General features: G+C 40.2%; 44 protein-coding genes (2 of these 44 cut by a window edge). 18 read left to right on the forward strand and 26 right to left on the reverse strand.

The features are described from left to right. The 3 genes from IL355_RS02580 to IL355_RS02590 all read left to right on the forward strand — a co-directional run. Positions 1-296, forward strand: partial view of an NAD(P)/FAD-dependent oxidoreductase gene (locus tag IL355_RS02580; protein ID WP_192460635.1) — the end only. Its footprint begins 817 nt before the window's first position; 296 of the gene's 1,113 nt are visible here — the last part of the coding sequence; its start codon lies beyond the left edge, outside the window; its stop codon occupies positions 294-296. A 67-nt stretch (positions 297-363) separates the two neighbouring features. Then, positions 364-2,088, forward strand: a complete 1,725-nt coding sequence (locus IL355_RS02585; protein ID WP_192460636.1) for an IlvD/Edd family dehydratase — start codon at positions 364-366, stop codon at positions 2,086-2,088. A gap of 3 nt (positions 2,089-2,091) precedes the next feature. Further along, positions 2,092-2,544 carry a 3-oxoacyl-ACP synthase gene (locus IL355_RS02590; RefSeq protein ID WP_192460637.1) on the forward strand — a complete coding sequence of 151 codons (453 nt, stop codon included), beginning with the start codon at positions 2,092-2,094 and terminating at the stop codon, positions 2,542-2,544. A gap of 5 nt (positions 2,545-2,549) precedes the next feature. Here IL355_RS02590 and IL355_RS02595 read toward each other — a convergent pair whose 3' ends face one another. Beyond that, positions 2,550-3,011, reverse strand: coding sequence for a COG2426 family protein (locus tag IL355_RS02595; protein WP_317175475.1), 462 nt, complete (start codon positions 3,009-3,011; stop codon positions 2,550-2,552). 200 nt (positions 3,012-3,211) lie between these two features. Here IL355_RS02595 and IL355_RS02600 point away from each other — a divergent pair, with 200 nt between their 5' ends. Together IL355_RS02600 and IL355_RS02605 are read left to right on the forward strand one after the other, a co-directional pair. After that, the gene (locus tag IL355_RS02600; RefSeq protein ID WP_192460638.1) at positions 3,212-3,361 is read left to right on the forward strand and encodes a hypothetical protein; all 150 of its coding nucleotides are present in this window, start codon (positions 3,212-3,214) and stop codon (positions 3,359-3,361) included. A gap of 115 nt (positions 3,362-3,476) precedes the next feature. Beyond that, positions 3,477-3,998 (forward strand): PAS domain-containing protein, encoded by a 522-nt coding sequence (locus IL355_RS02605; protein WP_192460639.1) that lies wholly within the window; start codon positions 3,477-3,479, stop codon positions 3,996-3,998. A gap of 6 nt (positions 3,999-4,004) precedes the next feature. Here the strand turns inward: IL355_RS02605 and pyk are convergent, their stop codons facing one another. From pyk to IL355_RS02630, 5 genes are all read right to left on the reverse strand, one after another. Next, on the reverse strand, positions 4,005-5,447 hold the full coding sequence (pyk, locus tag IL355_RS02610) for a pyruvate kinase (RefSeq protein ID WP_192460640.1): 1,443 nt from the start codon (positions 5,445-5,447) through the stop codon (positions 4,005-4,007). 4 nt (positions 5,448-5,451) lie between these two features. After that, complete coding sequence (locus IL355_RS02615; protein ID WP_317175465.1) at positions 5,452-5,952, reverse strand: IPExxxVDY family protein; 501 nt, start codon at positions 5,950-5,952, stop codon at positions 5,452-5,454. A gap of 75 nt (positions 5,953-6,027) precedes the next feature. Next, positions 6,028-6,765 (reverse strand): ribonuclease III, encoded by a 738-nt coding sequence (gene rnc, locus IL355_RS02620; protein WP_192460641.1) that lies wholly within the window; start codon positions 6,763-6,765, stop codon positions 6,028-6,030. 5 nt (positions 6,766-6,770) lie between these two features. Further along, positions 6,771-8,024 (reverse strand): beta-ketoacyl-ACP synthase II, encoded by a 1,254-nt coding sequence (fabF, locus tag IL355_RS02625; protein ID WP_192460642.1) that lies wholly within the window; start codon positions 8,022-8,024, stop codon positions 6,771-6,773. A gap of 114 nt (positions 8,025-8,138) precedes the next feature. Next, entirely contained in the window at positions 8,139-8,372 is a 234-nt protein-coding gene (locus IL355_RS02630) for an acyl carrier protein (RefSeq protein ID WP_008269813.1), read from the reverse strand. 248 nt (positions 8,373-8,620) lie between these two features. On the opposite strand from IL355_RS02630, the gene purN reads away from it, so the two are divergent. From purN to IL355_RS02650, 4 genes are all read left to right on the forward strand, one after another. After that, positions 8,621-9,196: a phosphoribosylglycinamide formyltransferase gene (gene purN, locus IL355_RS02635; RefSeq protein ID WP_192460643.1), complete on the forward strand. Its 576-nt coding sequence runs from the start codon at positions 8,621-8,623 to the stop codon at positions 9,194-9,196. Continuing rightward, positions 9,196-9,831 (forward strand): ribonuclease H1 domain-containing protein, encoded by a 636-nt coding sequence (locus IL355_RS02640; protein ID WP_192460644.1) that lies wholly within the window; start codon positions 9,196-9,198, stop codon positions 9,829-9,831. Before purN ends, IL355_RS02640 begins: the two co-directional genes overlap by 1 nt. Before the next feature lie 800 nt (positions 9,832-10,631). Next, the gene (locus IL355_RS02645; protein ID WP_192460645.1) at positions 10,632-11,558 is read left to right on the forward strand and encodes a PfkB family carbohydrate kinase; all 927 of its coding nucleotides are present in this window, start codon (positions 10,632-10,634) and stop codon (positions 11,556-11,558) included. Between the two features lie 51 nt (positions 11,559-11,609). Continuing rightward, a complete protein-coding gene (locus tag IL355_RS02650; protein ID WP_192460646.1) occupies positions 11,610-13,508 on the forward strand; it encodes an amidophosphoribosyltransferase in 1,899 nt (632 codons plus the stop codon). Positions 13,509-14,421: 913 nt separating this feature from the next. Here the strand turns inward: IL355_RS02650 and IL355_RS02655 are convergent. Beyond that, positions 14,422-15,030, reverse strand: coding sequence for a superoxide dismutase (locus IL355_RS02655; protein WP_192460647.1), 609 nt, complete (start codon positions 15,028-15,030; stop codon positions 14,422-14,424). A 74-nt stretch (positions 15,031-15,104) separates the two neighbouring features. On the opposite strand from IL355_RS02655, the gene IL355_RS02660 reads away from it, so the two are divergent. Next, a complete protein-coding gene (locus tag IL355_RS02660; protein ID WP_225621090.1) occupies positions 15,105-18,263 on the forward strand; it encodes a UvrD-helicase domain-containing protein in 3,159 nt (1,052 codons plus the stop codon). On the opposite strand, the gene IL355_RS02665 is transcribed toward IL355_RS02660, so the two are convergent. After that, positions 18,260-18,397, reverse strand: coding sequence for a hypothetical protein (locus IL355_RS02665; protein ID WP_192460648.1), 138 nt, complete (start codon positions 18,395-18,397; stop codon positions 18,260-18,262). The genes IL355_RS02660 and IL355_RS02665 overlap by 4 nt on opposite strands. Before the next feature lie 113 nt (positions 18,398-18,510). Between IL355_RS02665 and kbl the strand changes: the two genes are divergently transcribed. The 3 genes from kbl to IL355_RS02680 all read left to right on the forward strand — a co-directional run bounded on the left by kbl (position 18,511) and on the right by IL355_RS02680 (position 23,968). Further along, positions 18,511-19,704, forward strand: coding sequence for a glycine C-acetyltransferase (gene kbl / locus IL355_RS02670; RefSeq protein ID WP_192460649.1), 1,194 nt, complete (start codon positions 18,511-18,513; stop codon positions 19,702-19,704). Between the two features lie 113 nt (positions 19,705-19,817). Beyond that, complete coding sequence (locus IL355_RS02675; protein ID WP_192460650.1) at positions 19,818-21,158, forward strand: OmpA family protein; 1,341 nt, start codon at positions 19,818-19,820, stop codon at positions 21,156-21,158. 65 nt (positions 21,159-21,223) lie between these two features. After that, positions 21,224-23,968, forward strand: a complete 2,745-nt coding sequence (locus IL355_RS02680) for a PD-(D/E)XK nuclease family protein (RefSeq protein ID WP_192460651.1) — start codon at positions 21,224-21,226, stop codon at positions 23,966-23,968. 33 nt (positions 23,969-24,001) lie between these two features. On the opposite strand, the gene IL355_RS02685 is transcribed toward IL355_RS02680, so the two are convergent. Beyond that, on the reverse strand, positions 24,002-24,715 hold the full coding sequence (locus IL355_RS02685; protein ID WP_192460652.1) for an SDR family oxidoreductase: 714 nt from the start codon (positions 24,713-24,715) through the stop codon (positions 24,002-24,004). A gap of 236 nt (positions 24,716-24,951) precedes the next feature. Between IL355_RS02685 and uxaC the strand changes: the two genes are divergently transcribed. The 4 genes from uxaC (at position 24,952) to IL355_RS02705 (ending at position 29,207) form a co-directional block, all read left to right on the forward strand. Next, positions 24,952-26,358 (forward strand): glucuronate isomerase, encoded by a 1,407-nt coding sequence (uxaC, locus tag IL355_RS02690; RefSeq protein ID WP_192460653.1) that lies wholly within the window; start codon positions 24,952-24,954, stop codon positions 26,356-26,358. Between the two features lie 62 nt (positions 26,359-26,420). Continuing rightward, the gene (locus tag IL355_RS02695; protein WP_192460654.1) at positions 26,421-27,425 is read left to right on the forward strand and encodes a TRAP transporter substrate-binding protein; all 1,005 of its coding nucleotides are present in this window, start codon (positions 26,421-26,423) and stop codon (positions 27,423-27,425) included. Further along, positions 27,425-27,895 carry a TRAP transporter small permease gene (locus IL355_RS02700; protein WP_187458007.1) on the forward strand — a complete coding sequence of 157 codons (471 nt, stop codon included), beginning with the start codon at positions 27,425-27,427 and terminating at the stop codon, positions 27,893-27,895. The genes IL355_RS02695 and IL355_RS02700 overlap by 1 nt, the downstream gene beginning before the upstream one ends. 1 nt (position 27,896) lies before the next feature. Beyond that, positions 27,897-29,207 (forward strand): TRAP transporter large permease, encoded by a 1,311-nt coding sequence (locus IL355_RS02705; RefSeq protein WP_192460655.1) that lies wholly within the window; start codon positions 27,897-27,899, stop codon positions 29,205-29,207. Here the strand turns inward: IL355_RS02705 and IL355_RS02710 are convergent. From IL355_RS02710 to IL355_RS02775, 14 genes are all read right to left on the reverse strand, one after another. Continuing rightward, positions 29,204-31,102 carry a metallophosphoesterase gene (locus IL355_RS02710; RefSeq protein WP_225621091.1) on the reverse strand — a complete coding sequence of 633 codons (1,899 nt, stop codon included), beginning with the start codon at positions 31,100-31,102 and terminating at the stop codon, positions 29,204-29,206. The two genes, IL355_RS02705 and IL355_RS02710, sit on opposite strands and share 4 nt — an antisense overlap. 71 nt (positions 31,103-31,173) lie before the next feature. After that, on the reverse strand, positions 31,174-32,940 hold the full coding sequence (locus IL355_RS02715; RefSeq protein WP_192460656.1) for a RagB/SusD family nutrient uptake outer membrane protein: 1,767 nt from the start codon (positions 32,938-32,940) through the stop codon (positions 31,174-31,176). Between the two features lie 19 nt (positions 32,941-32,959). Further along, positions 32,960-35,950 (reverse strand): SusC/RagA family TonB-linked outer membrane protein, encoded by a 2,991-nt coding sequence (locus tag IL355_RS02720; RefSeq protein WP_192460657.1) that lies wholly within the window; start codon positions 35,948-35,950, stop codon positions 32,960-32,962. Between the two features lie 388 nt (positions 35,951-36,338). Continuing rightward, positions 36,339-38,108, reverse strand: coding sequence for an alkaline phosphatase (locus IL355_RS02725; RefSeq protein ID WP_192460658.1), 1,770 nt, complete (start codon positions 38,106-38,108; stop codon positions 36,339-36,341). 268 nt (positions 38,109-38,376) lie between these two features. After that, the gene (locus IL355_RS02730) at positions 38,377-39,786 is read right to left on the reverse strand and encodes a GH1 family beta-glucosidase (protein ID WP_192460659.1); all 1,410 of its coding nucleotides are present in this window, start codon (positions 39,784-39,786) and stop codon (positions 38,377-38,379) included. Then, positions 39,786-40,799 carry a glycosyltransferase family protein gene (locus IL355_RS02735; RefSeq protein WP_192460660.1) on the reverse strand — a complete coding sequence of 338 codons (1,014 nt, stop codon included), beginning with the start codon at positions 40,797-40,799 and terminating at the stop codon, positions 39,786-39,788. Before IL355_RS02735 ends, IL355_RS02730 begins: the two co-directional genes overlap by 1 nt. A gap of 25 nt (positions 40,800-40,824) precedes the next feature. After that, positions 40,825-41,688 (reverse strand): UDP-2,3-diacylglucosamine diphosphatase, encoded by an 864-nt coding sequence (locus tag IL355_RS02740; protein WP_192460661.1) that lies wholly within the window; start codon positions 41,686-41,688, stop codon positions 40,825-40,827. A gap of 402 nt (positions 41,689-42,090) precedes the next feature. After that, positions 42,091-43,173: a phosphoglyceromutase gene (locus IL355_RS02745; RefSeq protein WP_192460662.1), complete on the reverse strand. Its 1,083-nt coding sequence runs from the start codon at positions 43,171-43,173 to the stop codon at positions 42,091-42,093. Then, the gene (locus IL355_RS02750; protein ID WP_192460663.1) at positions 43,170-44,756 is read right to left on the reverse strand and encodes a fibronectin type III domain-containing protein; all 1,587 of its coding nucleotides are present in this window, start codon (positions 44,754-44,756) and stop codon (positions 43,170-43,172) included. The genes IL355_RS02745 and IL355_RS02750 overlap by 4 nt, the downstream gene beginning before the upstream one ends. 15 nt (positions 44,757-44,771) lie before the next feature. Beyond that, positions 44,772-46,130 (reverse strand): (R)-1-hydroxy-2-aminoethylphosphonate ammonia-lyase, encoded by a 1,359-nt coding sequence (pbfA, locus tag IL355_RS02755; protein ID WP_192460664.1) that lies wholly within the window; start codon positions 46,128-46,130, stop codon positions 44,772-44,774. Beyond that, a complete protein-coding gene (locus IL355_RS02760) occupies positions 46,117-47,376 on the reverse strand; it encodes a ComEC/Rec2 family competence protein (RefSeq protein WP_192460665.1) in 1,260 nt (419 codons plus the stop codon). The genes pbfA and IL355_RS02760 overlap by 14 nt, the downstream gene beginning before the upstream one ends. Then, positions 47,373-49,094, reverse strand: a complete 1,722-nt coding sequence (locus tag IL355_RS02765; protein WP_192460666.1) for an alkaline phosphatase family protein — start codon at positions 49,092-49,094, stop codon at positions 47,373-47,375. Before IL355_RS02765 ends, IL355_RS02760 begins: the two co-directional genes overlap by 4 nt. Further along, positions 49,027-50,580: a SusD/RagB family nutrient-binding outer membrane lipoprotein gene (locus tag IL355_RS02770; protein ID WP_192460667.1), complete on the reverse strand. Its 1,554-nt coding sequence runs from the start codon at positions 50,578-50,580 to the stop codon at positions 49,027-49,029. The genes IL355_RS02765 and IL355_RS02770 overlap by 68 nt, the downstream gene beginning before the upstream one ends. 26 nt (positions 50,581-50,606) lie before the next feature. Further along, the gene (locus IL355_RS02775) at positions 50,607-53,783 is read right to left on the reverse strand and encodes a SusC/RagA family TonB-linked outer membrane protein (RefSeq protein ID WP_192460668.1); all 3,177 of its coding nucleotides are present in this window, start codon (positions 53,781-53,783) and stop codon (positions 50,607-50,609) included. Positions 53,784-54,051: 268 nt separating this feature from the next. Here IL355_RS02775 and IL355_RS02780 point away from each other — a divergent pair, with 268 nt between their 5' ends. Further along, positions 54,052-54,618, forward strand: coding sequence for a helix-turn-helix domain-containing protein (locus IL355_RS02780; protein WP_187456776.1), 567 nt, complete (start codon positions 54,052-54,054; stop codon positions 54,616-54,618). 65 nt (positions 54,619-54,683) lie between these two features. Here the strand turns inward: IL355_RS02780 and IL355_RS02785 are convergent, their stop codons facing one another. The 3 genes in view from IL355_RS02785 to IL355_RS02795 are tightly spaced (each overlapping or abutting the next) and all read right to left on the reverse strand, a layout consistent with a single transcriptional unit that may run on beyond the window. Beyond that, positions 54,684-55,364 carry a phosphonatase-like hydrolase gene (locus tag IL355_RS02785; protein WP_192460669.1) on the reverse strand — a complete coding sequence of 227 codons (681 nt, stop codon included), beginning with the start codon at positions 55,362-55,364 and terminating at the stop codon, positions 54,684-54,686. Then, the gene (locus tag IL355_RS02790; RefSeq protein ID WP_192460670.1) at positions 55,357-56,520 is read right to left on the reverse strand and encodes a TIGR03364 family FAD-dependent oxidoreductase; all 1,164 of its coding nucleotides are present in this window, start codon (positions 56,518-56,520) and stop codon (positions 55,357-55,359) included. Before IL355_RS02790 ends, IL355_RS02785 begins: the two co-directional genes overlap by 8 nt. Beyond that, positions 56,504-57,671, reverse strand: partial view of a DUF5690 family protein gene (locus tag IL355_RS02795; protein WP_192460671.1) — the 3' portion only. 131 nt of this gene lie beyond the right edge of the window; only the last 1,168 of its 1,299 coding nucleotides appear in the window; its start codon lies beyond the right edge, outside the window; the stop codon is at positions 56,504-56,506. Before IL355_RS02795 ends, IL355_RS02790 begins: the two co-directional genes overlap by 17 nt.

The following is a 57,671-nucleotide window of genomic DNA, read 5'->3' on the forward strand; positions in this document are numbered from 1 at the left end:
ATAACCGTATTTTATTAGGCGGTGGTAGAAATCTGGATTTTTCAGGGGAAGAGACTACTAAATTTGGTAACACAGAGGTAATTCAACTTCATTTGAAAAAAGTCCTTACTGAATTGATCCTTCCTAACCAGCAAATAGAAATTGATTGTAGATGGAGCGGAATAATGGGTGTAGGAAATTCCAAACGGCCCATTGTAAAACAACTGAGCGATCATGTATTCTGTGGAGTTAGGTTAGGGGGTATGGGCGTGGCTATAGGAAGTTTGGTGGGTAAGGAAATGGCAAACTTGGTTTAGCTTTTTTAGATTGTTTCTCTTCTTGATATTCGCTATTTTAATCGATTCTAATACCAACTAAAACTACATGTCCATAAAGAAAAAGCTTCGCAGTTCAGAATGGTTCAATAGCGACAATAAGAAAATGAATTTCGTACACCGTTCGTGGTTGCGAAATCAAGGGTATCCTGATGATTATTTTGAAGGTAAGCCCGTCATTGGCATCTGTAATACATGGTCCGATCTCACGCCTTGTAATGGACATTTGCGGCAATTTGCCGAAGTGGTGAAAAGAGGCATTCTGGAGGCAGGAGGTTTTCCTATGGAATTTCCGGTGATGAGTTTGGGCGAGACCATTATGAAGCCCACCACTATGTTATTTAGAAATTTGGCCAGTATGGATACTGAGGAGTCCATTAGGGCCAATCCCTTGGACGGTATTGTTCTTTTAACAGGATGCGATAAAACAACACCCTCTACGTTAATGGGGGCCTGTAGTGTAGATTTGCCCACTATCGTGGTTCCGGGAGGTCCCATGTTGAGTGGGCGTTTTAGAGGAGAGCAAATAGGTTCTGGTTCCATGAATTGGATGGTGAAGGAAAAGCAGAACAATGAGGCCTTTACGGATGCCGATTTTAGGGAAGCGGAAGTCTGTTTGGCCAGAAGTATAGGTCATTGTAATACAATGGGTACAGCTTCCACTATGTCAACCATGGTAGAAGCCTTGGGGTTAACACTGCCCGGATTTTCTTCCATTCCCGCTGCTGACGCCAGAAAGAAAATGTACGCACAGCTTTCCGGCAGACGTATTGTAGAAATGGTCAAGGAAGATTTGACTCTATCAAAAATACTTACTAGAGAGGCATTTGAAAATGCTATTGTAACCAACTCCGGGGTTGGCGGATCTACCAACCTTATTATCCATTTAACGGCCGTAGCAGGCCGTGTGGGCATTGATTTAAAGTTAGAGGACTTTGATATACATGGCAGCAAGATACCGTTGCTGGTCAATTTAAAACCGTCCGGGAAATACCTAATGGAAGATTTCTACTATGCAGGTGGCCTTCCCGTGGTTTTGAAGAACTTGATGCCCTTGCTGCATAAGGAGGTCATTACGGTAAATGGGGCCACAATGGCGGAGAATTATAAGGATGCCGTTTGTTATGAAGAAGATGTGATACGTACCCTGGAGAGTCCCTTAAAAAAAGAAGCGGGAATTGCAGTATTGAAAGGAAATCTGTGCGAAAATGGTTCAGTTATCAAGCCCTCCGCGGCTTCATTACATCTAATGAAGCATACGGGTAAGGCAGTAGTTTTTGAAACTATGGAAGATTATCATGAACGCATAGATGACCCCAACCTGAAAATTGATGAAAATAGCGTTATTGTTTTAAAAGGAGTGGGGCCTAAGGGATATCCGGGAATGCCGGAGGTAGGTAATGTAGACCTGCCCGCCAAATTGATCAAAAAAGGCGTGAGGGATATGGTTCGTATCTCGGATGGCAGAATGAGCGGTACCGCTGGTGGCACCGTAATACTTCATGTTTCCCCAGAATCATCTGTTGGCGGTACTCTGGCATTGGTAGAAAACGGTGATATGATTTCCTTGGATGTAGAAAAAAGAAGTTTGGAGTTATTGGTTTCTGATGAGGAACTACAAAAAAGAAAACAGTCTTGGAAAGCGCCCGAACCAAGAGCGGATAGAGGCTATGTAAAATTGTACATAGACCATGTGGAACAAGCGGATAAGGGTGCGGATTTAAATTTTTTGGTTGGAGGGTCTGGCTCTAAAGTGGAACGTGATTCGCACTAATTTATGAATACGTTAAAAGAGGAAGTATTTAGGTTTTGTACAGAATTTGTTCATAGTAGAATTTCTCGAATTAAAGCCTCGATAGCGGAAATCGAGGAATCATTACAAAGTGAAACCAAAAGTTCTGCTGGTGACAAACACGAGACCGGTAGGGCCATGATTCAGCTGGAAAGGGAAAAGTTGGGTGCTCAATTGGCAGAGGCAGAGCGTATGTTCCAAATTTTATTGCGTACGGCAAAGACTAGTGTTTCCAATAAAGGAGTATTGGGGAGTTTGGTTTTTACCAGCGCCGGTAATTATTATTTGTCCGTTTCTGCAGGGGAATTCAAAAATTCAGAATTAAGTGTATTTTGTATATCCGCTGCCACACCTATAGGAAAATTATTATTGGGGAAGGAAGTGGGAAATGAAGTATCCTTTAGGGATAAAAAAATCACTGTTTTAGAAATAAAATAGGAGGTTTACACCTGTCCCGTTCCTTTCATGGACAGATAAGTAGCTGTCCAAACGATGACGGACGAAAAGAATATACCTATGGTATTGGCCCAAAAAGCTTTGCTTTTTTCAATTCTAAAAAGATAGGTTGCAATGCTCCCTGCATAAACCCCTGTGCCGGGCAATGGAATCATTACAAAAAGGATAAGACCCCAAAAGCCATATTTCTGAATTTTACCTCCTGATCCCGTTTTGGCGCGTCTAGCTACATAAATAGCCGATTTCTTATAAAAAAACCAACGTAAGAAATACTTGTTAATCTTTTCCAAGAAGAATATCATGATAGGGAAAACAAGCACATTTGCCGCAAAGCAGGCAATGAAAACTAGGTAGATATTGTGTCCGTTGAGCATTCCATATGGGATGCCTACCTTGGCTTCACCAAAGGGCGATAAACTCCACAAAACAGCTATTATAAAATCTATGATAACAGTAAAATTAAATTCAGCAAAGCTAGCATTATCACAGTTTTGTACCAATTTCAACTCTTAAAAATTGATTAAAGTTTAGCTAAAGCCGATAAATGGTCTTTAGGTCATGGCTTTTAAACCGTTGAACGAATTTTTACAATAAATAGTAAGCTCCTAAGTTTTCTTGAAAACGTTTTGTACCCCCAAATCATTAGAATATGAAACAATTTTTTATCAAGCTTGCCCTTTTGGCATTTTTTTCCCTAACAACGTTTTCATGTAGTGTAGAATCTGAATTAGAAAATCTTACAGATGAAATTGAAAGAGTAAACCATTTGGAAACCAATAGCTTAGAAACAGCCAACTAACATTTTATTTGTAAAGAGTATGAGAGCCCCAATGGGGCTTTTTTTTGTAGCTACATCTTACTGTCACAATAAATTGTTTAAAATTTATTAACTTAGCTTAAACAAAGTTCACGGTATGAGAGAGATATCCCCCTATGATAAAGCTATAATGGCTTTCTTTAAAGAAAGAAAAATAACGGCGGCACCATTGTCATCTTGGGATATGTCCAGTGTACATTTTCAATTGTTCAGGGATTATTTTAAGAACGAGGAAGAAATCAAGCAACTGGCAAAAGAAGTCAAATGGAAAAATTATAAAGCTATTAGGCCCTCTAATATTGATTTGGATCGTGTAATAGTGGTTACCAATACTGAGTTGGAAATTGTGTATGCCACGGACAACATTAAGCGGATGTCCGGTTTTGAAAGAGATGAAGTTATTGGTAAAAAACCGAGTATGTTTCAGGGTGCACTAACAAGTGAATCGGTCAAAGCTAGAATTAGAAATTCCATTATAAATGAAGTGACTTTTGAAGAGACCATTACCAACTACAAAAAAAATGGCTCCCCCTATTCCTGTTGGATCAAGGGAGAGCCTATATTCAATAAAAAAGGAAAACTGGTCAACTTTATAGCTTTTGAAAAGGAAGTTGCCTAGTTAGCTTTAAAAGGCACAACTATCTATTTCTGTTACCCTTAAGGTATTTACCATACCTTTTTCCTTTATGGGCATTGCGGCAAGGCTAATGAGCATATCACCTTCTTCTAAGTAACCTTTCTGGCAGGCAATTTTATTTACATCCTCAATGGTTTCATCCGTTGTAACGTATCTATCGTAATAAAACGCCCTAACCCCCCACAATAGATTCAGTTGGGTAAGAATCCTTTTGTTGGAAGTAAACACTAAAATGTGGGCACTTGGTCTCCAGGCAGAAATTTGGAATGCCGTGTAACCACTATTGGTCAATGTTGAAATGGCTTTCGCCTTAATCTCATTGGCCATAAGTGCTGCGTGGTAACAAATAGATTTGGTAATGTATCTTTTGGTCTTGATGTGTGGTGGGTCGTGTGGAACTTTGATTAATTCCGAACTTTCCACACTTTGTAAAATACTCGCCATTTTATTGATTACCTGCACTGGATAATTTCCAACGGAAGTTTCTCCGGAAAGCATTACGGCATCCGCCCCATCCATTACAGAATTGGCAACATCATTTACTTCTGCCCGTGTAGGGGTTAAAGAGGTAATCATAGTTTCCATCATCTGCGTAGCGATAATTACGGGAATTCTGGCTTTTTTGGCTCTCAGAACCAATTGCTTTTGGATCAACGGCACTTCTTGAGCGGGAACCTCAACTCCTAAATCCCCTCGGGCAACCATTAAACCATCACAATAGGCAACAATTTTATCAATATTTTCTACCGCTTCTGGCTTTTCAATTTTGGCGATAATTGGAATTTTTTCTTCTGAATGCTCCTTGATCAAATTTTGAAGATCGATCAAATCTTGGCTAAAACGTACAAAAGAAAGCGCTATCCAGTCTACATTTTTAGAAATAGCAAAAATAGCATCGTTAATGTCCTTCTCCGTTAACGCCGGCAAGGAAATATTGGTGTTAGGTAGGTTAACACCCTTTTTGGATTTTAAGGGTCCACCCTGTACCACTTTTGCTTTTACTTCATCTTCCCCGTTTGTAGAAAGAACTTCAAAAATTAACTTACCATCATCCAACAAAATACGCTCACCGGGCTTTACATCCCTAGGAAAAGTGGCGTAGTTCATATACACTTTTTCACTTGTACCTTCAAAAGGTTCTCCGGTCATGAAGGTAATCTCATCTCCCGGATCAACAACAACCTCGCCGGCCATAACTCCTACACGCAGCTTGGGGCCTTGCAAATCTGCCAAAATAGACGAATACGTACCCAATTCTTCGTTGAGCTCACGAATCATATTTATTCTCTCGGTAACATCATCATAGTTTGCATGGGAAAAGTTGATGCGAAAGACATCTACACCAGCCTCTATCATATCTCGTAATACCTCTTTTTTGCTTGTCGCCGGGCCTAGCGTAGCTACTATTTTAGTCTTTTTTTTGTTAGGCATTGGTTCAAAAAATTAAGTTGTTTTTAGATTTTAGTTTGTTTATATCAATTTTGTAGGCCGCTATAATTTGGGGTACGGCCAACAGTGATTTTAATAGTTCATCCGTGTCATTAAATTCATCTTGCTCTAGCTTGAGAAAATAGTCTACATCCTTATGCTCCGGAACCATTGTAAAGTTGGAATAACCAGGCTCATTGCTAAAAAGATCCGTTCTTGCGGTTTGGTCTTCTTTTAAGCAATTGTTTGGAAAAAATGTCCAGTACCTGTCGTTAATATCATCCTTCCATTCAAAAATTGGAACCGTAGTATGGGTCGAAATATCAAGATCCTTGCGCCTTCTTCTAAAGGAAGCTTTAAGCGTAAGGTTTAAGGCGTAAGCTATGGCATAATCTTCAAAACTACTGTGCAATGCAATTAAATCGAAAGAATCTTCGTAAAAGTCCGCCGAAATTTTATGTACTGCCACCATAAGCACGGAAAGAAGCAAATATACTATTAATACCACACAACGCCTAGGTATGAACAGTCTAAAGCTAAAAATAGATAATCTATAACGTTTTAGTTACGTTGACCGCTATTTTTAAGACTTTTCCATCTTATCTTGAAGGGCATAATACGCCCTTTTAGAGGCTCTTTCCTCTGCTTTTTTCTTGGAGGTGGCCCGTGCCTTTGCCATGACCCTGCCCCCAATACTTAATTTTACGGCAAAATGTTTAAGAGTGTCGTTCCCAGTGTCTTCATAAACGTTGTAATCGAACGTTTTTTTCTGCTTTTGGCACCATTCAATAATGAGGCTTTTGTAACTAATAACTTTTCCTTCTAGTTGTTCAATGTCCACATACGGTTCAATGACCCGTTGGGCAATGAATTTTTCACAGTATTTATACCCCCGATCAAGGTAAATGGCACCCACCAAAGCTTCAAAAACATTGCCATGGATATTTTCTCCAAAATGGGTTTTTGGGATACGACTTTGAACAAAAGAAATAAGGCCCAAGTCTTTTCCAAGTTCGTTCAAATGCTTTCTACTCACTATTTTGGAACGCATTTTGGTTAGGTAGCCCTCATCACCTTCGGGAACTTGATCATAAAGGTGTTTGGAAATGATGGTTCCAAGCATGGAATCTCCCAAAAATTCCAATCTTTCGTAGTTCATGGGAGTACCATTTTTATCTTTCTTGTTAGCCGATCTATGTAAAAATGCGCGTTTATAGATATCAAGGTTTTTGGGCTTGAAACCTAAAATTTTGGTCATCCCCAAAAAAAAATCCCCATCCTTTTTGGAATGGGAATTGAATATATTGGAAGGAAAACCCATGGGAATTACTCGCTTATTTTTTTGAATATTACGCAAGCATTGTGTCCACCAAAACCAAACGTATTGCTCAAAGCCACATTAACTTCCCTCTCTTGCGCCTTGTTCAATGTAAGGTTTAGGCTAGGGTCTATATTTTCGTCTACTACCTCATGGTTAATGGTAGGCGGGACCAGACTGTGTTTCATTGCCAAAATAGAGGCAATGGCTTCAATGGCACCTGCCGCACCCAATAAGTGACCTGTCATGGATTTGGTAGAGTTGATGTTAATTTTTGGCGCATGGTCACCAAATACTTCACTTATGGCCTTGAGTTCTGCAACGTCACCTAAGGGCGTAGAAGTGCCATGGGTGTTGATGGCATCTACGTCTTCGGGTTTCAATCCTGCGTCTCTCAAGCAATTTTCCATTACACGTACAACGCCAATACCATCAGGATGTGGAGCCGTCATGTGGTAAGCATCACTGGAGAGTCCGCCACCTGCCACTTCCGCATAAATTTTTGCGCCTCTGGCCTTGGCATGCTCATATTCCTCTAGGATAAGCGCTCCGGCCCCTTCGCCTAAGACAAACCCATCTCTGGTCGCATCAAAAGGTCTTGATGCCGTCTCCGGGCTTTCGTTTCTGGTTGAGAGTGCGTGCATGGCTCCAAAACCGCCCATACCCGCAATAGTTACGGCTGCTTCACTACCTCCTGTTACTACCACATCACAATGGCCTAAACGTATATAGTTCAAGGCATCTATAATGGCGTTGGCAGAAGAAGCACAGGCCGATACCGTTGTATAGTTAGGCCCCATAAATCCATGTTTGATAGAAATATGTCCAGGGGCAATGTCGGCAATCATTTTAGGAATGAAGAAAGGGTTAAAACGTGGCGTACCGTTTCCTTCGGCAAAATTCATCACCTCATTTTGAAAAGTTTCTAGACCACCTATTCCGGCGCCCCAGATTACACCTACCCTAAACTTGTCCAAATTTTCTAGCTCCAGGCCAGAATCTGCAATGGCCTCATCCGATGAAACAAGGGCATACTGTGCAAACCTATCCAATTTGCGAGCTTCCTTGCGATCAAAATGATCTTCGGCATTAAAGCTTTTAAGTTCGCAGGCAAATTTTACCTTGAATTTTTCAGTATTGTAATAAGTTACGGGCGCTGAACCACTTTTACCAGTTTTCAGACCTTCCCAATACTCCTCAATATTGTTACCAATAGGTGTTAATGCTCCTAGACCGGTAACCACTACTCGCTTTAATTGCATTGAACTTAATTTTTCGTTTTGATTTAAGCCAACCGTAAATTAAAAAAAATTATCCATGCGATAAGGTTACCGCATGGATAATTTTGAATTCTCTATTTAAAGAATCATTAAAGATTACTTCGCTTCTTCTATATAACTAATGGCTTGGCCAACTGTTGCGATATTCTCAGCTTGATCGTCTGGGATTTGGATATCAAATTCTTTTTCGAACTCCATAATCAATTCCACTGTATCCAAAGAATCTGCCCCTAGGTCGTTTGTAAAGCTAGCTTCCGTTACAACTTCGTTTTCATCTACACCTAATTTATCAACGATGATAGCCTTTACTCTTGATGCAATGTCTGACATAATAAAATTGGTTTTAAATTTAAATTGTTGGCAAAAATAAAAAACTTTGGTTGAATTACACCATTTGCCGATAAAATGTCTTCTAAAATACTAAAATTAAAAATACAGCCATTACTTTACTTGCAATTATTTTTAACGTTTATGGCGCTAGCCTCATCTCCAATCTTAAGTGTTTTAACATGCCCGGATACCATAAAAAATATGGTAATTTGCATTGTAAATAGATAAACTGCTTAAGTAAAATATTTGTGGAGACCAAGAAAATTGTACTATTCGCATCCGGTTCCGGTTCAAACGTCGAGAATATTTTCAATTATTTTCAAACTAAGCCAGGGGTGGAGATTAGTTGCGTGCTAACCAATAAACGGGATGCTCAAGTTATAGACCGGTGCAACCGCTTAAAGATCAACGCGCTTTATTTCAACAGGTATTCGTTTTATCATACGGGCTTTGTCTGCTCGGTTCTTAAAAATTTGAAACCCGATTTAATTGTTTTGGCGGGCTTTCTCTGGAAAATACCCCAAGACCTTATTGATGCATTTCCACAGAAAATAGTCAATATTCATCCGGCATTGTTACCTAAGTATGGGGGGAAGGGCATGTACGGAGCCCATGTCCATAAGGCCGTTAAGGAAAATGCGGAAACTGAAACCGGTATTACCATACATTATGTAAACGAGCATTATGATGAGGGTGCCATTATTCAACAGGCAAAAACAACCTTGGTAGAAGGGGATACCCCAGAAAGCATTGCGGCCAAGGTACACGAGCTGGAATATGAACATTTTCCTAAAGTAATAGAACAATTATTGAAAGAAGGTTAATGGCAAAAAAGGAGAAATTCTATACGGTTTGGAAAGGCAAACGCCCCGGAATTTATGATACTTGGAAAGATTGTAAAGCTGCTATTGATGGCTTTAAGGGCGCCCAGTACAAATCCTTTACCAGTTTTGCCGAAGCCAAAAAAGCCTATAACGGGGATTATGCGGATTATAAGGGGAAGAAAAAACAGCCCGGCAAACTATCCGCTGCCGATGCCCTTAAATATGGTACTCCCAATTACAATTCCATTTCAGTGGATGCCGCTTCTAGTGGAAACCCTGGGATTATGGAATACCAAGGGGTTGATACCAAAACGGGCAAAAAGCTCTTTAAACAAGGTCCGTTTCAGCAAGGGACTAACAACATTGGTGAGTTTTTGGCCATTGTGCACGGGTTGGCCTATTTAAAAAAAAATAAGAGCGACCGTATTATTTATACCGATAGCCGAACAGCCATGAGTTGGGTGCGCAAGAAAAACTGCAATACCAAACTGGAAGAAAACGACAAGAACAAAGAACTTTTTGAAATGATCAGAAGGGCCGTGGAATGGCTGAAGACCAATTCTTATACTACCCCGGTGGTTAAATGGGAAACCAAGGTGTGGGGCGAAATTCCGGCGGATTTTGGTAGAAAGTAAAATTCACCTTTTTTTTATGCCCCTAAAGTTTCCTGTAAAGGACAATTGCGTACAGAAAACCGGCCTCATAAAATAGGGCGTTAAGAACGTAAAGAACGGGAGCGTTCAAATTATCCGTTTGTGGGGAATTGAAACGTGGTTTCAAGAAGTTAGGAGTTAGGAAAACATGAAAAACGATATAAGACGTAGGACATAGGACGTAAAACCATTAAACTTCCAAAAGTTATTTCTTCCTCATAAGTAAAAAAACCTTTTCAGATGGTTTAAGAAGGAAGCGGTCAGGCCTATTTTTGCAGCCTCTATTAACTTATAACTATCAACTAGAACAATCAACCATCAACTGCTTCCCCGTTCATTTTTTGCATTGCCCAAAAACACCCCTGTTTTGGCTTTGCCAAAACTGTCCCCTCAAGGGGACAATAATTCCCCCTTGGAAGGGGGTGCCCGCAGGGCCGGGGATGTATTCCCCTTCCTCCCGATAACTATCGGGAGGAAGGGACATTTTATTTCGGAAAGTTCAGCACAAGCAAGGGGATATTTTAAAAAGTACAAACTAAGAACTGCAGTTAGGGCCACTATTAACTTTTAACAAAGAACTTTCAACCATCAACCATCAACCATCAACCATCAACCATCAACCAATAACCAACAAGCTTGGCACGCACGTAGGATATATGCACGATACATTTCCCCATTTACTACCTAAAACACCCCGTTTACCGAATTTTATAATTTGATATCCGCCGTAAGGTAAATTCGCTTTGCAAAAGCTTATATTTGCAGCAAAATTGCAGAACCTTATGGGTAAACTTTTAATTGTGGGTACCGTTGCCTTTGACGAGATTGAAACCCCTTTTGGTAAAACGGGGAAGGTATTGGGCGGTGCCGCCACTTTTATTGGATTGGCAGCCTCTCAGTTTGATGTGGAATCGGGCATTGTTTCTGTTGTTGGTGATGATTTGCCGGAGGCCTATCTAGATACATTAAGGGCCAAGAACATAGACCTTGAAGGGGTGGAAATAGTAAAAGGAGGCAAAACTTTTTATTGGAAAGGCAAATACCACAACGACCTAAACAGCAGGGATACCCTTATCACAGATTTAAATACGTTAGCCGATTTTCAACCAAAGGTTCCCGGTCATTTTAAGAATGCTGATGTGGTTATGTTGGGTAATTTGCACCCATCCGTTCAGTTGAGTGTAATTAATCAGATGGAAAAGCGACCAAAACTTATTGTTTTGGATACCATGAATTTTTGGATGGATAACACCCTTGAAGAACTAAAAGAGGTCATTAAGCACATAGACGTTATAACCATCAACGATGAAGAGGCACGACAGTTGACCGAAGAATATTCATTGGTAAAGGCTGCGGCGGCAATCCAAGAAATGGGTCCTAAATACGTGGTCATTAAAAAAGGGGAGCACGGCGCCTTGTTGTTTCATGATGAGAATGTCTTTTTTGCACCGGCACTGCCCTTAGAGGAGGTTTTTGACCCCACTGGTGCAGGAGACACCTTTGCTGGAGGATTCACAGGATATTTGGCTGCGACGAACAATTTGTCCTTCAAGAATATGAAAAGAGCGGTAATCCATGGGTCCAATTTAGCCTCTTTTTGTGTAGAGCGCTTTGGAACCGAACGAATGAAGGATTTAACAAAAGAAGAGGTGAGCAGAAGGTTGCTTGAGTTCAAGGCCCTCACCCAATTTGATATAGAATTAAAGTAAAACATGCCCCTATCCAAACAGGGGCTTTTTTAATAGAGAAAGGATAGTGTAATGAGTGATGCTATAAAACACGAATGTGGTATTTCGGTAATTCGCCTACTTAAACCGTTGGAGTATTACAAGGAAAAATACGGAACGGCCTTTTATGGGGTAAACAAGATGTATTTGATGATGGAAAAGCAGCACAACCGCGGTCAAGATGGTGCGGGCTTTGCCAGTATTAAGTTAGATGTAGACCCAGGAGAGCGGTATATGAGTAGGGTACGTTCCTGTGCCCAACAACCCATTCAGGATATTTTTGCGCAAATCAATGACCGTATAAACAATACACTAACAGAATTTCCAGAATACCAAAATGATGTTGCCTTGCAGAAAAAGCATATTCCCTACATAGGGGAGGTCTTGCTAGGTCATGTTAGGTATGGAACCTTTGGTAAGAACAGTATAGAAAGTGTTCACCCATTCTTGCGGCAAAATAACTGGATGCACCGTAATTTAATCGTTGCCGGTAACTTTAACATGACCAATGTGCATGAACTCTTCGATAATTTGGTGCAGTTGGGTCAGCATCCAAAGGAGATGGCAGATACGGTTACGGTTATGGAAAAAATAGGTCACTTTTTAGACGATGCCGTTGCCAAATTGTACAAGCAGATTAAAAAGGAAGGGTATACGAAACAGGAAGCCTCTCCCTTAATTGCCGAAAGATTAAAACTTAATAAAATACTTAAGCGCGCTTCTAAAAACTGGGACGGTGGCTATGCTATGGCCGGGCTATTGGGCCATGGAGATGCCTTTGTACTCAGAGACCCTGCAGGCATTAGACCAGCGTATTGTTATAAGGATGATGAAGTGGTGGTGGTTGCATCAGAAAGGCCTGCCATTCAAACGGTCTTTAACGTAAAATATGATGATGTAGTGGAACTGGACCCCGGTAACGCCATCATCATCAAGAAAAACGGAAGTGTATCCATCAAAGAAATCATAACTCCTGTAGAGCGCAAGGCCTGTTCTTTTGAACGAATCTATTTCTCTAGGGGAAGTGATAAGGAAATTTACCAAGAGCGTAAAGAATTAGGTAGGTTATTGTTTCCGCAAATCTTGAAGTCCATTGACCATGATATGAAAAATACTGTGTTTTCATATATACCGAACACAGCGGAAACTTCCTTTTTTGGAATGGTCAAAGAAGCACAAAATTATCTGAACAAGAAAAAGGAAGAGCAAATTCTAGAGCTGGGCCCAAAAATCACCAGCGAAGAATTGCATGAAATTTTGTCCATTAGGCCTAGGATTGAGAAGGTAGCTATCAAAGATGCCAAGTTGAGGACTTTTATTGCTCAGGACAGCGGAAGGGATGATTTGGTCACCCACGTTTACGATATCTCCTACGGGTCTGTAAAAAAAGGGGATAATCTGGTAATTATTGATGATAGTATCGTTCGCGGTACCACCTTAAAAAGAAGTATTCTTAGGATATTGGATAGGCTTTCTCCCAAAAAAATTGTGGTGGTGTCCTCCGCTCCGCAAATTAGATATCCGGATTGCTATGGGATAGATATGGCCAAGCTGGAAGATTTTGTAGCTTTTAAGGCCGCCTTGGCATTGCATCAAGAAAGGTTGACCATGAATGTGGTAGATGACATATATGATAAATGCATTCAGCAAGTTACTTCTAAAGATATAGAGGTGGTCAATTACGTTAAGGAGTTTTATGCGCCGTTTACAGATGAAGAAATCTCTCAAAAAATAGGGGAGCTGTTGAGTCCGGAGGGTATTAATGCAGAAGTACAGATTATTTACCAAAATATAGACAATTTACATCAGGCTTGTCCTAAGAACTTAGGCGATTGGTATTTTACGGGAGATTACCCCACACCGGGTGGAAACAGAGTGGTCAATAAGGCCTTTATCAACTTTTATGAAGGTAAAAACGAAAGGGCGTACTAACACATTTTATCGATTAAAAGCGTAGTTGATGGTAGTTTGTCGATCATCTAAGTCGTTTAACGGCTTTTTGATTGTAGGAGAACTACCACCCTATAATTTTAAACTTGCCATAGCATAAGTAGGTTAAGTTCATGGTAAGATTTGGGGCAAAAAAGGTGGAGACTTCTCCACCTTTTTTATTTTCAAGAGGTTAGAGCCTTTCATCAATTTTATAGTAGCCCTTTTTTAATTTGAGAAGTAGTTCATCTTATTTATAGGTCATTTGACAAAGAACTTTTAGTGCCGATACATGTCGCTCTATATTTGGAGGACCATAGCATAAGTAGGTTAAGTTCATGGTAAGATTTGGGGAAAAGGCGGAGCATTGCTCCGCCTTTTTATTTTCTACTTCATCGGTCAAGAAAGGCATTTTATTTACTACCTCTATATTTTATAGTTTTTATGATTGTGGTGGCCAAATGTGAAAAAGGGTATTTTGACCACGAATTTGTTCGTTTATCCAATACCTTTTTTAACCGAACTTATTCACTTTATATTTGGAGGACCATAGCATAAGTAGGTTAAGTTCATGGTAAGATTTGGGGAAAAGGCGGAGCAATGCTCCGCCTTTTTATTTTATAGAATCATCACGATTTCACCATGTTATGGGTAAAAGCTCCCCGTTATGTTAACAAAAAGGATTAAAATTTCTTAAAATTCTTTTTTTATTTCCCACAATACCAGTATTTTAGTCTTGCCATAGCATAAGTAGGTTAAGTTTATGGTAAGATTTGGGACGAAAAGGGTGGAGATTTCTCCGCCCTTTTCTATTTCAACTATTGACTGATTTAGAAACAAAAAGCCAGTTTATATTCGCAAACAAAAAAGCCGCTAGAAATTAATCTAGCGGCTTTTTTATAGTATATAATGTTACTTATTTACCTGAAGCATACAGTTCGGAAACCTTGTCCCAATTAATCACATTGAAAAATGCATTAACGTATTCGGGTCTTTTGTTCTGATAGTTAAGATAGTAAGCATGTTCCCAAACATCCAAACCTAAAATTGGTAATCCTCCGCAACCAACTCCTGGCATTAAAGGATTGTCTTGGTTAGGAGTACTACAAACTTCTACTTTTCCACCTTTATGAACACATAACCATGCCCAACCTGAACCAAATTGTCCGCCAGCGGCACTACTAAACTTTTCTTTAAAAGAATCGAAAGAACCAAAAGCATCTTTGATGGCATCTGCCAATTCGCCAGATGGTTCTCCGCCTCCGTTAGGAGCCATTACTTCCCAAAAAAGTCTATGGTTGTAGAAACCTCCACCGTTGTTTCTTACTGCACTATTGCTTAAATCAAGGTTCTCCAGAATTTCTTCGATTGACTTGCCAGCCAAATCTGTTCCTTCTATGGCACCGTTCAGTTTTGTTGTATATCCGTTATGGTGCTTCGTATGATGTATCTCCATGGTACGAGCGTCAATATGTGGTTCTAACGCATCGTAAGCATAGGGTAATTTTGGTAATTCAAAAGCCATTTTACTTATGTTTTTAGATTATTATTTAGTAAACTGAAAAGTACGGTTTTTAACAGTCAAAATACCTTAATTATTTGTTAAGAACTCTTTTAGAATCCTTATTTTGCGTAAAAAAGCACTTGGAGGATATTCCTTATAAAATATACAATGCATCAGCGGGGTCTGGAAAGACCTATACACTTACCAAAGAGTACCTTAAGATTGTTTTGGAGACCAAGGGTGGCTATAAAAAAATATTGGCCATCACCTTTACCAATAAGGCCGTAAATGAAATGAAATCCCGGATTTTGCGAAGCTTGGAGGATTTTGCCTTAAATGGTAGCCAAGGTTCATCTGCAATCTTGTTCAGGGAGGTGCAAGCGGAGCTTTCAATAACGGAAGCAGACCTTAAAAATAGGTCGGCCATAACTTTAAAGGAGATACTTCATAATTACGCTTTTTTTGATATCTCAACCATAGATAAGTTCACCCATAGAATAATAAGAACTTTTGCAAAAGACTTGGGTATTCCACAGAATTTTGAAGTGGTTCTGGAAACGGATTTATTGCTAGATGAAGCTGTTGGCAAATTGTTGCAAAGGGCTGGAACGGATGAAAAGCTCACAAAGGTGTTGTTGGATTTTGCTATAGAGAAAATAGATGATGATAAAAGTTGGGATATTTCCCAAGACCTTTTCAATATTGGAAAGCTCATTTTCAACGAAAACCATTCCGCGCATCTTGAAAACCTTAAAAACAAGAGTATTGATGATTTTCTTTCCTTAAAATCGGAATTGCGCAAGAATCAAAAGCTTCTAGAGGAGAAATTGATTTCCACGGCCAATGATATTTTAAGCTTAATTGATGAAACTGGCTTGGAGTTTTCAGATTTCACTAGAGGTTATTTTCCAAAATTTATTGAAGGGATTGCAAACGGTAATTTCAATATAAATTTTGATGCGGGTTGGAAACAGAACTTTGAATCCACCGTGTTGTACAACAAATCTGCCCCCGAAAATGTTAAGACCACTTTAGAAGATTTACATCCCACTTTAAGAAAGGGGTTTTTAGGTATTAAAAAGTATTATTATCAACTTCAATTTTCCAAAAATATATATGGCAATGTAGTGCCACTTACCGTATTGAATTCCATAAGAAAGGAAGTGAAGACCTTACAAAAAGACCGCGATTTACTTTTAATATCTGAGTTTAACGAGCTTATCTCAAAAGAAATAAAAAATCAACCGGCTCCATTCATATATGAACGTTTGGGAGAAAAGTACCGGCATTATTTTATTGATGAATTTCAAGATACTTCTTTGGCGCAATGGAGCAACCTTATTCCATTGGTGGGCAATGCCTTGGAAAGCATGGATGCACAAGGTAAAAGCGGCTCCATCTTTTTGGTAGGGGATGCCAAACAGGCCATCTATCGTTGGCGTGGAGGTAGGGCAGAGCAGTTTTTAAATTTAGTGGGTCTACGGGCAAATCCCTTTGTAATAGAACCAAAGACTTATAATCTTCCGGTAAATTATAGGAGCCACGAGGAGATTATCAACTTTAATAATGATTTTTTTACCATTACCAGTCCCTTTTTAAACAATGATCTATACCGTACGCTTTTTGAAGATGGTAATAGGCAGAAGACCAATTTTAAAAAAGGAGGACACGTTAGTATCAATTTTATTGAGGAGGAAGAAGGTCTTTTAAAAGAAGATGTTTACGGCAATGAGGTTGTTAGCACAATTGGTGAAATTATTGGTAAGGGCTATGGCCTTCAAGACATCTGTATATTGGTAAGAAGTAATAGGCATGGTGTGTTCTTGGCAGATTTCTTGACCCAAAATGACATTCCTACTATATCCTCAGAAAGTTTATTGTTGGTAAGTAGCGAGAAGGTGCGTTTTCTAGTAAATCTTTTACGTTATGCCATTGACCCACAAAATAGGGAAGTTGCTTATGAGCTATTGAAATTTCTTGGTAGTAGAGAAGACAAGGGTCATTCCATTATATATGCTAGCTTGGATAAAGTTGAGCGCTTATTTTTTGAAGGCTTTGATTTTGATATAAAAAAATTGTCCCGTATTTCTGTTTATGATGGTTTGGAATGGGCCATTAAACAGTTTAAGCTGGCGGAATCATCCGATGCATATTTGTCGTTTTTCCTTGATGAGGTTTTTGATATTGAAAAAAAGGAAGGCACTGGCATCTATTCTTTTTTGGATAATTGGGAAAAAAGAAAGGATAGGCTGAGCGTAACTGCTCCTGAAAACTTAAATGCAGTTAGGATTATGACCGTTCATAAATCAAAAGGACTGGAATTCCCATTTGTTATTTTTCCCTTTGCCAATGAGCATATTTATAAACGGATAGGAGGTAAGAAAATGTGGCTTCCGGTAGCACCTGATTTTGTAAAAGGTTTTGAGGAGGTGTTGGTCAATGAAAAGAAGGAGCTTACGGAATATGGTCAAGACGCACAAGACCTTTACAATCAAGAAGAACATTTAATGGAGCTTGATTCCTTCAATGTGCTTTATGTAGCTTTGACCAGGGCTGAAAATGGTCTTTACATAATAAGTGAAATGGACTTGGATAAATCAGGTCGGGAAAAACCTGAGTATTATTCCGGACTTTTTATTCATTTTCTTAAAAGTAAGGGGTTGTGGAGTGAGGCAGAAAGACAATATAATCTTGGTTTTTTAGAAATGAATACAGAGGAGCCTTCAATAGCTATGCAAAACCATGTAGATTTTGCCTATTCATATAAAGAACGCGAGGCTTTTCAAATTTTAACCCAGTCCGGGTCACTTTGGGATACAGAAGTAGAAGAGGCTAGAGCCAAGGGAAATCAGATTCATCATGTACTGGGGCTCATAGAAACCAAGGATGATATAGAGAGTGCGCTAAAAAAATCCGTCGCTACCGGAATTGTAAATCAAGATGAGGTTTCTCGAATTGAACTGGAACTGCTGGCTGTCATACAACATCCCAGTCTACAACCTTATTATATAAAAGGTAAGGTATATATGAACGAAAAAGATGTGATTACCTCAACCGGTACTATTTTGAGACCGGATCGTGTTGTTATAGAAGGTAAAAAAGCTGTTCTCATCGATTATAAGACAGGTAAAAGAAATCCAAAATATACTGAACAGATTTATTCCTATGCCGATGCCCTTCAAGAAATGGGGCTTGAGGTAACCCATAAAATTCTGGTTTACATCAATGATACCGTAAACCCGGAATTTGTTTAACTCTTGGTTTTATTATTCTTTTTATCCTTGATGTATTTATAGCTTAAGTATGCAAATTGTGCCCCTACCAAAGCTAGTGTGTATTTTCTGCTGCGTACCAATGTAGACGCTAATCCTAATAGTTTTGACTTCATAAGTTCTGTTTTTATTTACATGATAGATATTTTTTACATTTGGAAAGAACCCAATCAGTTCAAAAAATATCTTATTCATTACAACACATTTAGTTTAAGTATACCTATATAATATGTACGGGAAGATTAAAGAGCATCTACAGGAAGAATTATCACAAATAAAGGAAGACGGGCTTTTTAAAGAGGAGCGAATTATAACCTCTAAGCAGGGTGCGGATATCCAATTAGCCGATGGAACGGAGGTAATAAACTTTTGTGCCAACAATTATTTGGGGCTTTCCTCCCATCCGGAAGTAATAAAAGCGGCCAAAGATACTTTGGATACCCACGGTTTTGGGATGTCATCGGTCAGGTTTATTTGCGGGACCCAAGACATTCATAAAGAACTTGAGAAAACAATTGCTAACTTTTATGGCACGGAAGACACCATATTATATGCTGCCGCTTTTGATGCCAATGGGGGGGTCTTTGAACCTTTGCTTACTTCAGAAGATGCTATCATTTCAGATTCTTTGAACCATGCTTCCATAATTGACGGGGTGCGCCTATGCAAAGCAAAACGCTACCGCTATGCAAATAGTGATATGGCAGATTTGGAAAAGCAACTAAAGCAGGCCAATGAAGATAATGCTAGGTTCAAAATAATTGTTACGGATGGTGTTTTTTCCATGGATGGGCTAGTGGCTCCATTGGATAAGATTTGTGATTTGGCAGATGCCTACGATGCCATGGTCATGATAGATGAGTGTCATGCTACTGGCTTTATTGGTGCTAGCGGTATAGGTACACTGGAAGAAAAAGGGGTAATGGACCGTATTGATATTATTACTGGAACACTAGGAAAGGCTCTTGGTGGTGCTATGGGTGGTTACACCACAGGGAAAAAAGAAATTATTGAGATATTGAGGCAGCGTTCCAGGCCCTATTTATTCAGCAATTCCTTAGCGCCTGCAATTGTGGGTGCTTCCATAAAAGTTTTTGACCTATTGCGAAATGACACTTCGCTAAGGGACAAGCTTCATGAAAACACCAACTACTTTAAAGAAGGTGTCAAAAAAGCCGGTTTTGATATTATTGATGGAGAATCTGCTATTGTACCGATTATGTTATATGATGCCAAGCTGGCACAGGAGATGGCCAACCAACTTATAAAAAGGGGAATTTATGTGATTGGCTTCTTTTATCCGGTAGTTCCTAAAGGTAAAGCAAGAATTCGCGTACAACTCTCTGCTGCTCATGAAACTAAACATTTAGACCGGGCAATCGCAGCATTCACGGAGGTAGGCAAGGCTTTAAAAATCGTTTAAATGCATTATTTTTCCCATAAAAAGCGTTAAAAAAAATAGGAAATTGATTTTGTTAATAATATTTAACAACTTACATTTGCAGCTAATAAACACTTAAACTTAAAAATTTGAACATGAAACATCTTAGCAAATTATTGGTTGTTGTCCTACTAGTTGTAGGGGCTAACAGCATACAAGCGCAAGACGAGAATAACCCTTGGCAGGTTAGCTTTGGGGTTAATGCCATAGACACCTACCCAACTGGTGACGATGGCGGTTTCGGTAGTCAGCTTTTCAATGCCACTGACCACTGGAACATTCTTCCTTCTATCTCTTACGTTGGTGTATCAAAGTACGTTGGTAACGGTTTCTCTGTAGGAGCCAGAGGTTCTTTGAACAAACTTGACAAGCTTGGAGATACAAGTGTAGACGATCTTTCTCACTACGCTATAGATGGTACTGTAAAATATAACTTTATTGAAGGAACTGTAATCGACCCATTCGTAGAAGTAGGTGGGGGTTATACTTGGGTAGACGAGATTGGTGCCGGTACTGTTAACGGTGGTGTTGGTATCAACTTTTGGTTTACAGATAACATCGGTTTAACTGTTCAAACTACTTACAAGCACGCTTTCGAAGATTATTTGGCTAAGCACTGGCAGCACCTTGCTGGTATCGCTGTTAAATTTGGTGGTACTGATACTGATGGTGACGGTGTATATGACAAGGACGATGCATGTCCAGAGGTTGCTGGTCTTGAGGCCTTCAACGGTTGTCCAGATGCGGATGGCGATGGTATCGAAGATAGCAAAGATGCTTGTCCTAACGAAGCTGGTTCTGCTGAAATGAACGGTTGTCCTGATTCTGACGGTGACGGTGTTGCTGACAAAGATGATAAATGTCCAGATGTTGCTGGTCTTGCTAACTTAGCTGGATGTCCTGATGCTGACGGTGACGGTGTTGCCGATGGTGACGATGAGTGTCCTAACGAAGCTGGTCCTGCTGAAAACAAAGGTTGTCCATGGCCAGATAGCGATGGTGACAGCGTACTTGACAAAGATGACAAGTGTCCAGATGTTGCTGGTACCGTAGCTAACCAAGGTTGTCCTGAAGTTACTGAAGAAGTACAGAAGCAATTGAACGACTATGCTAGAACTATCTTGTTCGATACTGGTAAGTCTTCCATCAAAGCTGAGTCTACTTCTGTAATGGTAGATATCATCACTATCTTGAAAGAGTACCCAACTGCTAAGTTTACAGTTGAAGGTCACACTGACAGTGTAGGTAGCCAGAAATTGAACCAAAGCCTTTCTGAGTCTAGAGCTCTTTCTGTAAAAGAATTCTTGGTAGACAAAGGAATTGAGGAGTTCAGATTATCTGCTATCGGTTACGGTGAGGATAAGCCAATCGCTTCTAACGCTACAAGAAGCGGTAGAAAAGAAAACAGAAGAGTTGAAATTAACTTAGTGAAGTAATTCAACCTTACTAAATAATTTAAAAAGCCCCGACATTTATGTCGGGGCTTTTTTATTTTTGGGCTATGCAGAGTTTTTTAGAACAGGTAGCCCTAGAAGTAATAAACAGTAAACTTTCTTTGGAAAAAACGGTTTTTGTACTACCCAGCAAAAGGGCCGGAACATTTCTTAGGACTCTATTGGCGAGGACGGCCAACGCTACCTTTTTCTCTCCTGATATCTATAGTATTGAAGGCTTTGTAGAAGAAATTTCAGGGCTTTCTTTTGCTTCACATACAAAACAGCTATTTACTCTTTACGAGGCTTACCTCGAACAATCTTGGGAACGTAAGGATGATTTTTTTGCTTTTTCCAAATGGGGGTCCACTCTTTTGCAGGATTTTAATGAGATTGATAGATATCTAATAGATTCCAATAGCCTGTTCAGTAATTTGGCGGCAATACAGGAATTAAATCATTGGTCTCTTCAGGCGGAAAAAACCAAAATGATGAAGGAATATCTGAGTTTTTGGAATAATTTGGATACACTTTATGGCCGGTTTAATGAGAAGTTACTTAGTGGCGATTTAGGCCATCAGGGACTGGTGTATAGAATAGCATGCCAAAAATTAAGTAGGTACTTGAAGTCTCATACGGATAAGCATTTTGTTTTTATAGGTTTCAATGCTCTTAATACTGCGGAAAGCACCATTATACAAGAGGTACTTGAGAAAACCCAAGCCAGAATCTATTGGGATTTGGATTCTTATTTTCTTAATGATGAGATTCACGATGCAGGTTTATTCATTCGTCAGCATAAAAAAGAGTGGTCTTATTTTGAGAACAATGAATTGAAGGGAATTAGCTCTAATTATCTTCAGAATAAGGCGATAAAAATTATTGGTGTTCCAAAAAATATATCGCAGGTCAAATATGTAGGACAGTTGTTAAAGGAAATAGAGGAGGACACTTCCATTGATTTAAAGAAGACAGCAGTTGTCTTGGGCGATGAAAGTTTAATGAATCCTTTGTTAAATTCAATTCCCGAAGAAATTTCTAGGGTTAACATCACTATGGGCTATCCTTTGGTTCAAACCCCTATGGCTTCCCTTTTTGATCAATATTTAAATCTTTATTTGAATAGAACGGACCAAGGTTGGTTTCATAGATTGTTGGAATCGTTTTTATCCCATCCCTATATTCAATTGACCTTGGATTTTGAAGAGGAAAATAAGGTAAACACCTTGTTGTCCTATCTTAAAACCAATAATTACGCCTATATAGGTTCTCAAAAACTTAGAGATCTTGTTAACAGTGATTTGAGTGAAATTTTGTTTTTGGATAATACTCCAACACCAATTCAATGGATAGAAAATTGCCAAGCACTCATCTTACAAATGAAAGGAGTACTTCAACAAAAGAACGATTCCTTAGGTTTAGAATACCTCTATAGGTTCCATAGAGTTTTTAATCAATTACGGGACGTTATTAAGGACCATCAGTTTGTGAACGACTTAAAGTCGCTACAATCGCTTTATAGGGAGGTAGTTGGATCTGAGTCTTTGGATTTTCAAGGGGAGCCTTTAGAAGGTTTACAGATTATGGGAATGTTGGAGAGTAGAAATTTGGATTATGAAACGGTCATCATCACTTCAGTGAATGAAGGCATCCTTCCTTCAGGGAAATCCAATAATTCATTTATACCCTTTGACTTAAAAGTAAGGTTGGGTCTACCCACCTATAAGGAAAAGGATGCTGTTTATACCTATCACTTCTATAGGCTTCTTCAAAGGGCGAAGAATATCTTCATATTATATAATACAGAGCCCGATGTGCTCGAAGGTGGGGAGCGAAGTAGGTTGATACATCAACTTTTAACCGATATCAATATGAAATCGTTTATAGCGGAATCTATTGCAGCACCAATCATTCAGCCTCAAGTAAAAAAAGAGGAAAAGGTGGTTAAAGACCAACACTTGCTAAAATTAATTAAAGAACATGCAACCAAAGGTTTTTCACCAACATCCCTGACTAATTACATAAGAAACCCTATAGATTTTTATAAACGAAATCTCTTAGGTATCGATGATGTTCTGGAGGTGGAAGAAACCATTGCCGCAAATACATTTGGTACGGTGGTACATGATACCTTAGAAGAACTTTATACGCCATTTATCGGTTCGTACCTGTCTATAGATAAGCTTAACGGACTAAAGAATTCCATTTATGGAACCGTTCAAAAGCACTTCTCCAATTCTTATTTGGGAGGCGATATTTCAACAGGTAGAAACTTAATTGCTTTTAATGTAGTAGTGCGGTATGTAGAAAACTTTATTACAATGGAAATTGCAGAACTTGAACACCATCAAATAAAGATTTTAGGTCTGGAAAAAAGCATGAAGACCACCTTGGATATTTCAGGAATTAATTATCCAATTACTTTAAAAGGAAAATTAGACCGTATAGATGAATTGGATGGCGTTATTCGCATCATTGACTATAAAACCGGTAAAGTGATTCCTTCACAGGTAGAGATTGTGGAATGGGAAGAAATTATTTTGGATTATAAGTACAGTAAAGCTTTTCAACTTCTTTGTTACGCCTTAATGTTTCATGAAATGGAAGGTATCAACAATTTGGAATCCGGTATTGTTTCCTTTAAAAACTTGGGGGCCGGTCTTATGAGCTTTGCTACCAAGGAAAGTAGTAGGAGTCGAACAAAAAATAAGGAAATCAACCTGGAAATTCTGGAATTATTTCAGCAGCATTTGGCCAATTTAATTCGAGAAATTTGTAATCCGGAAATTCCGCTCCTCGAAAAGCAAGTATAAAAAAGGCAGCTTTGCTGCCTTTTTAGTTTTATCCTATTTTTTATCCGGTCTGCTAGGCCGTACTTCCACTTTACTAGGAAGTGTCCTCGGGTGAATTTTTAATAGATCCACTACCATTTGACCAATATCTTCCGGTTGAATTTTCCATGCATCCTTATCATCCGGTTGGTTCCCCGCAAAATGCGTAGCTACGGAACCTGGCATAATAGTAGTTACTTTAATGTCAAACTTTCGAAGGTCTAACATGGCGGCCTGTGTAAAGCCTACTACTCCAAATTTGGTTGCATTGTACCCTGCGCCATTGGCAAAAAAGTTCGTACCGGCCAAGCTAGCCAAGGTCATATAGTACCCTTTCGATTTTTTAAGTGCCTCTACAGAAGCTTTTAGAGTATGAAACACCCCATTAAGGTTGGTGTTGATCATCTGGTGCCATTCCGTTTCCGTCATTTCATCAACTGAGGCAAAATTACCGACCCCTGCATTGGCCAAGACCACATCTATCTGTCCCCATTTTGCAATGATTTTTTTAACGGCATCTTCCTCATCCCTAAGTTTGGATACGTCTGAAGATATGGCAAGTACCCTACTATCATCACCAAGTTGTGCGGCCGCTTTTTGTACCGTTTGAAGCGTTCTACCGCTAATGGCGACTTTCATTCCTGCTTCCAGCAATTTTTGAGCAACCCCAAAACCTATTCCTTTGGAGCCACCAGTTATATAAGCAACTTTATCTTTTAAATTTTCCATGGTTATATTTTTTTTCTGAATGTAAAACGACCAAGGGAAACCCAAAAATAAGCGACGTTATAGTTTTCTTAAAAAGATTTTAGTTAAACGATGAACGCTATGAAGCCTCTTTGTATTCTTTTTCTTTTTTCTTGTTTAAAAGGGAATAGAGTTCTATTTTTAAAACCTTGCAGATTTAAGAATGTAGACGATAAAAATCTGCTAATCCTAAATCAAATTAGTACATTAATTGAAATATGGCAAAACAACCCAATTTAATAAACGATAATTTTTTGTTGCAAAGCAAGTATGCTGAAGAGCTCTATCATGAGTTTGCTGTACACATGCCTGTAATCGATTACCATAATCATTTATCGCCTAAGGCCTTAGCGGAGAATACAGTTTTTGATTCCATTACTGCCGCTTGGATAGATGGAGACCATTACAAGTGGAGGGCCATGCGAACCTTGGGAGTAGATGAGAAATTTATAACCGGTAATGGTACCGCAAAAGAAAAGTTTTCTCAGTGGGCCTATACTGTACCCTATACCATGCGCAATCCTCTTTATCATTGGACTCACATGGAACTTACCCGCTATTTTGGTATAACGGATTTACTTTCCGATAAGAATGCGGACTCCATCTTTGATGCAACATCAGAAAAATTACAATCTCCGGAATATAGTTGTAGAGGACTCATATCTAAAATGAACGTGGAGGTACTTTGTACAACGGAGGACCCAACTGATACGTTGGAATATCATCAGCAATTGGCAAAAAGTTCTTTTGGCACCAAAGTGAGTACAGCCTTTAGGCCGGACAAGGCCATTGTCATTTCAGATAGTGGTTACAATGCATACTTGGACAAGCTTGAAAAGGTAACCAATATGAACATCTCCAGTTACCAAAAGCTGTGTAATGCCCTGCGTAACCGAATTGAACATTTTCACGAAAACGGATGCCGTGTTTGTGATCATGGACTAAACCATTTGTTTGCAGAAGATTATACGGATTCTGAAATCAAGTCCATTTTTGAGAAGAAACGTGGTGGGGCCGATGTTACAGCAGAAGAAAATGCTAAGTTTCAAAGTGCTCTTTTATGGTATTTGTGTGAAACCTATCATGAATTCGGTTGGGTACAGCAATTCCATTTGGGCGCCCTTAGAAATAACAATAAGAGAATGTTGGCCCAGTTAGGCCCCGATACCGGATGGGATTCTATTGGAGATTATCCACAAGCGCAGAGTATTTCTAAATTCTTGAATACTTTGGATGGTAAGGAGAAGCTTACCAAAACCATTCTTTATAACCTGAATCCTAGTGACAATGCCATGATGGCAACCATGATCGGTAATTTTAACGATGGTAGCGTACGTGGAAAAGTACAATGGGGTTCTGGATGGTGGTTCTTAGACCAGAAAGACGGTATGGAGGAGCAAATGAACACCCTTTCCAATATGGGGCTCATCAGTTGTTTTATTGGTATGTTGACCGATTCCCGTAGCTTCCTTTCCTTTCCAAGGCACGAATATTTTCGAAGGATTCTTTGTAATCTCTTTGGGGAGGATATTAAAAATGGAGAATTGCCCAATGATATGGAATGGATCGGTAAAATGGTACAGGATATCTGCTATAATAACGCCAAAGCCTATTTTGACCTTTAAACAATTGGTACTCTCAGACCAATTTCCCTAATTTGGGTAAACCTACTTGAAACTACAAACGGATGAAACACTTTTTTAAATTGATGTCTTTTCGGAAAATCTTAAGCATCATCTTTGTAGGGACATGGTTACTTTTCAACCTTTCCTGCGCCTCCAACAGTGATGAAAAAATACTGTTTTTCGCTCATTCCCTGCCTACATCCCACCCGGTTCACAAAGGTATTGTGGCTATGCAGGAATCATTGAACGAGAAATCTGGAGGTAAATTACAGATAAAGATTTTTCCAGACGGGCAGTTGGGTTCAGAGAGGGAAACCATTGAGCTGTTACAAATTGGGAGTATTGCCATGACTAAGGTAAGTGCTTCGGCACTTTCTAACTTTGCTCCCGAATATAAAATAACGGTAATTCCCTATTTGTTCCGTGATAGCGACCATTTGTTCAAGAACCTGGAAGGGGAAGTGGGTGAGCAACTTTTGGCAAGTGGAACCGAGTACCTTCTAAGAGGGGTATGTTTTTACGATGCAGGAGCTAGAAGTTTTTATACGAAAGATGCCCCGGTCAATTCTCCAGATGATTTAGACGGACTAAAACTGAGGGTTCAGAACGACCAAATGTCGGTAGATATGGCCAATACGTTAGGCGCCTCCGCAACTCCTATGGCGTTTGGGGAATTGTATACCGCTTTGCAACAGAACGTGGTTGATGGTGCGGAGAACAACATCCCTTCTTTTGTGAGCTCCAACCATTTTGAAGTTTGTAAATATTACATTTTTGATGAGCATACTATGGTACCCGACGTAGTAATAATTGGAACCAAGTTTTGGGACTCATTAAGCGAAGAGGAAAAAGTTTGGTTGGAAGAGGCAGCGGATGAAAGTGTTGCCAAACAAAAGCAATATTGGAAGGAAACCGTAGATGAAAACATGAAAATGCTGAAGGAAAAGGGGATTGAGTTCATTTATCCCGATAAGGCACCTTTTGTAGAAAAATCCAGACCGGTAATGGAAAGGCTACTTGAGGACCCACAGTTAAGACCTATCATTGAAAAGATAAATGCTAACTAATGGATAAGATATATACTACGTTAAATAAAGTTATTGAGGCCCTGCTGGCCGTCATCTTTGGGTTATTGGTCATTGATGTAGTGTGGCAGGTGGTTTCGCGCTATGTTGTAGGGCAATCAAGTTCCTTTACAGAAGAGTTTGCTAGATTTTCCCTTATTTGGCTGACCGTTTTAGGGGCGGCCCATATTAATGGAAGTAAGGATGGGCACTTGTCCATGGATTTTTTATTGACCAAGCTTCCCGAAGAGAAGAAAATCAAGAGACAGAAGATTATTCAGATAATGATGGCAGTCTTTGCACTGGTAATCATGGTGATTGGTGGTGGAAATTTGGTCTATATCACTTTATCCTTAGGTCAGACCTCCTCAGCCTTGCAGGTCCCACTAGGGTTTGTCTACGCAATCGTTCCCGTCTCCGGATTGATCATTATATTTTTCTCTTATTATAATATTAAGAAACTAAACTTTTAAAATGAGCATAGAGACTATTAGTATTATCGTTCTTTTTGTAAGTTTCATTGGTTTGTTGGCCTACGGAGTTCCTGTAGCCTATTCCATTGGTATTTCTACCACACTTACCTTAATTCTGAATATTGCCTATTTGCCGGCTACCACTACCGCTGCCCAAAGAATGACAACGGGTATTGATAATTTTGCGCTTCTGGCCATACCCTTCTTTATTTTGGGCGGTGAAATCATGAATACGGGAGGCATCGCAAAACGGCTTATCGATTTTGCCAAATCACTGATAGGTAGTTTGCCCGGTGGTCTGGCCTTTGTTAACATTATCGCCGCCATGCTTTTTGGTGCTATCTCCGGATCGGCGGTGGCAGCGGCATCTGCGATAGGTAGTACATTAACGGAGAAAATGGAAAGTGAAGGTTACCCAAGGGAATTCAGTGCGGCAGTCAATATTAGTTCTTCCACAACAGGGCTCTTGATTCCACCAAGTAACGTATTGATCATATTTGCATTGGCCAGTGGTGGTACCGCTTCGGTAGCAGCTTTGTTCATTGCAGGCTATATTCCTGGTATTCTGGTAGGCCTGGCGCTCATGATAATGGTTTTTATCTATGCTAAAAGAAAAGGCTTGCCTAGAGCACCTAGAGTAGGTTTTAAGCAATTGTTCGCAGATTTTAGAAGGGCATTTTTAAGCTTGACCCTGTTGATAATCGTTGTTGGGGGAATCGTAGTAGGCGTATTTACGGCAACGGAAGCTGCTGCAATTGCCGTAGTCTACGCCATGTTGCTAGGTTTTATCAATAAGGAATTAAAGGTGAGCCATTTTAAACCTTTGTTGTTGAGAAGCGCACGAACTACGGCCATCGTAATGTTCTTGATTGCTACTTCTATGGCCATGTCGTGGTTATTTTCTTTTGAAGGAATTCCGCAAATGCTAACATCGGCATTATTGGATAATGTGAGCAATCCTATCTTTATTTTCTTAATGATCAACCTGATATTGTTGATTGTAGGAACCTTTATGGACATGACTCCTGCTGTGTTGATTTTCACCCCAATTTTCTTGCCAGTGGCCATGGCCTTGGGCATGCACCCTGTTCAATTCGGAATGATTATCGTGCTTAACCTTTGTATCGGTGTTTGTACACCACCAGTAGGAACGTTGCTCTTTGTTGGTAGTGGTGTAGCCAAGGTACCGGTTACCAAAGTTATCAAGCCTTTGGTTCCGTTATTATTGGTCATGGTGGCCGTTTTAATGGCAATTACTTATTTCCCGGAATTATCCTTGTGGTTGCCGAGGGCATTCGGACTTATTGATTAATCGCTGATTGTTTTATGTGGAATAAGCATTTTCTTTTGTAGGTCGATGGTGAAGTTACCGGACGGTTCCGAATGAAGTTGATATTCAAATATTTGCCCGAATTCTTTCAGCTGGGTTAAGTTATCTGTGTCGTTATTGGCCAGATTTTGAATGATGAGTCGGTAGGTGCTTATTCGGTTATCAGGAATGGATTGTTGAGCCAATTCATCTCCGCTTCTTAATCGGTAAAAATCGGTTATCCAGTCAAGGCCTGTCCAATGGGTAAAGTCAGTTTTAGACAAGTTAGAAGAAGACAATTGTTCTTGTGCTTCTTTACTTGCAGTTTGCCAAGCCTCGGTTGTCTTAAAAGCTTCTGGGATTATTTTCGATTTTAAATGGGAAAGTACAAGCAAGTCCATACCAGAGTTTTCCAAAAGCAGCGATTTTAGCTTTTCTGGCCACTCCGAAGGTAAAAACCGCAGTCTTACCAGTTCTTGAAGGTGAAAATCTGTGAAATCAAGATAATCTTCGGCTTCTAATACATCTTTGTTCCAAATATTCGAAGATTTTGATTGGGTGAGGTGATTATGTTCTCTATCGTAGAGCTCAAAAAACTCATCATAGTTTTTCACTTTGTCAAGAACAACGGTTTTCACATCCCAAAAGGGACCAGTTTTCTTTTCCAAGATTTTATAAGCCGGTTGGTAGGCCGCCAGTGAGGGTGCTTGAATGTTTGCCAGGGTATTTCCTTTTTCCGTAGTGATTATTCCCGAATCGTTAATGTGCATATGTCCGCCAATATGTATTTGAAGCCCGGCATCGGCAAATAATTGTGCCACTTCCTTTTTTGGAATTCTATGGGCCTGCAAAGCCCTGTCTCCAAACAGTTGTTTCATGGTAGAAGAAGCACCGTCATTAAAATCAATCATGGGATAATGACTGAATGCCACCACCTCTTTACCATGCTTTTTGGCTTTCTGAACAATGCGAGCCACCCAATCCACCAGATGTTTTTTATACTCAATGACCTGATTATAGCCAATGCTGGCACCGTGAAAATGTAGTCCGTCTTCTTTAGGAACATATACATTGGCATCGATGGCCACCAACCATAAGCCTTCAACGGGCTCTACCAAATAACTTACATCGGGTTGTGGGGTAGAACCTTCGGTTATTTGATAGGTTCTGTTTTCAAGTGAGGAATTCTTTTTGATTTCAGAAAATGAATAGGTGTCATAGGAATATTTGGAAAACGGTGTTTCCCAATAGGTATAGCTTTCCATAGGGAAAAAACCATGTTGGGATAGTTCGTTTACGATTTCCTCATACCCCATTTCTTTAATATCTTCGCTTATTAGTACCGGAAGCTCTCCAGATTGGGGCTTATGAAGGCCCTCTGAACTCATAATGGGTTGCCGCTGGCCTTGGGGCCCCATAAAATCTTTTTTGCCGGCCTCCTCCCCAAACGGACTGGTAGGATCGTGGTTTCCCGTGGTAATGAAAAAGGTAATTCCATGTTTCTTGGTATACTCGTTCAAGATTTTATTGAGTCCCCTCACATTGATCGGTTGGCCATCATCGCTAAAATCACCGGGAAGCGCCACCAATTTAATTCCCCTTTTGACCACATCATCAAGAGCTTCTTTAAACGCAAAATAATTCTCATTAAAAAGCCTGGTTGAGTGCAATTGGGCCTCCATAGTTCTGATCAGGGCCTTCTCACCCGTTTTGGGGTTGTCTATGCCGCTGTATCCAATACCTTCTAATGTACCCCTGACATCGAGCAAATGAACATCAGAAATAAAGGCAATCCTAAAATTTTCCTGATTGGGATGGTTTTCTTTTTTACAGGAAAGAAAAATTAGAAGTAATATGATTGAGAAGTGTTTGTTTAACCGCATTAGTTGCTTTGACATGTTGAATTTGATGTAAAAATAAAAAGGGTGGGACCATCGCCCACCCATTTTTTAAAAAGAAAATCAAATTTTTAGTATCCGGGATTCTGTTCTAAGAAGCCATCAATACCCGAAGCACCGTCAACGGCACTTTGTGGAATTGGGAATAGCCTTTTATTAGGATCGGCATCTGTTTTTTCAGTCCAAGGATCTTCATACTTACCAAAACGTATTTGATCGGTTCTTCTCAGTCCCTCCCAATAAAATTCAAAGCCTCTTTCCCTAAAGAGAATATCCAAATCCAATTCTGTTAAGGCAGCAGGTGTTTGTTCCGGTCTGGCATTTCTAGAGGTTCTTACCATATTTACATCTGCTAATGCACCAGCATTGTCACCCTTACGTAGTTTAGCCTCTGCCCTCATCAGATAAATTTCGGCCAAGCGCATTAAAACTAAATCTACACTACTAAAATTATTACCATTAGGTGAGGTACGGCTGAATTGGTATTTTGAAAAACGATAACCGGCGCGGTGCAAAGACCCTTCGGTCGTAAAATCTACTTGCAGCGTGTGATCAACATACCCCGTGTCCCTATCTGGCCCATTGCCTTTGGTCTGTTGAAGAGGATAAATCCTTAAAGAACCATCATCACATTTTACAAGGTCTCCATCACCTCTACGAGGCCCCCATTGAATGCCTCGAAGGATTCCTCTATCCATTTCAAAATCCGTAGCTTCAAGACAATAGTAACTATCATCCGTTTCCGTTTCCAAAAGGGGATCACGATTTTCCAAATCTGAAAGCTGTGCTTCCGGAACAATGGTATTGCGTTGATAGAAACGTGCATCGGCATCGGCAGGGTCCACATCTCCATAGGCGTCTACCCAAGATTGATAAAAGTCTGGTGTTACAGCCGGACCATCAGTACCGTCTGCCGTGTTGTCCGGGAAGAACTCAGGTCTTGCAATCATGGCACCGGCAATGGACCAATAGGCCCAGCGACTGTGCTCTCTGCTAAGAACACCCCTTTGGTCAAGTGCAAATATCAGCTCGGCATTGTCGTGGTTTTCATCGCTAAAAAGCTCAAAATATTCTGGTGATAGCGCGTAGCTGTTAGAATTGATGATATCGTTGGTATATGAAATAACCTTGTCCATATCCACATCCGTAAAATTAGGAGTGCCATAGGGATCTCTATAGACAGCTGCATTAAGGTATAATCTTGCTAAAAATCCTTTTACGGCATCTTGGGTGATTCTTCCCGGTCCTTTATCATTATTAATACCGTCGATAACGGAAAGAAATTCACTTTCGATATAGGCGATAGCTTCGTCTGTTCTTAAGATTTCAGAAAGCGCATCTGAAGATTCTTTTTTAAAGACGATACCCCAACTATCAAGCATCAACATGTTCAAATAGGCCCGTAGAGCCTTCATTTCGTATAAAGCGCCTGTTGCTTCGGCATTACCTTCATTTGAAAGAGGAGTAAGTACTTCTATGGCAGAAAGGGTTCTTGATATGTTAATGGCAACTTGATTCCAACCGGAGGCAACCAAATCATTACTCGGGGTGAAATTATGTTGATGCGCCGCAATAAATTTACCCCCATCGAACCAATCCGTACCACCACGGTACGGCAAGATGGCTTCGTCTGAAGAAACTTCCTGAAGGCCAAAATAATTGGTGTGGCGCCATGTCCAAGAAATATACCCATAAGCTGGGGCAATCGCGCCCTCTATAGGATCTGCTTCTGCACCAAATTCAGTTTCATCTATTCGTTCTTCTACCAAATCGGTACAGCTAAAGGACAATAGCCCCGCAAGTACCATCAATGCTCCTATTTTTATATTATTTTTCATCTTAAGCATAATTTTTTAATTAGAATGATACGTTTAAACCGAATAGGTAGGTCCTAGCTGAAGGATACCTAAATCTATCGATACCAAATGTTTGAATTTGGTCAATTTCGCTTCCGGTATTAACTTCCGGATCAAAACCGGAATAGTCAGTAATAGTAAACAAGTTTTGTCCCGTAAGACTAAATCTAATGTTGTTTACCAAATCTCTAAGTCCTATTACTTCGGGATCAAGGTTATATCCAAGGCTTGCATTGTTCAGCCTTAAAAAACTACCATCTTCCAAGTATCTTGTAGATACGTCGTTGGAGTTTGTTGGTATTTCATTTGGGTATTGAACGGAGAAATCCGTTGTGTTCAAATTATTTACCAATTGTCCTTTATTGTATAGTGACATGGCGGTGTGGTTGAAGATTTTATTACCTGATACTCCATTGAAATTAAGCCCTAAGTCAAAGTTTTTGTAGTTAAAGTTCAAATAGAAAGCGTACAATAAATCGGGTAAGGCGGTGCCCGGCACAAAGCGGTCATTATCCAATGAAACGCCGTCTTCTACCACATCCCTAAAAATATTGTTACCCTCATCATCTATTCCAATAAAGTCTTTCATGTAAAAAGCACCAATGGGCTCTCCATTGATATATCCGTTGATGGTTGCTCCTGATTGACCAGCTCCTTGCGCCGCACCTGAAGTAATTACTGAATAGATAGAACCTTCTACTTCGTTGTCAATAAAGGAAACGTTACCGCCAACATTATAAGTAAAATCTTCACCAGCATTACCTCTATAGTCCAAGGCTACTTCGTAACCTTTGTTCTTCACTTTCATATCAGGAAAGTTGGTCCAATATTTCTCAGTAGGATTGATAGGGTCTGGAGTAGTGGCGAACAGAATAACATCATTTGTTACTTTATTGAAGTAATCCAGGGTACCCGACAGACTTCCGTCTAAAAATGCAAAATCTAGACCGATGTTGGTTTGTGTCACCACCTCCCATTTTAAATCAGGATTTGCAGTTCTTACCGCAATGGTACCGTAAGGGTAATCATCCAAGGTGTTTTCTGTTCCGTCTAAAGGATAGGTGTCATTATCGCTTCTAGAATCGTTATAACTGGCATAGCTTGCTTTGCTTGCTATGCCGTTTTGGTTACCCGTTTGTCCCCAAGAGGCACGCAGCTTTAAATTGTTGAATACATTACTGTCTTCCAAAAAGTCTTCCTTGTAAATATTCCAACCCAGGGCAACGGAAGGAAAATAACCGTACTTGTTATTGGCTCCAAACCTAGAAGAACCATCTGCCCGTAAAGTACCGGTGAACAAATATTTATCTGCATAGGCATAGTTTAATCTTCCAAAATAAGATTGAAGCTCATCAATAACAGCGGTAGAAGCGATTGTAGTTGCTGTTACTTCTGTACTTGACTGGTCTTGATACCGGGGTTCTATACCGTTATTGGCAAATCCACCTTGGAAAAAGATATCCTTTCTTTCAAACTGGGTCTCTTGGTAGGAGTGTCCTGCCAATAGGGTAATGGCGTGATTTCCATAATCCAATTTATAATTCAAGGTATTTTCAATTAAGAAATTGCTGTTTTCCGTTGATATGGTGTTCAAAGTACCCATAAAAAGACCTTCACCTAGGGAGTAAGGTTTGTTTTGGACATCCCTGTTAGTTAAGGAATAATCTACACCAAGGTTGGCTTTGTAGGTCAAACCTTTTACAATCTCAATAGATGGGGTGATATTGGCGAGAATACGATTGCTTCTAGCCTCGTCCAAATAAATGTCATTACGTTGCAGAGGGTTTAATATCAAACCGCTGGCACCTTCCAACACCGCAAAATTACCATTGGCTTCATAAGCGGAAGATGTTGGGTTTAATTGTATCATGTCAACAATTGTGGCCCCAATATTCGGTCTTTCATTTATGGTTTTAGAAGCGGTTAGGTTAAAATCAATGTTCAACCTGTTATCAAATGCCTTTTGATTAAGTTTTACTCTCCCAGAGTATCTTTTTAAATCACTATTGTAAAAAATACCTTGTTGGTCTTGAACACCACCGGATACAAAATAGGAGAACTTCTCGCTAACGCCTCCACTCATGGAGATATTTACATTTTTTGTAATTCCGGTACGCGTTAATTCATCCTGCCAATCTGTATTGCCTCCTTGATCGTCCAAGTTTCCGCCTGCGGCAACCACTTGTTGTCTAAATTCATCGGCGGTGAAAAGGTCTAATTTTTTAGCAATTGAAGACATTGCCGTTGAAACGGATAGGTTAATTTCGGATTTGCCAGCTTGTCCTTTTTTAGTAGTGATCATTATTACCCCGTTAGCGGCACGTGCACCGTAAATGGCAGTTGCCGAGGCATCCTTAAGAACATCCATGGATGCGATATCTTGAGGGTTGATAAAGTTCAATGGGCTAGACCCCATTCCAATATCATTGTTGCTAATAACGAAACCATCAATTACATAGAGCGGGGCAGTTCCTGAACGAAGGCTACCTACACCACGAATGATAACGTTTTGTGAAGCTCCGGGTTCCCCGCTTACATTGGTAATATTGACCCCTGAAACTTTTCCTTGAAGCAATTGGCCTGGGTTGGCAACGACACCTTGATTGAAATCTTCACTTTTAACGGATGCAATAGAACCTGTGACATCCGATTTTTTCTGAGTTCCGTAACCTACTACCACTACATCCTCCAACTGGGTGGCATCTTCAGTTAATTGAACATTTAGAGAGGTTTGTCCATTAATAGGGACTTCAAGGGTGGAAAACCCAATATAGGAAACCTCAAGAATATCTGAATTTACATTGGCCTCTATACTAAAATTACCATCAAAATCCGTTGATGTTCCATTGCTAGTTCCTTTTACAAGGACAGTTGCTCCTGCCAATGGCAAATTTTGTTCATCGGTTACCGTTCCTGTAACCACTGTTTGGGCCCAAGTTGCCGATGCAAATAGCAGGCCGCATAACAAGAATAATAATTTACTGTTTCTCATGTTAGTTTGGTTAATTGTTAGATAGTTTAATAAAATATTAAATAATTGTAAATTTAAGTTTACTAATTGTAATGCAATAATAAATATTTTACTATTATTTTAGATATTCTCTAATTGTTAATTACTAAAAAGAGTGTTTATGTTATACTTTTTTTGAAAGTGGCAAAAGTAGTAGAAGGGGGAAGGGGTAAGGTTAGGGAATGTTCATACTTATTTTACCAAAAAGTATGGTTTTGAGGCCTAATGTTATCTAAATGTTAGACAAGCTTTTTTAGTAGTCTGATGCTCAATTTACTAAAGGAAATGTGGGTAAAAATGGCCAGAAATCCGCTTTGAAGTCTCAGAATTTTGATTGCGGACCGAAGAAAAATATTAGTAAGAAAAAGACTTATTGTTGTACATTCAATACTTCCAAAATCTTATGGAACACCTCATTGTTCTCGTAGACTCCTTGAAATAATTGAGATTGTGGCCCATAGGCAAATATAGGTACCATAACTCCCGTATGGTCATGGGTGGTAAAATCCCCTTCAATTTCATGTTTTTCTATTTTACCTTGAGGGATGGTTAGTCCGCCAGTTTCATGGTCGGCCGTAATGACGACCAAAGTATTCTTGTTCTGATCTGCGAATTTTAACGCTTCTGCAATGGCTTGATCAAAACCAATTCCTTCATTAATAACCCCGTCAATTTCATTGGTATGCCCATGGGAATCTATTTTTGCCCCTTCCACCATCAAGAAAAATGGGTTTTTAGTATTCTCAAGGTACTTTAAAGTGTGTTTTGTTGTAATTGCGAGTTCCTTTTTATCCTTATCATCAACCTTCCCCATAAGAAAACCTATGTTAGTATTAGTTGAAGAAGCCAAATCTTCGGGTGACTTAAGAAAAGTAAACTTTGAATCTTTAAAACTTTCGCTTCGGTCTGTGCTGGCAATAACGGCTATATAGCTTTTTTCTAAATCTTTTCGAATGCCATCTGATAGGGAACGGTCCATTTGATGAGCGTAAAACGATGATGGTGTGGCACCAGATATTTCATCAGTGGTAATAATTCCGGATACAAATCCTTTTCTATTAAGAATCTCTGTGATGTTTTCTACTTTGCCTTTGGCGGTCATTCCTATGGCCCTATTCGGAGCTTTGTGACCTGTTGCCAATGCCGTTCCTGCCCCGGCGGAATCTGTGGTAAAGTCGTCAGCGGACTGTGTTTTTAAAAAACCGATGCTCTTCAATTGAGTCAAGGTGGTTTCCCCATTGTTAGCTAAGGTGGTTGCCGAGATTTGGGTCAATCCGTTACCGTCCCCAATCAGTAAAATTACATTTTTAACTTTCGATTTTTTCTGATCGGAGGCAAAACTTGGTTTGTAAACTTCGGAGAAAACCTGATTTTGATATTCCCTTTCTGGTAAAGTTGACATGTAGGCCACACATTCAAATGGCATATCTGTATTAATGTAGTCAACTCCTAAATGTGCCAAGGCTTTCCAAGCTGTTTTGGAATCGGGAGTGGCCCAAAAACGAAAAGGTTTCCCCAATTTATGAGCTTTTTTTATGACTGATGTTACTTTTTCCAAATCTCCTTTGGTCAATCTGCCTTTTCCGTTCCAAGCGGTTACTCGTTTAAAGCTAAGGCTTACCAAGGCAATCTTATCCATTATTTTTTGGTTCTCCACGGGTTGTACACTTTGATAATCGAACCATATAAAATCTGGGTAGTTCACATAGTCCTTTGGCTCGGGCCTATTTCCGGATATAACGATTGATACCTTTTTGTTGCTGATTATTTTTGGATAGTTGTTCAATACGGCAATTAACTTTTTTAAGGTGGGTTTGGCTTCGGATTTAATATCGACTAAAAGTTGAAAAGGAGTGTCGAATCCTTTACCGTATTCCATATTCCTTTGTATGGGTTGCAGGTAGAGGCGTTCAAAATCTCGATGTTCTTCAATTTCAGTTTGGGTATGGGCTACAAATAGGGAGTCGTTTACCAAAAACAAATCAGCTTCAACCGAATTGGCCCCTGCCGAAAAAGCCTTCCAAAAAGGGACATCTTGAAGATAATCATTATGGGAGTGCACCTTATAGGATGTCGAATTTTGAGCGAATGATAGTTGAATGCCAAAAAACAGGCCGGTAATTAAGAGGAACTTTTTCATTTTCGGTACGTTGTTGGTTCGGTTGGTTTTCAAAGGTAGTCAAAAGTTAAAATGCAAGAAACCGGTGACGAGAGCGACACCGGTTTCATAAACTAACTCAAACTTTGCTAACTCAAATTATGATGCCGCAAAAATCGGCACTAAAAGCGGATTGAATATTAAGTAAAAGTAATCTGATTATTATCAAAAAAACACTAGCTCTCAATTCCGCCAAAAACAACAATAATTGAAGATTTGATTTTTAAGGATAGCCGGAATTTCGATTGCCTTAGTTTGAGACGGTGTTTTTTTCTTGATTCACAAGAACTTCCGACTCCTTTAAAAATGAGCGATACCATTTTCCGGAAGCTTTTATCGTTCTTTTTTGTGTTTTGAAATCAATATGTACTAGCCCAAATCTAGGGAAGTAACCCTCTGCCCATTCGAAATTATCGGTAAAGGTCCACACAAAATAACCCGCTACTTTTTTGTTCTCTTCTGCGGCTTTATGCACTTGGCCAATATAGTTTTGTAGATACTGCGTGCGCTGAGGGTCGTTTACCTCACCATGGTCTAATCGGTCTTCAAAAGCGGCCCCATTTTCGGTAACAATAACTTTTTTTACCTTTTCGTAGTTACTGAATTTGGTAATCATTTCGTAAATGCTGGGAGGGTATACTTCCCAATCCATCAAAGTGGTCTGAACCTTCCGTTTGGTAGCTTTCACAATTTTTGCCCTCAAGTAGGGTACGGTATAGCTATGCCTCACCACCTCACGTGTATAATTCTGAATGCCTATAAAATCAAAATCGAACAGACAGTTTTCCATATCACCTGGCTGTATGTATTTCCTAATTTTTTCAAGTACCGGTACACTTTCCATCGGGTAACCTAAGCCTAGTGTGGGTTCCACAAATAATCGGTTCAATAAGGCATCAGCTTTTTCGGCAGCTCTCAAATCTTTCTTTTTATCTGAATTAGGAGTTATTTGTGAACACGAAAAGGTGGTACCTATATTCGCATTGGGCACATTTTTTCGAATGATTCTACCGCCAAGGGCTTGGCTTAGCGTAGCATAATGTACAGCTGGCAAGAAATTCTGTAAGCCTTTTTTTCCGGGAGCATGTACCCCTAAAAAGTAGCCCGCACCGGTAAACACCATAGGTTCGTTTAGGACCATCCAATTTTTCACTCGGTCGCCAAATGCTTTAGTGCATACCTCCACATAATTTTCGAACCATTGCAGCACCTCTCGGTTGCTCCATCCGCCCTTATCTTCTAAAACTTGGGGCAGATCCCAATGATAAAGGGTGACCCAGGGAACAATACCCTGTTCAAGACAAAAATTAATTATTCTGTTATAGAAATCGATACCTGCCTGGCTTACGGTTCCTTGCCCTTCGGGAATGATTCTCGTCCATGCCAAAGAAAACCGGAAGTTCTCAATATTCATCGATTTCATCAACAAGATGTCTTCTTGATAACGATGATAGAAGTCACAGGCTACCTGGGCGGTCTGGCCACCGTAGATAGCTCCTTTTTTTAGTACAAATTGATCCCATATAGAGGTTCCTTTATCATCGGCATTATAAGCTCCTTCAATTTGATAGGCAGCAGTAGAAACACCCCAAACGAAGTTTTTAGGAAATGCCTTTTTGTCGATGGTAGCACCTTCTTTTTTACTTTTGAAATTCGGCATTAAATAGCTTGACTTGTTTTACCGGCATAGTTTTCCTGAATGACACGTTCAATAATCTGTTCGGTAATATCCGGATAATGAATGTCCAATTTAAAGTCACCGTCTACCCAATCGCGAATTTTATCAAGGTGTTTAAGCTTTAGGGACTTAATGACCGGTACACCCAACTCCTTTAAAGCTGCAGCATTGCATTGCTGCTCATACTGACTTTTCATAGGAATGACCATTAATTTTTTCTGCATGTGCAAGGCTTCCGCCGGAGTTTCGAACCCTGCGCCACAAAGAACTCCTTTACTGCTGGCCATACTTTTAATAAAGGCGTCATTGTTTATGGGGCTAATAGTCATGTTTTTCCAAAAAAATTTAGTTTCGTTGTGCTTTGAAAAGACTTCCCAATAAGTGTTTTTAATACTGGAAAGAACATGAAGTATTTTCTCATCACTGTAGGAAGGTAGATATACCGTATAGTGATTGCCCATAGTACGGGTCGTATTTCTTATCTCTTGCCTAATGATGGGGGTGTAAGTTTGATCATCATATTTTCTAAAGTGAAAACCGTACTGTTTTGTTGTAGGCGCGTATTTAGCCAAAATGAGCTTACCTAACGGGTCGTTTTTTTTGGGTTTTGGTGCGTTTGGAGCTATTACTGCCGCCTGATGACTTAGGGATATGCAGGGCTTGTTTTTTAATTTACAGGCCCAGGCAGAAACAGGTTCAAAATCATTGATGACCAAATCATAATCTTGAACGGGAATGGTTCTTATTTCTTTCTGTAATCTGTTGGAATTGGTCCTTACATAGGTGCGCCACATATCTACGCCTCCTTTTTTTCCAAAGATAAAGCTCCAACCGCCCAATTGGTATTTTACGGGATAAGGCAGCGGAATATCCGCCTGGGTCCCACTGACCAATAGGTCTAATTCTATATTCTGTTTTTGAAGGGCAGGAATAACGTCTCTTGCTCGACTTAAATGTCCATTGCCCGTTCCTTGTATCGCATAAAGCACTTTCATTTCAAAGCAATATTTGGTAATGGAATTATTTGGTTGGTTTTGATGCGGACATACTATTGAATTCAGCCAAAAGACTCTCAAAAAGGGCTTTCTTTTCAAGCATCTCCGAGGGGTCATTTACTTCAGGGTCAGAACTCATAAGTTGCGCATCTTCTTCAAACTGGTAAAGGCTCCATTTTCCCTTGGCATACTCCAAAGAGGTCAGGTTTTCTATCCAGTCGCCAGAATTTAAATACTTCACGGCGCCGTTATCAGTCCTAATGGTTTTTATTTCAGGCTGATGAATATGTCCGCAAATAACGTAATCAAACTCATTTTCTATGGCAATATCGGCTGCTGTCTGCTCAAAATTATTGATGAACTTAACGGCAGATTTCACGCCATTTTTTATTTTTTTGCTCATGGAAACAGGTCCTCGACCTAGTTTCTTATAACAAAAATTTACGCCCCTATTTAAAAGGATAAGGGTATCATAACCAATGGCACCTAATTTGGCCAGCCATTTGGAATGTTGCATGGTTACATCAAAAACATCGCCATGAAAAATCCAAGCTTTTTTGCCGTGAACGTTCAAGACCAGTTTGTTCACAATGCTAAAGGAACCCAATTGAAAGCCTACGAATTTCCGCAGCATTTCATCATGATTACCCGTTATGTAATGAACCTTTACTCCCTTGGCAATCCACTCCATAAGTAGTTTTATTACCTTCATATGAGATTTTGGCCAATACCTTTTGCTGAACTGCCATATATCGATGATATCTCCGTTGAGTACCACCTGCTTGGGTTTAATAGACTTAAGATATTTGATGAGTTCCTTGGCATGGCAACCGTATGTGCCTAGATGCACATCGGAAATGACCACAATGTCAACGGGTCTTTTTTTCATGAAGCAGTATGGAATGGGGGTTTCTTGATTTTCTTGAACTTAAGAGGCGAAAAGTAGCTTCTTAGTCGAGAGATAAAGAAGTTGACCAAAAGGGTGGACAAGTAAACTACTATTAGCTTCATAAGCATGAAAATAGGGTATCCCAAATTTTGCAAATTAAACTTAACCAAGTTGTAAACGCTTGATTAATTAATTGTTAGCTAAAGGTCATGTTTACTTTTCTTATGTTTCATTAACATTAATGGACCTTACTTAAAAAGACAAAACCGGTGTATGAGACACACCGGTTTTTTTCTAACTAACTCAAACTAGACTAACTCATGTAATCCGTGACAAAAGTCGCTTATAGCAGCTTGATTGAGGTTAACTGAATATCAAGCAATGATTATGAAACTATCTTTTCTAGTTGTTTGATTTTAAGGGATTTCCTTGAAGGTTTTCTTTGTCATAGGGGATTTTCAGAGCTTCAAGAACAGTGGGAGCAATTTGGGTGGCGTACAATTGTTCTTTCTGGGAAACCTCCCCCTTTCCGTGAATCCCTTTTCCGAATAAAATCATCCAGACATCCCCCGCGTTTTTTACTTTACTCCCGTGGTCCTTCCATGTTTTTAAGGGGTCGGTCCCACGACCATGGTCGGTTGTAATAATGAACAAGGTTTGGTCTTTGTAAAAAGGGTCCTTTTGGGTAAATTCCCAAAGTTCTTTGATCATGGCATCGGTCTGCTGGGCAGATTTTAAATAGGCATCGTATTCCCCGTCATGGGCAAAATCATCTGTTTCACCATAAGCCACGTACACCAAACTGGGGTGTTCCTTTAGCATGTATTCCAAGGCATAATAATGTGTAAAGGCATCTAAACGTACAGTACCCCAAGGACTGGGAACTTTAGGCTGCATTTTATTGAGAAAAACTTCCTTATCGGTCAGCTTATTACCCTTGGCTATTTCAAAACCGGCATTAACCGGTACACCGGAGCGTTCTTCGTTTATGATAAAGGGAAAAACATCCCAGCTGGCAAAAGCAGCAACCTTCGCCCTATACCGCGGATCTTTATTGGCAAGTTCTAGTAATGTAACACTGGGATTGTTCATTTTGGCATTGCTGGTAATACGTTCGTCATCTGCAAAACCACTGAGAATTTCATGATATCCCGGATATGAAAACCACATGCTATTTGTGAGGTTCACCTTGCTCCCTAAAATTCTGTTTCCGTGAATTTCACCCATTTGGGAAACTTCGTTCCAAATAAAGGGTAAAAGCGTTTTTCTTCTTTTTTCTGCATTTTCGCTCCAAAACCGAGTTTTTAAGTCTGTGGTGTCATGAACGTATTCGTTGTTGGCTACCAAAAGCGGGTCTGCTCCTGTAAAAAGTTCTTGCCAACGAAAACCATCCAGGGTGATTAAAACTACTTTGGTATCTTCCTGAGCAAAAAGGTTTAGCGAGCTAATGATTAGCAGGGTAAAGGTGATGGTCAACTTTTTCATTTGGCTTCGGTTTTAAAGGTTTCGGTTGCAGACCAATCACTCCAGTTGAGGTTTTGGTCTCGGTAACGCACGCGCCAATAATAGACGGTATTTGCTGAAAGCCTTTTGGTAGGCTCATCGGTCAAATCGTCATCTTTTTGACGATTCTCAAGATAATACCAATTTTCCGACTGCTTCCAACTGTCCAAAACCAATTTTTTGAATTCCTTGTCAGTGGCTACTTGCCAGTGCGATGCATCGTGATATGCCCCTTCAAAATTGGAAGTAAATGGTTTTGCTTTCAACATGGCTCCAGTAATAGCCACGGTGGAATTTAGTTTCACAGCCTCTGGGGTGTTGGGTTTACGTTGTTTGGCGTAAATGGTTATTTCATCTGTCTTTTCGTTGTTCCTAAAAATATTTTCATTGCCCCTGCTTATTCTTTTCAAAGTGAACTTAGGTTGCGAAGGGGTGGCGTCTACCTCAACCATCACAAAACCGTATTCGTCTTGGGTAACGGTAAATTCATCATAGTCGCGGCCCTCAAATTCGCCCCAATTGTCAATGGCGCCACCAGCACTGGCTACGTTTACCCACAGGTGTTTGTGGTCTTTAGACTGACCTCTTGAATAGCCGTGGGTGTGACCAAAAAAGTGAAGACTGGGCTTTCCGGTTTTGTCCGTGAAGGTTTCCAGCATCTTTACCACCTTACCGGTGGATTCTTCTTCTCCGGGAATCCATAATTCCGATTTATGCGGATGGTGCAATTGGGCGAAGACAAAATCGATATCCTCATTCTTTTCTGCATCGTTCAACACCTCTTGAAGCCAATCGTATTGCTTTTGTATATTTCGGAAGCCGTCGTTGGAATCAAGCCCGATAATTCGAACGTTGCCGTAATCTTTGTACCACCAGTGCTCTGCGTAGGCAGGTGTTCCATTTTCCGGCAGACTAAAATACTTGAAATAGTAGGTGGTGTTCTTCTCGTGATTTCCCAAAACGGGATATACCGGCACTTCAGAAAATAGATTTTTGGAAGGTTCAAAAAAATGGTCGGTCCAATGGCTATAGTTGGTACCATCGGAAACCAAATCACCGGGAATCATCACCAATGCCAGGTTTTGAGGCACTTCATCACCGTATTCATTTTTCAGAAAAGGCAGTATACCATCGTTGACAATTTCAGAAAACTTGTCAGGAAACTGCCCGTCAATCTGCATGTCGCTCATGGCCAACATGTTGAACGATTGGTTGTCGCTGCCAAAAGGAGGCGTTTTAAACTGAAATATATCGGACACCAATTTGCCCGTACGAACTCGGTAAAAGTAGGTAGTGAATCTTTTAAGACCTTCTATTTTCACTTCATGAATGCGGGAAGCACTAAAGTTGATATCGTAGGAAATGCCGTTTGTTTTCTTTCCTAGCTTGGAACTGCTTCCCCATTCTACGATACTTTCTTCTCCATGTGAGGTTTCCCATTTGATAATAATAGAATTGGGGGTAGCATCTTGTAAAAAGGGGTGTACCACAAATTCTGGGGTCGGTTTTTGTGCTTGTAGTGCACACACTAAGAATAGCAATGCTAAGATAATCTTGTTTTTCATTTTAGGTAGTTTGGTTTATAGTTGTTCTAATGCATTGTCAAGAATGCCAATGGCTTTCTTTAGTTCTTCTCTAGATATGGTGAGGGCGGGAGCTAATTGTAACACATTGCCTGCCGATACTTTAAAGCTAAGGCCGTTTTTAAGACAATGGTACATTACTTTTTCTGCTTCTAGAATAGCTTTTTCCTTGGTATTTCTATCTTTTACTAATTCTACGCCCCAAAGGAGTCCGGCACCGCGAATATCACCAATGATGTTGAGTTTGTTTTGTAATTTTTCTAATTCAACTTTCATGAAAAATGCATCTATTTGACTCTTTTCAAGTAACCGTTCTTCTTCGATTATTTCTATGGTTGTCAGGGCGGCCATGGCTCCCAACGGACTTTTTTCATGGGTGTAGTGGCCTAATGAAATGTCTCCGAATTTATTAAAGGCGTCTCTAGTGACCATCGCCGCTTGCGGAAAAATACCGCCACCAAGACCCTTTCCAAGGCAAAGAATGTCGGGCTCTATATCAAAATGCTCAAAGGCGAACATTTTACCGGTTCTTCCCAAAGCAATGGGTATTTCATCAAGAATTAATAGTACACCGTATGTATCACAAAGCTTTCGGGCTTCTTGCCAAAAAGATTTCGAAGGTATTTGCACATCGGTATTTCGAACGGTTTCGGCCAGAAAGGCACCAATATCTCCTTCTTTGGCAAAAACGTACTCCATGTACTCCAAGCACTTTTGCTCATTGTTTTCGTAAATGCCGCGATAGGTCACAGGAGGTGGAATTCGCTCAACGCCGGGCATTAGGGGTCCCATGTATTCCCTAAAAACAGCTTCGCCCCCTACACCAATAGCATCGAGCGAGGCCCCATGGAATGAATCCCAAAAGGAAACCACTTTAAACCTACCGGTTACCGCTCTTGCCAGCTTAAGGGCCATTCCGATGGCGCTGCTGCCGTTAGGGGTCATTAAGGTGCGGTTTAAATCCGAAGGTAATAACGAGGCCAATTTTTCTGCAAAGTTAATCGCCGTTTCGTTGGTATATCTGCGTGTAGAAAAGGTGAGCGAGTTTAACTGCTCGTTCAGTTTTTTAACCAATTTCGGGTGCGAAAAGCCCAGTTGGTGTACGTTGTTTCCATGAAAATCAAGGTATTTTTTTCCGTCAATATTTTCAATGTAAGGTCCTTCACAATGACGTAGAACATCTAAACACGGACTAGAAAGCGATTGATGCAGAAAGTATCGAGCGTCTTTTTCTAAAAGGGCTTTGGCTCTTTCACTTACTTCTTCCTCCATCCATTTAGCTCTCTCGGGAGTAAAGTTGATATCGCCTTCGGTGCGCTTGTTTAGGCCAATTTTCTTTTCGTCATCTTGATTCATAAGGTCCGTGCTGTGCTATTATTTCGCGCTTCTCAGAGCGGTCGTTTAAAATGAAAATTTCGTAGTTATTTCCCTTCTCATAAACCCTCAAAACTACATGGCCGTTTTGGCTTTTGTATTGATCCAATCGGCCTCCGATAACATCTTTGAGCGGCTGTAACATGACCGTAGAAAAAATATCCCTTTCGCCAGGGTATAGTTCTTTTGAGGCAATACGTCTTAAAACTTCTTCTCCGGGATGGTCAGAGGACCAATTCTGTTGGATCCATACCCGAGGTCTCACGGTTCGTACATATTCGGTGCTTTGGGAATCTCTATTGCCGTGATGGTTGAGAGTAGCTACATCTACCGGACCGACCACTGGCGCAATGTGAGATTCCATGGAATTGAAGTCCGTTGCGCCAAAAGGCCCTATTCCGCTAACATCACCGCCTGTAAAATAGTCAAAGGGTCCGTAGGAAATTTTGATACAGGTGCTTAACGGATTTTCCCCGGGGTAATTACCTTCTTGAAATACGGAAAAGGTGGTGTTCTTTTCCCCTGTCCAGACCTTTCCGTTTACGGCGATATTTCGAATTCTAAAATCAGGAAATGATGTTTGGTTTTTACGAAGCACAATTTGGTTTTGTTCTCCAGCCTTAAGCGTCTCATGGGTCATTCCATTCTTTTGGGAATGAAAGTCGACAAAATTCCAGAGATTCTTAAGGGTCGCTATCATGCCAAATGCATCATTTTTACTCAATTTGGCCTGTATTTCGGGCTTTTTCAGATTGATAGGAAAATCAATACCCCGGTCAATCACCGTGTGAATGGGCAAATGGTGCCCCACTTCTACCAAACCCGTTAAAAAGTAACCTTCTTTTACCTCTTTTCTTGCGGAATCCATTTCCCCAAAATGATCATCGTGATAATGCGTAATCAGGGCGTAATTCAAAACGGCTTTCTCCCTAAGCGGATGGAATTGTTGGATGTAGTCCACAATCCATTCCATGGCATTTTTAGAACGATTGGGAACCAATTCGGCATTTCTGGCAGAAAGGGTTCTAGGCCTTGTCTCGGACATATCTCCGGCGTCTATTAAAAGAGTGGTTCCATCAGGAAGAATGGCAAAGGCAGAATCACCCCGACCTGTATTGATATGGTGGATATCCATCATACCTTCTTGCCATGCCGGAAGTTGTTCTTGGGCAATTGAAAACAAGCAAGTAGTCAAAAAGAAAATCAAAAGGATCTTTGTTGGCTTCATTCCGTTGTTTTTAGAAGTTGCTTTGTTGACAGTATTTGTTTGCTCATTTTTCCGTTTTCAATAAAAACATCCAACCAACCATCACCGCCGCCGTTGAACCAAAGCACTTCAATTTGGTGGGTGCCGGCCTTTAAAAGAATTTGTCCGTTTTTTTCCTTTACACCGTGGTCACCGTCGTTATCTACCACAAGCTTGCCATCAATTAAAAGTTTGCTGCCATCATCAGAGCGAATGTAAAACCGGTAACTGTCAATTTCCTGTACTTGAAATTCGGAGGTAAATCGTACTGCAGTGTTCGGTTTGATCTTATCGCCCAACTCATCAGATGTAATTTCAAAAAGGTTCCCGGTTAGGTCTGGCTTTTTGTTTTTCAATTCAGGTATAAAAGTTAAGTCTTTCAAATAGAAAAGCTCATATTTTACCGGTTTTTCAGTTGCTTCCTTTTTAATTCTGAAATAGGCCTCCGCCACCAAACTTCTTATTTTTCCATTTTCAAAAACAGCACTTTTAATAATGGAGTTGTTACTTAAGGCAAATGGACCTTCATAAATTTGAGAGGAGGCTGTTGGAAAACTACCATCCATTGTAAACCTGATTTCACCTGCTTGATTGGGATTTTCAATTTTCACCTCGGCCTTATCCGTGAAGAGACCACCTGCTTTTTTATACCCTTCGGCTTTAGGGTAAATTATGGGTTCTTTCAGCTGCACCAATACCGGGTAGGCGTCCGTTTCTTCAAAACCTTCAAAAGCTGTTTGAACAGGTTTGCCGATCCATGCGCGGGGGGGTTCTATTCCCATGGCATAGGCTACAGTAGCCGCATTGTCATATTGGTACACAGGGTGTTGTATGGTATACCCTTTTTTTACCGATGGTCCCCAAACGATAAATGGAATTTCAACTTCTTGGAGTGACTCCCCACCGTGGCCGGTGCCTAAACCGCCGTGGTCTGAACTGACAATGACCAGAGTGTTTTTCGCCATTTCACTTGTTTCAATGGTTTGTAAAACTTCTTTTAAAAGTATATCCGCCTTTTCAACGGATTTATAATAATGCAGGGTGCCGTGACCAAAAGCATGCCCGGCATGATCCACATGGTCAAAATGGATAAAAGTAAATTTTGGCTGCTGGGTTTTGATATATTCAGATGCCACTTGGGCCGTTTTTTCTTCCGACTCCGGGTTCATATCATAATCCACCGCACTTTTTTCAAACAGTCGACCAAAACCTCCCCAGTGGTAAATAGCACCCACTTCGGTATTGTTCAGCTGTTCTTTGATCAACTTAAAAATAGTAGGAAACAGAAAATCTTCACTTTGGGTGACCGCAGGCAAGGTAAAATTATCGCGTTCCCATGCGTTGGAGGTAATGCCGTGCTGTTCGGGTCCTGCACCCATGATCATCGAGGCCCAATTACTGCTAGAGCTGGTGGGTAAAACGGCTCTTGCGTGCATGGTGGAAGCACCTTCAGCAATAAGACGGTCAAAAGTGGGGGTTTTGGCCGTTTGTAATCCATCAGGACTCAAACCATCAAAACCTATGACAACTACATGCTCAATTCCTTTAATGGCTTGTGATTGGGCATTTATGCAAGTTGACCATAGTACACAAAGTACTATGGTCGCCTTGATTGTTTTTTGAACAGTTGGTTTAATCAACATCCCACCAAAGTCTAGTGTTAATGTCATCTGCTCCTTGTCTGGAAACGGCCGCTTCATAATTGGCGTTGTTTGTTGACTTTACCGAGTTTGGATATTGAAAACGAACGGGAACCCTCATATCATTGGCAGAATCTGGGCCAGGCGTAACTTCTGGCATACCAGTTCTCCTCCAGTCAGACCATCCTTCAAAACCGGTATAGAATAGGGAAATCCATTTTTGAAGTGCTATTTTTTCCAGTTTTTCCTCAGTTGTCCCTGAATAGACTACCTTCTCTTGTGCAATGTAGGCATCCAGATCGGTCGCTTGCATGGCAGTCGCAATTTCAGACCACCCACCAGCGGTAACCCGTTGGGTATAATAGTCAAAAGAAGCACGAATACCGTTTTCGTAATACGCTGCCGCATCACCCACGGAAATCCATCCGTTTTCCCTGGCTTCGGCTAGAATAAACTGTAATTCTGAATAGCTCATAATAATGGTTTGAGAAGCTGTAGCAGATGCTTGCTCCGGATTACAGGCTCTACAAGCCAAAAGAATTCCTAATCTAGAAATATAATTGGACCCTGATTCTTCAGGATTGCCGCTTGGGCTGTAACCTAATGCAGCTTCATCATCCAACCCGTTAGGCATCCCTACATAATCGTCAAAATTATCGGAATAAATGCCTTTCTCAGAAGCAGTTGTGGGTTGGGCAAAAACAAGCAAGCGGTTGTCGTTCAATTCTTTTAGCCTTGTTTCCAATGTTTGGCTTAATCGAACTTCATCAAAACTACCCGACCTTGTTTCATATTTTGGTTGTGGGTTGAGAGCGTTCCATTGTACTAGGGCCATATCTTCGTTACTTTCAAAAATTGGATATGTAGTTGGATCACCCACTATTTGTTGCATTCCTGACACCGCGTTGGCGTTGGCTACATCACTAATTCGTAGCAGTAAACGTAGGCGCAAGGAGTTGGCGAATTTTTGCCACTTGCCTATATCTCCATCATAGAAAATATCTCCTGAAATATTACTTTGACCCGCCAAAACGGTGTTTGCTGTCTCCAAATCTGCCAGAATACCATCGTAAATCGTTTCTTGGTCATCAAAGACAGGCGTAATATTACCTTCGCTAATACCTTGGGTTGCTTCCGTATAGGGTACTTCGCCATAAGCATCCGTAAGGTAGGAGTAAATCCAAGATTTCATCACTAAGGCAACACCATAGTAGTTTTGGGCTTCCTCTACATCTTTGGTATCCCTAAGAATGTTTTCCACATCCCTTAAAGAGGCATAAGCATTGTCATAAGGGTCACCTGATGGAGACCAGTTGTAGGTATCCCCACTTGTAAACTGAAGCCTAGCGGCATATTGTACAACCGTGAAGCCTTCTTCCCAACCTTGGTCTCCCCAGTTGTAAGCCATTTCTCGTTGTATGCCGGGTAAAAGGAGTTCAGGTTGTGCAGATGCCGGGTAATTGGGGTTTATATTCAGTTCCTCAAAATCTTCCGTACAACTTACGGCTGAAAGGACTAAGGATAGGACTGCTATTATTTTTTTCATGATCTTTAATTTTTTGCAATGAAACGTTAGAAACTTAACTGTAGGTTGAAGGTGAAAGAACGTGTACTGGGGTAGGACATGTTCTCGATACCTGGCTGAAGTGTTCCACCGGAAACACCTACTGTTTCTGGGTCAAAATGCGGGTTGTCCGTCCATAATAATAAATTTCTGCCTGTGAGCGATAAACGCAAGTTGGTAAGCGATAGACGGTCTGTTATTTTCTTCGGAAAAGAGTAACCTATGGAAGCCTCTCTTAATTTGGTGTAAGAAGCATCGTATTTGGCCGCTTCCACGTTATCTCTTTCATAATATCTATTGTTGTAGGTTCTTGCATCTACATTAATGGTGTTTTCAACGTAATTAGGGTTCTCGTCCGTACCCATATTGATAACACCTTCGGCAACGATACCCGTTTCCCGGCCCTCCAATGTTTCCATTAGCTGGCCAGAAGTACTACCAATGGTCTTGGTTCTAGAGACAACAATCCCACCTTGTCTGGTATCGATCAAGAAACCTAAGTCAACATTCTTGTATTTAAAACTGTTTTGAACCCCCAAGGTAAAATCCGGAGCATAATCACCTTGGTAAACCAAATCATCGGTACGAACCGGAATACCTTGGTTGTTGATGATTTTTTGACCGAAGAACGGACTTGTTTCATCTTCTACCCTTTGGAACCCTCTACCGTAAATAGCACTGATGGAACCACCTTCCCTAGCTTGAATATAGGCGCCATTGGCACTGGTAAGGGTAAAATCTACTCCGCCAAGGTCTTTTACCTCACTTTGGTTGGTTGCGAAATTGAAAATGGCATTCCATTTAAAATTATCGTTGACTACCGGGACAAAATTGGCGATGGCCTCAAAACCATAATTACGAACCTCTCCGGCGTTAATAAGTTGACTGGAATATCCGCTGGCAATATCGGTACTGATATTGATAATCTGGTTTCGGGTAGAACTGTCGTAATAGGTCAAGTCAAAATTTGCCCTGCTCTTAAAGAGCCGTAAATCCAATCCAAATTCATAAGAACCGGTGATTTCAGGTTTCAAATTGGCATTAGGAATCAAGGCCGATTCCGTTAAGATAGGAGTTGAATCATCAAATGAAGATTCGTTTTGATAAAAACTTCTCAATCGATAAGGGTCGGTATCATTACCAACCTCGGCATAAGCGGCCCTTAACTTTAAGAAGGATAACCAATCGGGTTTCTCCATGATTTCACTAACCACAGCACTTAGTGTAGCGGACGGATAGAAGTAAGAATTGTTATCGGTTGGCAAGGTACTAGACCAGTCGTTTCTTCCCGTAATATCCAGAAAGATGGAATTGTTATAGGCAAAACGCGCATATCCGTAAAGGCTGTTAATGCGTTTGGCGTAATTATCAGACGATACTTGAACCGCTTGTCTGCTATTGTTAAAGGAGTAAACGCCTGGATTGATCAATTGTGGGGCAACTGTTTTCTTGAAGTCTTGGTTTTGACGCAGATGATTGCCACCTACGGATAGGTTTACGTTCCATTTTTTGTTGAAAGTATTATCATAGGTCAATAAGAAATCCGTATTGCTTTCTTCAAAGAAAACATCGTCCTCTTGATACGTTCCAAAAGGGAAACGTTGTGTGCTGAAAGCTCTTTTTCGTTCTCTAAAATCGCGATAAAAATCACGACCGCTTCTAAAAAGGAGGCTCCAGTTTTTATGAATGTCGTAGGTTAAGCTTACATTTCCGAATACCCTGTCTTTATCTTGGGCATTGGTGTTTTCGTACATGGTGAAATAAGGGTTGTCATGGTAATTATAATTGTAATTAAACTGTTGAACGCCTTCTAGTCCGGGTTGCCAGTAATCCTTTAAGTTGTTCGTATTTAACTGTCTACCGTACCAGATGAAGAGATACATAATACTTTCGGTACCGTAACCCACAGCTGGCCTATTGTCACTATCGGTCTTGACATAATTTAAATTGGCGTTCACTTTAATCTTATCGCTGAGATTTAGGCTTCCCGTAAAGCTTAAGCTATTTCTCTCTAGGTCCGTATTGGGAAGGGTGCCTTCTTGATCCAAGTTTTGGTAAGATACGCGCATATTACCCATTTCTCCTGATTTTGAAACGGCAATGCTATTGGTTTTGGTGATACCCGTTTCAAAAAAGTCTTCAGTATTGTCAGGGTTTGAAACCCATGGAGTGGCCGTTATTGGAGAATCGCTCACAAAGGTGTCTCCACCGCGTGTACCATCTGCTCTTGGCGAGTCGAATTGGGGAATTAACAGGCCGGTGTCTAAACGCGGCCCCCAGCTTTCATCAACCCCATCTGCAATACCGGAACCACTACCATCAACAAATTCAAATTGTTGGTTGTTTCCTTGACCGTATTCATTTTGCCAATCGGGCAACATAAGAATATTTTCGATCGTTACCCCGGAATTTACCGTCACCCCCAGTTTGGAACCTTGGGATTTGCCTTTTTTTGTGGTAATAATGATAGCCCCGTTTGCGGCTCTTGACCCGTAAAGAGCCGCCGCAGCGGGACCTTTTAACACGTTCATGGACTCAATATCTTGCGGATTGATTTCCGAAGCACCGTTACCATAATCTACACTTTGGGTACCTGAACCACTGGACCCTACAATTTCATTACTAATGGGCGTACCGTCTATAATAAATAGGGGAGAGTTACCATTGATGTTCAAGGAAGCATCCCCGCGAATGGAAACTCTTGCAGAGCCTCCTAATCCAGTGGGGCTATTGGTTACCTGAAGACCGGCCACTTTACCGGAAATACTGTTCAATAGATTGGGTTCCCTCGCTTGGGTAACTTCTTCGGTGCCTAGTTCTTGGGAGGCGTAACCTAAAGATTTTTTCTCCCTTTTAATACCAAGGGCCGTAACTACCACCTCATCCAGTTTCTGGGAATCTGGTTGTAGTGTAATAATAGCGGAAGATTTTCCGGCGCTATTAAGTTCGGTGGATACATAGCCAATGTATGAGACCACAAGAACCTCATCTCCATTGGGAAGTTGAATCTGAAAATTACCGTCAAAGTCGGTCGCAACACCGGTAGAACTTCCTTTTATTACTACGGAAGCACCGGGTAAGGGCACATTGTTTTCATCGAATACGGTACCCGTGAAATTGTTCTGGGCACTTGCTGCAATGGTTACCAAAAAGGTAAAAATCGCTAATAGTAAGGTTTTTTTCATTTTGCGTATTTGTAAACTATTGGTTGTTTAATGCAGGCAAATATCAAAGGTTAAGGTTAGATAAAAACCTGATTATTATTAAATAATTGATACGCTTACGGGGGTAGTGTTATCTAAAAGTTATGAAATTATTATTTACAAATATGCAATACATGAATTTTTTGTGGTATTGACTTGTAATCGTGACTCTTAGTGCCGATTTATTATTCTATAACCAGTGTTTTTACTCATTTGATTAAATGGTAAGTTTGCATTCTAATCATTGACAATGGAAGATTACCTTATTGGAATAGGAAAGAGAATCAAGGAAATAAGAAAAGGAGGAGGCAAGACTATTAACGACATTGCCGGCCGGGCCGGAGTGACCGGGGGGCTTATTTCCAGAATTGAGAATGGTCGAACCATACCTTCGTTACCCGTTCTGCTTAAGATAATATCCTCTTTAGAAATTGAGGTAACGGACTTTTTCAACGGAATGCCCCAAGTGAACGGAGCTAATTTTATGGTATCTAGAAAAGAGGATTACACGATTATTGAAAAAGAAGATGAGGCGGTTGGCTTTACATACTCCTATGTTTTTGGAAAACAAATTTCTTCTTTAGGATTTGAAAGTGTGTTACTCGAGGTTGCCCCGGGATCAAAAAGGGATAAAGTAACTACGGATGCCTACGAGTTCAAATATATATTAAGTGGCGAATGCTACTATGAAATTGGAGAAGAAGAAGTATTGCTGAAAGAAGGAGATGCTATTTTCTTTGATGGACGTATTCCGCATGTTCCCATTAATCGGGGAAATGTTCCTTCTAAAATGTTAGTGATGTACTTCTTTATTTAACCCGTGAAAAATGGCGGATATTTACAAAAGAACATCCACCATTTTTCAAAATATACCGACAATTTTTAACTTTTCTTGACCAATTCCTTCAGGTGCGACAATGATTCTAAAACGTAGGTTGGATTTGCGGAGTCTAACTGAGCCTTGGTGTGGGCACCTGTGGTGACTCCAACTGTTACGCCACATTTCGCATTTTTACCTTCTTCAATATCTATAATGGAATCACCGGCTTTTAAAACCTTGGAAGCTTCTATAACATCTAGCTGCTTCATGGCTTCCAAAATCATATCCGGTGCAGGTCTTCCGTTTTTGGCATCGTCTGCGGTGACCAATACGTCATATTGTTCACCTTGTTTCCAGTTCATTTTCTCCAATAACAAGCTGGCTATTTTTTTGTTGTAGCCCGTGTTAAATGCCACTTTAATTCCATTCTTCTTTAAGAATAGTAGGGTTTCTTCCACGCCCTTAAAAGTGCCTACCTGTAAATTCTCATAAGCCTGGTCTAACATTACTTTGAAATCCTCAAATATGGGTTGGCTAGGTTCTTCTTCAAACTTATCAATAGCTTTAAGGGTGTCCTTTATAGCTTGGTGTTTCTCCTTACCTGCTCCGTGTTCCAATACGAAATTTAGGCTAAGGTCATATCCTTTTTTATTGATTGCTTTTTGTAAAGTTTTATAAACAACGTTGTCTTCGTTCACAACGGTACCAGCCATGTCAAATACGGCCAATTCTATTTTATGCATGTTCAAGATTAAAAATTGATTGTATGTTTTTTTTGGCGAAGCCGGCACTTCCGGTCATTCCTTTTCCTCCAATGCCTGTAACTATGTGAATGTCTTCGTCAATGGTTTTTTGATAAATGTCAGTCTCTTTGCACTGTGAGTACATCCCAAACCATCGGTTCTGGATTTCATAGGTAGGTAAGTCGAAAATCTTTTTGGCTTCGTTTAGAATAAAGTTGTCAATATCCATGTTTAGATCAAAACCAAGATGTTCCATTCGTGCAGCGCTTGCATATTCATGTGAATCGCCTATGATTATGGAACCGTCATCCGCTTGTTTAAAAAGAATATGTACTCCCCATTTTTTTTCAAGTGAATTGGGGTTTTCCTTTGTTTTTATTGAGCTAAACGAAGGACATTCCGTAAAGGATTCATACCGTCTAATGGAAAGTCCTGTTAAAACGGAACTAGGGAGGTTATAATTTGCTTGTGATCTGGTCTGCATCATTTGTAATTTGGAGACCACTAAATCACTTTCTTCAAAATAATCAGGGTATAGTATTTTAAAATCACTACCGTTACAGATAATCACTTTTTTGGCGGAAAACTGTTTGTTTTTAGTAGTGGTAAGCTGTACACCGCTGCGCAAGGCATCACAGTCCATTACAGTTTCGCCCATATAAATATCCAGCCCAATGTTCCTAAGGTATTTATGCAATTTTAGAATCATTTTCCTAGGTTCTACCTTCACTTCTTCCGGGAAAAAGAGCCCCGCTTTCACATAATCCTTTTTAAGACCCGGATAGTTATCCAAACATTGCTTGGCGGTAAGTAATTCTGATGTATAGGAATTGGATTTGTTAATTGAATTTAGTTCTTCCAATAATTGAACTTCTTCCCCATTGGAAGCTATATAAATACTGCCTTCCTCTCTTACGGTAATATCAAATTTCTTTTGAATGTCTTTGTAAATTGCTAGGCTCTCACGGCCAAAATTTTGCCATTTTGTATTCATTCCGGAAGGAACAACTTGTCCAAAGTTGCGTACGGTAGCACCTTGAGGTTGTATGTCCTTTTCTATAAGAGCTACTTTTAAGCCCTTATTTACGGCGTGATAGGCGTGAAATGTACCCAAAACACCGCCTCCAATGACTATGAGATCATACGAGTGGTTCATATGCAGATAAATTTTTATTGTCAGTTTGTGGTTGGTCTTCCTTGCTTTTGTTCTTAAAGTAATAAAGGGAGAATAAGGTGGCTACCATTCCTATAATGGAAATAATATAACTCCCGTGCACAAAGAATTGAAGGGATGAAAGGGCTCCTTGTCCAAAATTTTTATATAACAATACCGCCATGCTTCCTAAATAACCAAAGGCATCCGCTATATAGATAAGGAAACCTGCATTACCTTTGATTTGAAAGGTGGCAATCATCCGATCGAAAAACAGGCAGTTAAAAGGGACATAGCAGATATAAAGACCTAAGCCCACCAAAACCATCCAAAGTACAGGGCCCGAAACCCCCATTTGAAATAACAAAGTGCTTATTCCTATACATAAGGAACCCATGATTAAAAGATAATGGTAGGACATAAACGCCTTAAAATTGTTTTTAATGAAGGCAAAGAGACCTATGCAAACCAGCACTATTACTGCAATAGGTATTTCTGCCAAAGTATACACAGATATATTTCCTTCAAAACCCACTGCATCCCAAATTTCACGTGAGAAGTTATCCCTAAAATCTCGCATCGCCGTAAGGCAGACATAAAAGAATACAAGAATAAGAATGGGAAAGAAGAACTTGGAAACAACAGTTCTTCTATCTTTTTTGGTCATGGGAACACGTTCTTCCCGTAATTTCTTATCCTCAATTGTTGGTTTAGGAATCTTGTCCAACATAAATGAAAAGCCCGCAAACGGTATTAAAAAAATGGCTCCAGTTACCGCTGGCATGGCAAATTGCGATATGTTAAAACTTTCCATTACCAACAAGCCTACCGATTTTACAACTCCACTAGAAACTATAAAGCTTGAGCAAAGGATAACCCCCAGTATTTCGGTAAACTTTCTGCCTTCCAAATAAGAAAACACAACTCCCCAGATCATTCCCAATGATAATCCGTTCAAGAACATGAACAATATATTATATGGGTTGGGTAGCAGACCAAAACCAACCAGACTAAGCTCGGCCAAAATAATCATGACAAGTAGGTAGGGAAGTCTACTTTTTGGTTGAAGTTCAGATATCATTTTTATACCGATGAACTTAGAAAGCATATACCCCAGAACTTGGGAGATAATCAATACAATTTTATAATCCACT

It is taken from the genome of Euzebyella saccharophila, assembly GCF_014855495.1.
GTDB lineage: Bacteria > Bacteroidota > Bacteroidia > Flavobacteriales > Flavobacteriaceae > Euzebyella > Euzebyella saccharophila.

Excerpts from the sequence above, each read along its gene's own strand:
- IL355_RS02585 (WP_192460636.1), top strand. The coding sequence starts at position 364 with ATGTCCATAAAGAAAAAGCTTCGCAGTTCAGAATGGTTCAATAGCGAC.
- IL355_RS02590 (WP_192460637.1), top strand. The coding sequence starts at position 2,092 with ATGAATACGTTAAAAGAGGAAGTATTTAGGTTTTGTACAGAATTTGTT.
- IL355_RS02600 (WP_192460638.1), top strand. The coding sequence starts at position 3,212 with ATGAAACAATTTTTTATCAAGCTTGCCCTTTTGGCATTTTTTTCCCTA.
- IL355_RS02605 (WP_192460639.1), top strand. The coding sequence starts at position 3,477 with ATGAGAGAGATATCCCCCTATGATAAAGCTATAATGGCTTTCTTTAAA.
- pyk (WP_192460640.1), bottom strand. The coding sequence starts at position 5,447 with ATGCCTAACAAAAAAAAGACTAAAATAGTAGCTACGCTAGGCCCGGCG.
- rnc (WP_192460641.1), bottom strand. The coding sequence starts at position 6,765 with ATGGGTTTTCCTTCCAATATATTCAATTCCCATTCCAAAAAGGATGGG.
- fabF (WP_192460642.1), bottom strand. The coding sequence starts at position 8,024 with ATGCAATTAAAGCGAGTAGTGGTTACCGGTCTAGGAGCATTAACACCT.
- IL355_RS02630 (WP_008269813.1), bottom strand. The coding sequence starts at position 8,372 with ATGTCAGACATTGCATCAAGAGTAAAGGCTATCATCGTTGATAAATTA.
- IL355_RS02640 (WP_192460644.1), top strand. The coding sequence starts at position 9,196 with ATGGCAAAAAAGGAGAAATTCTATACGGTTTGGAAAGGCAAACGCCCC.
- IL355_RS02645 (WP_192460645.1), top strand. The coding sequence starts at position 10,632 with ATGGGTAAACTTTTAATTGTGGGTACCGTTGCCTTTGACGAGATTGAA.
- IL355_RS02650 (WP_192460646.1), top strand. The coding sequence starts at position 11,610 with ATGAGTGATGCTATAAAACACGAATGTGGTATTTCGGTAATTCGCCTA.
- IL355_RS02655 (WP_192460647.1), bottom strand. The coding sequence starts at position 15,030 with ATGGCTTTTGAATTACCAAAATTACCCTATGCTTACGATGCGTTAGAA.
- IL355_RS02665 (WP_192460648.1), bottom strand. The coding sequence starts at position 18,397 with ATGAAGTCAAAACTATTAGGATTAGCGTCTACATTGGTACGCAGCAGA.
- kbl (WP_192460649.1), top strand. The coding sequence starts at position 18,511 with ATGTACGGGAAGATTAAAGAGCATCTACAGGAAGAATTATCACAAATA.
- IL355_RS02675 (WP_192460650.1), top strand. The coding sequence starts at position 19,818 with ATGAAACATCTTAGCAAATTATTGGTTGTTGTCCTACTAGTTGTAGGG.
- IL355_RS02680 (WP_192460651.1), top strand. The coding sequence starts at position 21,224 with ATGCAGAGTTTTTTAGAACAGGTAGCCCTAGAAGTAATAAACAGTAAA.
- IL355_RS02685 (WP_192460652.1), bottom strand. The coding sequence starts at position 24,715 with ATGGAAAATTTAAAAGATAAAGTTGCTTATATAACTGGTGGCTCCAAA.
- uxaC (WP_192460653.1), top strand. The coding sequence starts at position 24,952 with ATGGCAAAACAACCCAATTTAATAAACGATAATTTTTTGTTGCAAAGC.
- IL355_RS02695 (WP_192460654.1), top strand. The coding sequence starts at position 26,421 with ATGAAACACTTTTTTAAATTGATGTCTTTTCGGAAAATCTTAAGCATC.
- IL355_RS02700 (WP_187458007.1), top strand. The coding sequence starts at position 27,425 with ATGGATAAGATATATACTACGTTAAATAAAGTTATTGAGGCCCTGCTG.
- IL355_RS02705 (WP_192460655.1), top strand. The coding sequence starts at position 27,897 with ATGAGCATAGAGACTATTAGTATTATCGTTCTTTTTGTAAGTTTCATT.
- IL355_RS02710 (WP_225621091.1), bottom strand. The coding sequence starts at position 31,102 with ATGTCAAAGCAACTAATGCGGTTAAACAAACACTTCTCAATCATATTA.
- IL355_RS02715 (WP_192460656.1), bottom strand. The coding sequence starts at position 32,940 with ATGAAAAATAATATAAAAATAGGAGCATTGATGGTACTTGCGGGGCTA.
- IL355_RS02720 (WP_192460657.1), bottom strand. The coding sequence starts at position 35,950 with ATGAGAAACAGTAAATTATTATTCTTGTTATGCGGCCTGCTATTTGCA.
- IL355_RS02725 (WP_192460658.1), bottom strand. The coding sequence starts at position 38,108 with ATGAAAAAGTTCCTCTTAATTACCGGCCTGTTTTTTGGCATTCAACTA.
- IL355_RS02730 (WP_192460659.1), bottom strand. The coding sequence starts at position 39,786 with ATGCCGAATTTCAAAAGTAAAAAAGAAGGTGCTACCATCGACAAAAAG.
- IL355_RS02735 (WP_192460660.1), bottom strand. The coding sequence starts at position 40,799 with ATGAAAGTGCTTTATGCGATACAAGGAACGGGCAATGGACATTTAAGT.
- IL355_RS02740 (WP_192460661.1), bottom strand. The coding sequence starts at position 41,688 with ATGAAAAAAAGACCCGTTGACATTGTGGTCATTTCCGATGTGCATCTA.
- IL355_RS02745 (WP_192460662.1), bottom strand. The coding sequence starts at position 43,173 with ATGAAAAAGTTGACCATCACCTTTACCCTGCTAATCATTAGCTCGCTA.
- IL355_RS02750 (WP_192460663.1), bottom strand. The coding sequence starts at position 44,756 with ATGAAAAACAAGATTATCTTAGCATTGCTATTCTTAGTGTGTGCACTA.
- pbfA (WP_192460664.1), bottom strand. The coding sequence starts at position 46,130 with ATGAATCAAGATGACGAAAAGAAAATTGGCCTAAACAAGCGCACCGAA.
- IL355_RS02760 (WP_192460665.1), bottom strand. The coding sequence starts at position 47,376 with ATGAAGCCAACAAAGATCCTTTTGATTTTCTTTTTGACTACTTGCTTG.
- IL355_RS02765 (WP_192460666.1), bottom strand. The coding sequence starts at position 49,094 with ATGAAGCGGCCGTTTCCAGACAAGGAGCAGATGACATTAACACTAGAC.
- IL355_RS02770 (WP_192460667.1), bottom strand. The coding sequence starts at position 50,580 with ATGAAAAAAATAATAGCAGTCCTATCCTTAGTCCTTTCAGCCGTAAGT.
- IL355_RS02775 (WP_192460668.1), bottom strand. The coding sequence starts at position 53,783 with ATGAAAAAAACCTTACTATTAGCGATTTTTACCTTTTTGGTAACCATT.
- IL355_RS02780 (WP_187456776.1), top strand. The coding sequence starts at position 54,052 with ATGGAAGATTACCTTATTGGAATAGGAAAGAGAATCAAGGAAATAAGA.
- IL355_RS02785 (WP_192460669.1), bottom strand. The coding sequence starts at position 55,364 with ATGCATAAAATAGAATTGGCCGTATTTGACATGGCTGGTACCGTTGTG.
- IL355_RS02790 (WP_192460670.1), bottom strand. The coding sequence starts at position 56,520 with ATGAACCACTCGTATGATCTCATAGTCATTGGAGGCGGTGTTTTGGGT.